Origin of the sequence: Jejuia pallidilutea (assembly GCF_002973595.1) — a bacterium.
Classification (GTDB): Bacteria; Bacteroidota; Bacteroidia; order Flavobacteriales; family Flavobacteriaceae; genus Jejuia; species Jejuia pallidilutea.
Map to the genome: position 1 here is coordinate 1 of NZ_PVEO01000017.1, position 40,890 is coordinate 40,890.

The window sequence follows — 40,890 nt, forward strand, 5'->3', positions numbered from 1 at the left end:
AGCTCTAAAACTAAAAAAAACAAGACTTGGAAGTAACCAAATCTTGCTTTTTATATTTTGATGCTCGTAATCAAGCTATTTTCTGAATGTGCCTTCTGAAACAATAATGAAAGAGCTTTAAAATTATAGTTTTATTTCCGCTAAAATTGGTTCGTGGTCAGATAAATCAATATTAAAATTTTCGTGATTAATAACTTCTACTGTCTCATCCACCAAAATATGATCGATTTTAAAAGGATAATTAAACAAATAAAAAGTACCACCAAAACCCTTGCCCGCTTCTGTAAAAGTATCTTTTTTACCTTTTTTTAAAATTCTATAAACTGGCGAATATTGTGTACTGTTAAAATCACCAACTATAATACTTTTACCTTTAAAACCCTCTACATGATCTTTAACCAATTGCGCTTGTTCTGCCCTTATTTTATCAGCTTCAAAAACTCGCTCAATCAATGGTTTATAGCTATTTGGGTTGTTTAATTGATACATTGTACTGGTTTTATAAGACTCTAAATGCACGTTATAAAACCTAAGTATTTCTCCATTAATGCTAATATCTACATACATGGTATTATTCTTGGTATCGAAAAACTCCACATAACCTGTGTCTATAATTGGATATTTTGAAAAAACTGATAAAACAGATTTATAGGGCATCATTATGTTTGTTTTAACCCAATAAGGATAATCGTCAATAAAAAGTTTATATTTTGTAGCCGAAAATTCCTGAAAACAAACAATATCTGCATTTTGTTTTTTTACAAAGTCTACAATTTTTCTTTCACCATTATCTACACCACGAGCACTTGTTTTAAACTGATATGTATTGAATGACAGTATTTTAATTGAACTATTACTAGGTTTCGCAGTGGTGTTATACTGATAAAAAGAATCAAAACAATAAAAGAACATTAGTAAAGCAACTAAATTTACTAGAGCTTTTTTACTGCGTTTTATGAGCAGAAATAAAATTTGGATGCAATTTAAAACCACCAAAAAAGGCAATACTAAAGAAGAAATAAATGATGTATGGCTATCGCCCAAAAGCACAGATACAATGGCTGTTATTAACAAAAACGGAAAAATAAACGTTATAAAACACTTTATTATATTAAAGAGCTTTATTGTTTTCATCTAAAATAATGTAGTCTGCCCTTCGTCGTCTTTATCTAAACTAGCATCTGTAATATTCTTTTTTTCAGATGTTTCTAAAGAAATTTCTTTTTCGTCTATAACCTCTAGGTCGTCGGCATGCACTTCCTCTGGAGCTTCGTAAGGCAAAGGCTCTAGTAAATTTATTTGATTTACTTTATCTTTAGTTAGCTGATTTCCTTGAGCATTAATACCTTTAATATCTATAAATTCTTCTAGGTTTATTTTTAGGTTATCTTTTCGATCTTTACCTCTTTCTTTAGCAAAAACAACTTCTGCCATAGGTTTCCAATCTGTAGAAACAATTTCTAATTGGGAATTAGGATGATCTGTGATAAAGGATTCTTCCCGTCCTTCCTGTTCAATTAAAAATCGCTTTACATAGTATAATGCTTTCTCTCCGTTATAATAAATAGCAGAAATAGGTTTTTTGGGCATCCATTTTTCAAGTACAATCATATCATCATCAAAATGCATAGTAACTTCGGGGGTTACAGTTTTTACTATTCCAGATTGATTAATAATTAGCAGCTTATCTTCTCCTCTAAACTCACCTATCAATTCTCCTCTACCATCAACATTAAGACGTTGTACGGTATCATCAAACCAAATTTTTCGCGGCTTTAACGTAGAAACACCTTTTTCTTTAAGTTCAACTCGTTTTACTGGGTATTTGGTTACCAAATTTCCTTTAGAAGCTCTTCCTTTAATTAAAATATCTGCAAAATCGATATCCCACTTAAGCTTTTTAATGCTTCCTGCTTGTCTTAAATTAATGGTAACAACCTCTGCTTCTCCATTAGGATTAGCGGAAAAATAAAGGATAAAAGAGCCTTTGTTTCCGTTGGTTAAATCGTATTCCCTATCTCTTGTAATACTTGTAACAGCAAAACGTTTTATATATGATGGTCCTTTTTTACCGTCACGATAAATCATATTATAAATGGTGCGCTTGTCTTTCTTTTTAAATACAGCCACGTGAATGATATCTTTACCTATAAAGGTTTTAGTATCAACCTTTGTCACCATCATTTTACCTTCTTTAGTAAAGACTATTATATCGTCTATATCGCTACAATCGCATACATATTCGTCTCTACGTAAGGAAGTTCCAATAAAACCTTCTTCTCTGTTTACGTATAGTTTTGTGTTTCTAATAACTACTTTTGTAGCATCTACATCATCAAAGGTTCTAATTTCTGTTTTACGCTCGCGCCCTTCCCCATATTCTTTTTTCAACCTTGTAAAATAGGCAATAGCGTAATCTATTAGATGCGCTAAATGATGTTTTACCTCGGCAATTTGAGCTTCTAAAGCATCTATTTTTTGTTGCGCTTTATCTATATCAAATTTCGAGATACGTTTAATTCTAATTTCTGTTAAACGTACAATATCGTCTTCGGTTATAGCGCGTTTTAAATGTTTAATATGAGGCTGCAAACCTTTATCGATAGCTGCTATAACACCTTCCCAAGTTTCTTCTTCTTCTATATCTCGATAAATTCTATTTTCAATAAAGATACGTTCCAAAGATGCAAAATGCCACTGCTCTTCGAGTTCACCTAGCTTTATTTCTAGTTCTTGCTTTAGAAGTTGCACAGTATTATCAGTAGAACGACGTAACATCTCAGACACACCAATAAACAAAGGCTTGTTATCTTCAATAACACAACCTAAAGGTGATATTGAGGATTCACAGCTGGTAAAGGCATAAAGCGCATCAATTGTTTTATCGGGTGACAGACCAGAGGGCAAGTGTACCAAAATTTCAACCTCGGCAGCAGTATTATCTTCAATCTTTTTTACCTTTATTTTGCCTTTATCGTTTGCTTTTAGTATGGAATCTATTAAAGACGATGTAGTGGTACCAAAAGGCAATTCAGTAATTACAAGTGTATTTTTGTCTAGCTGGGAAATTTTGGCACGTACGCGAACTTTTCCACCTCTATTACCATCGTTATAATTTGAAAAATCTGCAATTCCTGCGGTAGGAAAATCAGGTAATATTGTAAAACGTTTCCCTTGAAGATGTTTTATTGAAGCATCTATTAGCTCAATAAAATTGTGTGGCAATATTTTGGTAGACAGTCCTACAGCAATACCTTCACCGCCTTGAGCTAGAAGCAACGGAAACATTACGGGCAAATTTACGGGCTCTTTTCTACGGCCATCATAACTTGCCTGCCACTCAGTTATTTTGGGATTATAAACAACATCTAACGCAAATTTAGACAAACGTGCTTCTATATAACGTGATGCTGCAGCACTATCGCCCGTTAAAATATTTCCCCAATTCCCTTGGGTGTCTATCAACAAGTCTTTTTGTCCTATTTGTACCATGGCATCCGCAATACTTGCATCTCCATGTGGATGGTACTGCATGGTATGCCCCACAATGTTAGCTACCTTGTTATAGCGACCATCATCAAGATCTTTCATGGAGTGCATTATACGACGTTGCACAGGCTTAAAGCCATCTTCAATGGCAGGTACGGCACGCTCTAAGATAACGTAAGAGGCGTAATCTAAAAACCAATCTTTGTACATTCCCGTAACTCGGGTTATGGTTTCTTGGGGCTCGTCGTTATGTTCGTTTGTTAAATCGTCGTTTTCTTCTTCTATCATACTATTTATTTCTGCAAAAACAGAAATCTTTATTGTTTTAAATTGAATTCCACATTGCCTGTGAAATGACAGTTTATTTACTTTTCTTCAATTAAATCTAGCTCTACTTTCAAGTTATCAATAATAAACTCTTGTCGGGTTGGAGTGTTTTTTCCCATGTAAAAAGAAAGCAGTTCCTCTATAGACATATTATCATCAAGCATTACGGGGTCTAACCTAATATCATCCCCAATAAAATGCTTAAATTCATCTGGAGAAATCTCACCAAGCCCCTTAAATCTTGTTATTTCTGGCTTTGGTTTTAATTTTTCTATAGCATTTATACGTTCTTCTTCAGAATAACAATAAATGGTTTCTTTTTTATTTCTTACCCTAAACAATGGCGTTTGTAAGATATATAAATGTCCTTCTTTTATTATTTCTGGAAAAAATTGCAGGAAAAATGTAATGAGCAATAACCTAATATGCATACCATCTACATCCGCATCGGTAGCTATTACAACATTATTATATCGTAAATCCTCTAGAGATTCTTCTATGTTTAAAGCGGCCTGTAATAAATTAAACTCTTCGTTTTCGTAAACTATTTTTTTACTTAAGCCATAAGAATTTAAGGGTTTTCCTTTAAGGCTGAATACGGCTTGCGTATTAACATCTCTAGATTTTGTGATACTTCCTGATGCCGAATCACCCTCTGTTATAAAAAGTGTGGTTTCTAAATTCCGTTCGTTTTTAGTATCTCCAAAATGCACACGGCAATCGCGTAATTTTTTATTGTGTAGACTAGCTTTTTTTGCTCTATCCCTAGCCAATTTTCTTATACCAGATAATTCTTTACGCTCTCGTTCTGCTTGGAGTATTTTACGTTGAATTTTTTCGGCTGTATCAGCATTTTTATGGAGATAGTTATCTAGGTTTGTCTTAACAAAATCGTTAATGTAAGTTCTTACTGTTGGATAATCGCCCCCCATATCGGTAGAGCCTAGTTTTGTTTTTGTTTGGCTTTCAAAAACTGGCTCCATAACTTTTATAGCTATAGCACTTACAACAGATTTACGAACATCGGAAGCATCAAAGTTTTTACCATAAAACTCGCGAATGGTTTTTACTAAAGCCTCTCGAAAAGCGTTTAAATGTGTACCGCCCTGCGTAGTATTTTGGCCGTTTACAAAACTGTTATATTCTTCGCTATATTGGGTTTTACTGTGTGTTAATGCTATTTCTATATCATCACCTCGCAAATGAATTATTGGATATAATAAATCTGACTCGCTAATTTTTTCGGCCAATAAATCCTTTAATCCGTTTTCGCTAAAATACTTTTCACCGTTAAAAACTATGGTTAACCCCGGATTGAGGTACACATAGTTTTTTAGCATTTTTACAACATACTCGCTCCTGTACTTATAATTTTTAAAAATGGTTTCATCTGGCACAAACGATACTTTGGTTCCCTTTCTTCGGGTAGTATCATCTAGCAGTTCTTGATTGGTAAGGTTTCCTTGTTCAAATTCAGCTGAAGCTGATTTACCATCTCTGTTGGATTCTACTCTAAAATAATTTGAAAGTGCATTAACCGCTTTTGTACCTACACCGTTTAATCCAACCGATTTTTTAAACGCTTTAGAATCGTACTTTCCGCCAGTATTCATTTTAGAAACTACATCAACCACCTTTCCCAGGGGAATACCACGACCATAATCGCGCACAATAACCTTATTGCCTTGAATGGAAATTTCTATAGTTTTTCCAGCCCCCATAACAAACTCATCTATTGAGTTGTCCAGTACCTCTTTAAGCAGGATATAAATACCATCATCTGGCGAAGATCCGTCACCGAGTTTTCCAATATACATCCCTGGACGCATGCGTATATGCTCTTTCCAATCTAATGAACGTATATTGTCTTCGGTATACTTGGTTTGTTCTGCCATAAAATAGATGTGAGTTAATGTGATAGCACGCTAATATAGCACAACATATGAAAATATAAAACAGCTGCGATACAAAGTAATTAACAATAAAAAACAAAGTTGTTGAGAACCTTATTTTATAACAAAAACATATAAGATTTAGAGTTTATACACCACCCCTAAGAGCACCCTTGGCATAAACGCAGGTTGCTTTATAGCCTTGTTTGCATCTTTGTAGGTGAATTGAACGTTGTCGTTTTCATTATCGTTTCTGGGGTTTACATTATCATCATCGGGACTGTAGGACGTATCGTGCCCTTTAAGTGTACTATTGAAAAAATAATCTAAGCCTACAGCGGCTAACAAATTGAGCTTATTATTTATTTTAAATTGACTTTCGGCACCAAGACCTAATCCAAATTGTTTTGAAGTAACATCAAAATCCTCGTTACCGCCAACATATTTAAAATTAGCTCTAAAACTTGAATATCGGGGGCCAAAAACAATTTTTGAGGATGCAGCTCGCATGAAGTTTGAGTTTAAGAGAAAATCCAACCTATAATCAAAAGCACGTGCTTTTTCCTCAGGCACACCATTAGTAGCATTATTAATAAAGATGCGTCTAGCATCGGCAGAATTCCCTGGGTTTAATTTTGTTAAGCCAATGCCAAAGCGAATTTGCACCGGAACACTTTCTAGCGGACGTAAAGCAGTAAAACTTACCTGTCCTCCAAAGCCTCGGTTATAGCCTGTAGAAAACCCTAAAGCAAATTTAGGTTCGCCTGCATCTACTTGAGCATTCAATAAAATTGAAAAAACAGATAAAAGACCTGTGAAGAATAATTGTTTAGCATTCATAAATTTGGGGTTTAGTTACCCCTATTTACGAACGAAGCCAAGTTTTAGACTATAAATTATAACGGAGATACTTTACAAATCGATAAAGTGTAAATTATTGTTTAAGCCTACATAGCATGCTAATGAATAAAACATAACTTTTAAAGCAAATTAACGTTTACAAATTTTACCTCACAATTGTATAATCTCACCTGGTTTAATGCTTACTTCTTGTGTCTTTTTTTTTCGCTCTGCTATGTCTTCGGCTTTAATTTTTAAAGCTTTATTTCTGGCAATAAGAAGTTTGCGCATGTATTCCTCCAAAAACATTTTATTAAAAAGCTTACCAATAACACCATAAGGAGGTTCAAAATAAAACCTATCGGTCATTAGCGTTTTATTTGCATTGCCCTTAAATATATGTTCGTGGCGGTAATATTTAAAGTCGCCTTTTACCATTTCGTCTACAAACAAAACTGGGTTTACAAACTCGGTAACTTTTAAAGTAAGGTGTTGTGTTAAAATAAGATGATTGGTTTCCCAAGTAACATAATCGCCCTTTTCTACCAAGCCAGATATTTTTCCTGTAATAGGAATTTCGTTAGGTTTTTCTAAAGAGTTTTGATAAAAATCAACATCTCTTGCCAGATCGAAACATGTTTGTAAATCCGCATTAATTTCGGTGTGTACCTCAACTAAAGTCATATGTTAAATATATATTATTTGCGGTTTACAGTTAGGGTTTTATTTAAAGATTAGACACTTAAATTTAAAATAGTCACAAAAATACTTATATAGTTTTACACGTTGAATAAGAAATGCATTACATCACCATCTTTAACGATGTAATTTTTTCCCTCTACACGCATTTTACCAGCTTCTTTTACTTTGGCTTCGCTTCCGTAAGAGACATAATCGTTATAAGCAATAACTTCGGCACGGATAAAACCTTTCTCAAAATCGGTATGAATAACACCGGCTGCTTGTGGTGCGGTAGCGCCAACATCAACAGTCCATGCGCGCACCTCCTTAACACCTGCTGTAAAATAGGTTTGTTGATTTAGTAATTTGTAGGCGCCACGTATTAGTTTAGCCGAACCAGGCTCGTCTAGACCTATATCTTGTAAAAACATTTGGCGCTCTTCATAATCGTCAAGCTCGTTAATATCTGCTTCAGTACCTACAGCCAATACCAAAACTTCAGCATTTTCATCTTTTACGGCCTCTTTTACCTTATCAACGTATGCATTTCCAGAAACTGCTGCTCCTTCGTCTACGTTACAAACATACATTACCGGCTTATCTGTAATAAATTGTAGTGGTTTAACGTATTCAAGATAATCATCTTCATTAAATTCTATAGCTCTTATGGAAGTTCCCGCCTCTAGGGCGCCTTTTATTTTTAAAAGAATAGTTTCTTCTTTTTGTGCGTCTTTATTACCGGTTTTTGCAGCACGTTTTACTTTGTCGAGTTTCTTTTCAGCTGTTTCTAAATCCTTTAATTGCAGCTCCATATCTATAGTTTCCTTATCTCTTATAGGATCTACACTACCATCTACATGAACAATATTGTCGTTATCAAAACACCTTAATACATGAAGAATGGCATCTGTTTCACGAATGTTTGCTAAAAATTGATTTCCTAAACCTTCGCCTTTACTTGCGCCTTTCACCAATCCTGCAATATCAACTATTTCAACTGTTGCCGGCATAACGCGCTCTGGATTAACTAAAGATTCTAATTTCTCTAAACGAGGGTCTGGTACATTTACAACGCCAATATTAGGCTCTATAGTACAAAACGGAAAATTTGCGCTTTGCGCTTTAGCGTTAGATAAACAATTGAACAACGTTGATTTTCCAACATTAGGCAACCCTACAATACCTGCTTTCATAATGAGAATAATTTTGCGAGTGCAAATGTAGTTAATAAAAAAGAATTCTGTGCGATTAATTACTCCTGCAAAAACCCAAAATAAACCACATAAAATTTTAAGATTGTTTTAGCAAAAAACAACAATAACATATAATTTAAAGTTAAATAGATTTTTAAACAACAATTTACGCGGTAACATTATTTAACTTCCCTCGTTTAAACAGAGCAAATCATCAATCATCAAAAACAAATGAAACTAAAAATTACATTCCTACCGCTTTTAGTAACTTTTTCGGTTTTTTCACAAAACATCACCGCAAAACTTATAGACCAAAATACCAAAGAACCCATACCCTATGCCAACATAAAAACAGGGCCTTATAATGGTGTTATTTCTAACGATGAAGGTTTTTTTACCATTACTTTTGAAGACGACACAAAACCCATTACCATTTCCTGCATGGGCTATAATAACCTTACAATAAACGTAAACGACATTAAAAAGTTAAACTTTATTATAGAACTTCAGCAGGCCATTAACCAACTAGATGAAGTTTTTATAAGTACAAGAACACCAAATGCCGATTCTATAATAGCTAGGGTTAAAGCTAAACTTTCTAATAATTATAATTTTAATTTGCAGCAATACAATATGTTTAAACGCAGTACAAACCATGTAAACTTTAAAAGTTTAGAGTTTGAAATCGATAAAGCATCACATGTTAAAAAGAAACAACTAGAAGGCGTTAATAAAAGTTTAACCCAACTAGCAAATCAAGTTAAGCACAGTAATATGGTACAATTTACCGATTTTAAAGGAACGGTATACACATTACATAAAGACAGTATTAAACTTAAGGTTGAAAAAGCCACAGAATTATTAGACGCTAAAAACGATTTTTCTATTGATAATATTCAAGAAAAAATGCAACATATTATTTTGCGTTATCTAGATACTACAAAAACGTATAAAATAAAAACAGGACTATTTAAAATTGAAGATTCCCTTTCCTTAAAAGATGAAGATTTTAGGGAAAATAATACCAATGAGTTTACTGTTTCGTACTTAAACAACAGCACAAAATCTTTATTAAAGTTATCTCAATTTTATAAAAATTCGTTTTTAGATAATATATTGAACTCCAATTTGTACAATTACAGTATTGACGATATTGGCTATAACAACGAAGAACTAACATATGTAATTACATTTACGCCCAGAAAGGGAAAAGCGAAATACACAGGAAAGCTTTATGTAACTGATGATAATTACGCCATTACAAGAGCAGATTACAACTACTACAAAAACAGGCACGGACAAAAGGTAAACCTGCGTTTAATTTTGGGCGTAAAATATATTGAAAACATAAGCGAGGGCACTATTATTTTTGAAAAAGACAGCAGCAACCTGTATCACCCAAAATACGTAAAACAAAGTTCTGGAAGCTATTTTTATGTAAGCAGACCTCTAAAATTTATAGAAAACAGCAACGAAGGGTACAAAGTAAATTTCGATTTTAAAATTGAAGGTGATAACGCCACCAAAGAAGAGCTTTTAATTACAGGACACAACACACTTACCGTTTTAGATTTTAAAGCGGAACAACAAGTTAAAAAAACACCAGTAATAAAATTAAATGCATACGAAAAAACCATTTGGGACGATGAAGGTATTTTAGAGCCTAGTTTAGAGATGAAGTCGTTTAAAAGTGAATAATTATTTATTCATAATATTCTATTTTTCAAACTTATTGCAGGCATATGAACCATTATATTTTTTTATTTTTTTCATTACATATAATCCTCTAATAATTTTAATCATAAAATCAATTCGAATTAACAGAATTCTGTCAAAAACATATAACGTTAATCTTAATATTTTACAAACAAAAACCCCAAGCTTTCGGCTCGGGGTTTCAATATTAAATCTTTAATAGAAAACAATAAATGCCTACCCATCAGGATGCATAAATTTTTGTTTTGCTAATAATTCTTCTTCTGTTTCTACAACGTCTTCATCTGGCACGCAACAATCTACAGGACAAACCGCAGCACATTGTGGCTCATCATGAAAGCCCATACATTCTGTACATTTATCTGGGGCTATGTAATATAGCTCATCGCTTATTGGTTCTTGGGCTTCGTCTGCATCTACTTCTTTTCCGTTGGGCAGCACCACTTTGCCTGTAAGACTGGTACCATCCTTATAGCGCCAATCGTCGGCACCTTCATATATTGCGGTATTTGGGCACTCGGGTTCACAAGCACCACAGTTTATACATTCATCTGTTATAATAATTGCCATAGCGTATTTCTTTTTCTAACTTTGCGATTGCAAAAATAAAGCCAAAACCATTCATAACCAAATTAAGGATGCAATTACAAGAAAGAATTAACGCTTTTATAAAATTAGGAGATTTTATAAGGCAATTTTCTAATGAAGTTATCCAAAAAAACGATAAAGTTGAACACAACGCTATTTTCTTCGATGGTTTTAAACACCAACTAAAACTAGCCCAAGAGCACAATGGATGGTTTACAAAAGAGAATATAACTTTTGCCCTAAACTCGTGGGCTGCGGCACTTACAGAAAATAATATTACACAATGGTTAAAACCATATACTATTAATAATATTCAACCAAAAACAGTTGCCGTAATAATGGCTGGAAACATACCGCTTGTAGGGTTTCACGATTTTTTATCTGTGCTAATTACAGGGCATAATGTTTTGGTTAAGCAGTCCTCAAACGATAAACAATTATTGCCATTTTTATCAAAATATCTAGAATATGTTGCACCTGGGTTTAAAGGCAAAATAATATTTACAGAAGAAAAAGTAGAGGGTTTCGATGCTGTTATCGCCACAGGCAGCAACAATACTGCGCGCTATTTTGAGTATTATTTTAGGGGCAAACCGTCAATTATTAGAAATAATAGAAACTCCATAGCTATTTTAACTGGAAATGAAACTGTTGAGGATTTAAAAAACCTATCGGAAGATATTTTTAGATATTACGGTCTTGGGTGCAGAAACGTATCTAAATTATTTGTTCCAGAAGATTATGATTTTAATAGTTTTTTTGAAGCCATGTACCATTGGCACCCAATTATAGAAAAGGCTAAATACGCTAATAATTACGACTACAACAAAGCTGTGTATTTAATGAATGAGTTTGATATTTTAGAAAACGGCTTTTTTATGATTAAGGAAGACAAAAGTTACGCCTCGCCTATTGCCACTGTATTCTACGAAAAATACAATAACCTACAAACGCTTAAGGAAAAATTACATGCTGATAAAAATCAAATTCAGTGCATTGTTTCAAAAGGATGCTTTGAAAATGAAATTGATTTTGGTGAAACCCAAAAGCCCCAACTTTGGGATTATGCGGATAGTGTAGATTCTGTTAAATTTTTATTATCAATTTGACGAAAAAATTATTGAATTCTTACTAAAAAAAACTATATAAATTAGCAACTTTGCATCTTTAAATATTTCATCATTTTACAATCCCCAATTGGTAGTAATTTTGATGAAAACAACTAATAATAATTTTAAATTACCCAAATAAAAATCACTTTCTAAAACTGCCCTTAAGGCAGCCGAATTAGAAAAGATTAGGGATAGGAAAAATGAAAAAACACAACTTTAGTGCAGGACCAAGTATTTTACCACCAGAAGTGCTATTAAAAGCTTCGCAAGGTGTGGTTGATTTAGATAATAGCGGTTTATCGGTTTTAGAAATATCACACAGGAGTAAAGCTTTTGTCGATATTATGGAAAATGCTAGAGCTTTGGCTCTAGAGCTACTAGGTCTTGAAGGCAAAGGCTATAAAGCCTTGTTTTTACAAGGTGGCGCCAGTACACAATTTTTAATGGTGGCACTTAATTTACTTGAAAAAAGAGCTGGATATTTAAACTCTGGGTCTTGGGCGGCTAAAGCCATAAAGGAAGCTAAAATTTATGATGATGTTTACGAAGTAGGATCGTCTAAAGATGCCAACTACAATTATATTCCAAAAGGTTACGAAATCCCTGAGGATTACGATTATTTTCATTGCACATCAAACAACACCATTTATGGTACACAAATGAAATCGTTCCCAAACTCTCCAATACCTATGGTTTGTGATATGAGTAGTGACATTTTTTCTCGCACTTTAGATTTTTCTAAATTTGGAATTATCTATGCAGGGGCACAAAAAAATATGGGTCCAGCTGGTACTACATTAGTTGTTGTAAAAGAAGATATTTTAGGTAAAGTATCGCGTAAAATACCATCAATGATGGATTACAAAGTACATATAGATAAAGGCAGTATGTTTAACACACCTCCAGTATTTGCCATTTACACCACAATGCTAAATTTACAATGGCTTAAGGAAAAAGGTGGAATAGCAGCCATTGAAAAAGAAAATGAAAAGAAAGCTCGTTTAATGTATTCTGAAATTGATTTGAATCCATTATTTAAAGGTTTTGCTGCCAAAGAAGACCGCTCTCTTATGAATGCCACCTTTACTTTAGAAAACGAAAACTTAAAAGAAACCTTTGAGACCATGCTTAAAGACGCAGGTATTAGCGCTGTTAATGGGCATAGAAGCGTTGGCGGTTACAGAGCATCAATGTATAATGCATTACCAATTGATAGTGTAAAAGCGCTTGTTGAAGTAATGAGTGAATTGGAAAGTAAAGCATAGTTAAGTAAACAGTCGCAGTTAACAGTAGTTACTCTTACTTAACATAAAAATTATTAAGATTCCTTCATTCACCTGAATGAGAAAATAAATAGAAAACTTAAAGTGTAAAAAGTGAAACAACTTTAAACTTTAAACTTATAACTTTAAACTTAATCATGAAAGTATTAGCAAACGATGGTATCTCGCAAAGTGGTATCGACGCCTTAGAAAAAGCTGGTTACGAGGTAAGTACAACCACAGTAGCCCAAGAACAATTAATTGATTACATTAACGAAAAAGATATTGCTGTACTCTTAGTACGAAGCGCAACAACAGTTCGTAAAGATTTAATTGATGCTTGCCCAGGATTAAAAATTATTGGTCGTGGTGGCGTTGGTATGGATAATATTGATGTAGAGTACGCCAGAGAAAAAGGCCTACATGTAATTAATACACCTGCCGCCTCATCACATTCTGTAGCAGAATTAGTATTTGGGCACCTTTACGGTTTAGCACGTTTTTTACATAACTCTAACAGGGAAATGCCATTAGAAGGCGATAGCAATTTTAAAGGCCTTAAAAAGGCATACGCCAAAGGCACAGAATTAAAAGGTAAAACTTTAGGTGTTTTAGGTTTTGGTCGTATTGGTCAAGCTACTGCTAAAGTCGCTCTTGGTGCAGGAATGAAAGTCGTTGCTTTCGATCCGTTTTTAGAAAAAGCAAACTTAGAATTAGAGTTTTTCGACGGGCAAAAAGTAAACTTTGATATAGAAACCATCTCTAAAGAAGACGTTTTGAAACAAGCCGATTTTATTACACTTCATGTACCAGCCCAAAAAGATTATGTGATTGATGAAGCTGAATTTAACATGATGAAAGATGGTGTAATTCTTGTTAATGCCGCTCGTGGTGGAGTTGTAAACGAAGTAGCTTTGGTAAAAGCTATAGAGAGCGGAAAAGTTGCAAGAGCTGCACTTGATGTTTTTGAAAAAGAGCCAAAACCAGAAATACAATTATTAATGAATGCTGCATTATCATTAACTCCACATACAGGAGCTGCAACTAACGAAGCGCAAGACAGAATTGGTACTGAATTAGCATCACAAATTGTTGATATCCTAGGCTAAGGACATCACAATGTGACCTAAATAGAATTATTGAGTCCTAACTATTGATGTTGGGACTTTTTTTGTAAATTACTTCCCCACACATCAACTATATTAATTAAAAAACATTAAGAAAACATGGCAGGAATTTTAGATTTATTAAACAGCGACCTTGGAAAAACTATTATTAGTGGCGTTTCAGGATCTACAGGAACCGATGAAAACAAAACAAGCAGCGTGCTTACTATGGCTTTACCAGTATTAATGAAAGCCATGGAGCGAAATGCAGCGTCTCCACAAGGCGCCGAAGGACTTATGAATGCCTTAAGCAACAAACACGATGGCAGCATTTTAGACAACCTTGGTGGTTTGTTTGGAGGCGGCGTTAACGACGAAGTTAAAACCGATGGCGATAAAATTCTAGGTCATGTATTGGGACAAAAGAGACAAGGTGTAGAACAAATTATTGGTCAAAAAGCAGGTATTGATGCTGGTTCTGTCGATAATATTCTAAAAGTTGCTGCACCTATTTTAATGGGAGTTTTAGGAAAACAAGCACAACAAAACAATATAAGTTCACAAAATGACTTAGGTAGCTTACTTGGTGGCCTATTGGGTGGAAGTACTGCCCAGAAAGAACAAAGTTTTTTAGAATCTATTTTAGATGCCGATGGCGATGGTAGCGTTGTAGATGACGTTGCTGGAATGGTTTTAGGTAGTGCTAAAAACAAAGGTGGCCTTGGCGGCTTGCTTGGTGGTTTATTTGGAAAATAAAATAGCTTCTCTTCAATATGTGAAATGTCAAATCTTACAGGTTTGGCATTTTTTTGTTAAAAACCCTTAAAAACTAATACTTAAGCAATGGTTTTTGTAAATTTAATGTAGAGAATGATAATTTTGGTTAATGCCTAATTAAAAGTGTACATTCACTCAATCATACTTTTAATACTAGTAATCTTAAAATACTTTTGATGTATCATTAAAACATTAAATCATGAAATATATTATTTATGCCTTATTGGTAAGTGTATTCCTTTTTAATTGCAATACATCAAAAACACCTGCAACATCAAAAAAAGACGAAAAGCAAGTTGCTACAACAAAAAATGACACAGTTGTTATTGCTAACGAAGAACTAGAATATGAAATTATTATTATAGATCCCGGATTTTCAGCTTGGATAGTATCTGTAGCCCAACCAAGAGGATTTTACTCCCAACAATATATGGAAACAAGAAACCAAATTTATGTTTTAGAGTGGAACCAACGTGTTTTGCAACCTCAGCGCTACAATCCTAACCTTTATGAACTTCAAATAGATTATCAGCCAAACATAGATTACGGCTACGAAGTGAACTATATGCTGTACAACTATTTTATTTATTTTCAAATAAAATACAACCAAAGGCTAGGACCATTTGTTCCTCGAATTTAATTTTAATAGTTTTGCAAGCAAATTGCAATTGTGAAGAAGCTAAAAGAACGTTGGGAAATCGTTAAAAACTGGCAACTTATATTTCCTTTGTTGGGAATTGTAGGTCTGGGTTACTCTGCATTTCGCTTATCTTCGTTATTCTTAAAAGAACAACACATTGCTTTAAATATAGCTTTAACTGCTGGTATATTTTTTTTACTGCTTAAGTTTGTATTGTTTATTTTTAAAAAATTGGAAAGCAAGTGGGATATTAAGTACAGGTGGGAACTTATCAGTATATTTCTTGTTTTTGCAATTACAGGCTCATCATCTGTTTTTATAGGCAAACCAATTATAAAATTTATAGGCATAACAAAAGATAACCTACCAGCTTTTGTTTATTGGATTTTGTACATCCTTATAGGTTTTATCTTTTATCAAATTCTATTAGTGGCCATAGGTTGGCTTTTTGGACAATATCATTTCTTTTGGAATTTTGAAAAGAAAATGTTGAAAAGACTAGGCTTTAAAAAATTTGTTGAATAGTGCAAGAGGTTAAAAAACATATCGCCTTTAGAATATTTGCTATTGTACTAGTTACAGCGCTTTTTGCTCCTTCTGCAGCTAAATTTATACACGCCTTTACCCACCACAAGCACAAGGTTTGTGCCACTCCAGGAAAAACACATATTCATCAAGTAGATTTAGATTGTGAATTTTATAAATTTCAACTAAATAAACATTTTTTACTACCTGAGGAACACCATAACTGGCTTGATATTACCCAATATTTTAGAATATATCCATTAACATACAAATTTCTTCATAATCATCGCACTTTATCTTTCTCTCTTCGCGGTCCCCCAGTTTTAGTTTAAAATCCCCATTTTTAAACTAAAAAACAATACGATGAAATATTATTTATTGATTGTAGTATTATGTTTTACGAACATAATGCACACTCAAAACTGTACATATACTTTATTTGGTGAAGTAAAAGATTTTCATGATGGTACACCAATGTCTGGTGCTACAATTTATGTTGAAACGCTTGATAAATACCTCGCTGCTGATATTAATGGAAAATTTTCTATAAAAAACCTCTGCAACGGTAACTTAATATTAGTTGTATCTCATGTAGGATGCGACACTAAACGTTTGGAAGTAAACATAGAAGGAGACACCTACAAAGAAATTAACATGGAACACCATGTTGAAGAACTCAATGAGGTAAAAATTTCTGGAAACGCAGGAGTAAGGTTAACGAAAACCGGACAAGAAAGTGCATTAAAAACTTCTGACATTGAACGCTTTAGCGCACTAAATCTTGGAGATGCCTTAAAACAAGTAGCTGGTGTATCTTCTATTAATACCGGTAATTCCATTGTAAAGCCTGTTATAAACGGGTTGCACAGTAGCAGAATTTCTGTTGTAACCAATGGTGTATTATTACAGGACCAAGAATGGGGTATAGAGCATGCGCCAAACATCGACTTAAATTCCGCAGGAACTATAAATGTTATAAAAGGTGCCAATGCATTGGCATATAGTGGTGATGCTATTGGAGGTGTAATAGTAATGTCGCCTTCTAAAATAAGTAGAAAAGACTCTGTTTACGGAAAAACCATTATAAGCGGACAAACCAATGGCAGAGGTTATAATGTTACTTCTGCATTAACCAAAACTTGGCAAAAGGGCTGGTATATAAGCGGTCAAGCTTCGGCAAAACGTTTTGGAGATTTTAAGGCAGCAAATTATAATTTAACCAATACTGGTGTTGATACCAAAGGGTTTAACTTAAATACAGGCTTTAAAACTTTTGAAAAAGGGTTTAACATCAATTATAGCCACTTAAAAACCGAAATTGGTATATTAAGATCGGCTCATATTGGGAGTATTAACGATTTGGTAGATGCTATTAATAATGGAGAACCTATAGTAATTGAAGATTTTAGTTACGACATTAATTCTCCAAAACAAGAAATCACCCACCAAATACTAAAGGCTGAATTTTATAAACGTTTTAAAAAGTTTGGAAAGCTACAATTACAATACGATTTTCAAAACAACCAACGTTTTGAGTTTGATATTCGAAGAGGAGACGATAATAAGCCAGCGATAGATTTAAATTTAAAAACACATTACATTAAAGCCGATTTAAAGCTAGATGCTAAAACCGAGACTACGTATAATTTTGGAATTCATGCACGTTATCAGAACAATTTTGCTAATCCTGATACTGGAGTAAGGCGATTAATTCCAGATTATGATAGATATGATGTTGGTGCATACGCCATTTCAAACTTTATATTGAGCGATAATACGGTTTTAGATGTTGGTTTACGTTATGATTTTAATCGAATAAATGCCAAAAAATGGTTTTTGGAAAGCAGATGGGAAGAGCGAAATTACGATGAGGATTTCAGCGATATTATAATACAAACCGATGGTGGCCAGTTACTAGTAAACCCTGAGTATACCTTTCATAATGTATCGGTATCGGCTGGAATATTTCATAAAATTAACCAACTCCAGTCTGTTGTACTTAACTACGGCTTATCTAGACGTTCGCCAAATCCTGCAGAGTTATTTAGCGATGGCTTACACCATTCTGCCGCAAGAATAGAATTGGGAGATTTAAGAATTGAGCAAGAAAAATCGAATCGCTTTGGAGCAACGTATCAATTCAAATCTTCAAACTTATCATTAAATGTTGAGGGTTTTGTTAATTACATAGAAGATTTTATTCAAATTGTACCTTTTGGCACAGAGCAAACCATAAGAGGCGCTTTCCCTGTTTGGAACTATAGCCAAATAAATGCATTGCTTTATGGAGTTGATGTTACGGCAAATTATAAATTAAAGCAATGGAATATTAACAACAAAACTTCCTTTATTAAAGGAAGAGACACCAATGCTAAAATTGCCTTGATTGATATGCCTGCTTTTAGAACTGTTAACGCTGTAGGGTATACCAATAAAAAATGGTTGGATTTTAATGCAAATTTAGAAAGCGAGTGGGTGTTTGAGCAAAACGACTACCCAAATTTTAATTTTGAAACTTTAAATCCTACAACCCAGCAAATGGTTTTGGTAGATATAAGCACGCCTCCCCCAGCCTATCATTTAATTAATTTTAGAAGTGATATTACACTTGCATTATCAGAAAAAACAAAGTTAAATCTGGGATTCACCGTATTTAACCTATTCAACACTTCCTATAGAGAATACTTAAACAGATTAAGATATTTTGCCGATGATTTAGGAAGAAATTTTATGTTACAAATAAAGTTAAACTATTAAAAATTTAAAAGAATGAAAACATTAAAAAGAATTTTAATTTTATCACTATTAACTGGATCTTTTATTGCTTGTGATAATGATGATGATACACCAGTAATAATTAATGAGGAAGAAGTTATAACAACCATGACGGTTACCTTAACCCCTAGTGCTGGAGGCTCTGCCATTATACTTAAAACCCAAGATTTAGATGGCGATGGACCCAATGCTCCTGTTGTTACAGTATCAGGAAATTTAGCGGCTAGTACAGTATATAATGGAGTTATAGAGTTACTAGATGAGCTAGACCCCAATGATGTTGAGGATATTACAGAAGAAGTTAAGGAGGAAGACGACGAACATCAATTCTTTTTCTCTGCAACAAACGCTATTGCTACTTTTGATTATAACGATGAGGATGACGATGGCAACCCAATTGGTTTAAGTTTTACACTTACAACTGGAGCAAGTGGAACAGGAACCATTACTGTTACTCTAGTACACGAACCATTAAAAAATGCAAGTGGTGTAAGCGAAGGTAATATTGAAAATGCAGGTGGTGAAGAAGATATTGTAGCTACTTTTCCAGTAACTGTACAATAATTATATTTTATTGAAATAAAAAAATCCCTTTCTTCTGAATTTAACAGGTAGAAAGGGATTTTCTAAATATTACATTCTAGTATTATTCTGCTTCAACTTCTACAGTAATGGGCTGTTCTTTCTTTTGAAAAACATAAGTTAACAACCACATAATTGTAAACGTTGGAATAATATCAAAACCAGGAATAATTTCTTCAATAAAAGACACAAATCCTGCTATTTTTCCTTTATTGCCCTTGTACATTTTACTCATCAAATATGCTGAAGCAGGTGCCCAAACAATATCTATAAAGGTTATCATACCAATGGCATCAAATAATATACTTAAGCCAAGTTTTTTTGATTTACTTAAATTTTCTAAATGCATAGCTAATAGTTTTACTTAATTAGTACAAAAAGTATACCAATTGTTACTTCCCTATAAGCTTTAAAAACTCATTACGTGTTTCAATTTTTTCAAACTGTCCTCTAAAACCAGATGTTGTAGTAATAGAGTTTTGCTTTTGCACACCACGCATCATCATACACATATGCGAAGCTTCTATAACCACAGCAACACCTTGGGGCGTTAAAGTATCGTTTATACAATCTAAAATTTGTTCTGTTAATCGTTCCTGCACTTGTAGGCGTCTTGCAAAAACATCAACAATTCTGGGGAGTTTACTTAAACCAACAATGTAACCATTGGGAATATAAGCTATATGAACTTTACCAAAAAAAGGTAAAATATGGTGCTCGCACAACGAGTACAACTCTATATCTTTTACAATTACCATTTCGTTATAAGATTCTTTAAACATGGCACTTGTTAGTATTTCTACAGGGTCCTGCGCATACCCTTGCGTTAAAAACTGCATTGCTTTAGCAGCACGTTCTGGTGTTTTTAGTAACCCATCACGGTTGGTATCTTCACCTAAATCTTCAATAATACGCTTGTAGCGTTCTTTTATGTCTTCTGTAATCTTTGTATTGTACTCTTCTAAATTTTTGTATGGCATAGTAGTTTATATTCTAAAGTTCTAAAGTTAATTAAATTTTTATGGCTTAGTACTGTGCTTCTAAATACAACTTACTTTTTTTAACTTTTTATTAGGATTTAAAACCTTTAGCAAATTTACTTTTGTAAAATGTTACCCAAATCATAATAAATCTGATAATTTATAAAGAAATCCAATAGAAGTAATTAGAGAATGAAATATTATACAGCTTTATTATTTCTTTCATGCTTTATCTACAGTATAGCAGCACAAAATAAAAAAGTATACACCATATCCCGAACCGAAAAGCCACCAGTAATTGATGGTATTTTAAACGATAAGTTATGGGAAAACACACAAATTGCAACAGGTTTTATTCAGTTTAGACCAGATATTGGTAATACGCTTCCTGAAAACGAGCGTACAGAGGTTAAAATGAGCTATGATAATAATGCCATTTACATTGCAGCATATTTATATGATGACCCCAAACTAATTATGCGCCAGTTTAATACAAGAGATAATTTTGGACAAGCCGATTTTTTTGAAGTGGTGTTAAACCCAAATAACGACGGTATTAACGATACAAAATTCTACGTTTTTAGTTCTGGAAATCAAGCCGATGCCCTAGCAAGCTCTGGAGATAACGATTTTAGTTGGAATGCCGTTTGGGATAGCGCTGTAAAAATTAAAGATGATGGTTGGGTTGTAGAGATGAGAATACCTTATAGAACGTTACGTTTTTCTAATAAAAACGTGCAAACTTGGGGATTACAATTTCAAAGACAATTTAGAAGGTATCGCTCACAATATTCTTGGAATCCTATAGATGTAACTGTTGGTAATTCTAGCCTATACCATGGGGAACTTAGAGGACTAAAAGGTATTAAACCGCCTACGAGACTTATTTTTTACCCGTTTACCTCTGGCATTATAAATTCTTTCGACAATAAAACTGATACCGATTTTACTGTGGGTTTAGACGTAAAATATGGTATTACCGAAAACTTTACGTTAGATGCCACTTTAATACCAGATTTTAGTCAGGCAGGTTTTGATAATTTAGAGCTCAATCTAGGGCCTTTTGAACTTGCTTTTTCTGAGCAGCGCCAATTTTTTACCGAAGGTGTAGACCTTTTTAATAAAGGTGGTTTATTTTTCTCCCGTCGTGTTGGTAGTGCCCCCACAGGCAACACCTCACCAAATACTAACGAAATTGTTGTAGACAGCCCCAACATTGTTAAGGTTTTAAACGCCGTAAAAGTATCTGGTAGAACAAAAAAAGGTTTGGGCGTTGGAGTGTTCAATGCATTTACCGAACGCACAACAGCAAGTTTAAAAGATACCATAACAGGCCAATTTAGAGAAGAGGTAGTAGAGCCATTTTCCAACTACAATATTGTTGTTATAGACAAACAATTTAACCAAAACTCTTCAGTAAGCCTTATCAATACAAACGTATCACGATCTGGAAGCTTTAGAGATGCCAACGTCACTGGGTTATTAGCAGATATAACAAACAAAAGCAATACTTATAATATTGAAGGTCAAGTAAAAATGAGCCACATTACCAATATAGACGGCACTAAAACTACAGGGTACAGCACCAGTGCCAGTATAGAAAAAACACATGGTAATTTTAGATATGGTATTGCACACAACTATACAGATGCCAATTATGACATAAACGATTTGGGCCTACTCTTCAGAAATAATTTTAACAATTTAGATATTGATGTTTCATACAGAACATTTACACCTACAAAAAAATTAAATAATTATCGCATAAGCTCTTGGTTTAATATAAGAAGATTAGCCAGCCCAAATGTATATACTGGAGGCAACACAGGCATACAGTACAGAGCCACAACTAAAAGTTTACATACTTTTGGAAGTTCTGTAAATTTTGATTTTGGAAAACAATACGACTATTTTGAACCTAGACAGGAAAACCAATTTTTTGTTTTTGAAAACAGATTAACCGCAGACGCTTTTATATCATCAAATTACAATAACATATTCGCTATTGATGCTGAAATAAGAGGCAGAAGGTTTTTTGAAACGGGAAGATATTCTAAAGACTTTGGTTTTAATATTGCCCCAAGAGTGAGAGTAACCGATAAATTTCTACTTACCTATTCTTTTGATAGTGAAAAAAGAAAAAAAGATAGAGGCTATGCAACAAAATTTAACGACGAGAGTATTTTTGGAGAACGCGACAGGATAACAATAATTAATAGAATTTCAGGACGCTATAATTTTAATCCACTTAATGCATTAACACTTACGTTTAGGCATTATTGGTCTAATGTAAAATACTACGAACCCTTATACACCTTACAAGAAAATGGTAGGCTAACCCAGGAGCGTGGTATTTTAATAACCGATTTAGAAGACGATCCCAACATCAACTTCAGCACCTGGAATTTAGATTTAAACTATTCATGGCAATTTGCTCCCGGTAGTTTTTTAACGGCACTTTACAGAAATCAGCTATTTAATTCAAATGATGCTTCTACTCTAGGCTTCTATGACACTTTAGATACTTTGTTTGCCCAACCTATTCAACATACCTTTTCTTTAAGAATTCAATATTTTATAGACTATAACAACCTTATAAAAGTGGTAAAACAAACCATTTAAGGCTAACCAAAGTATTTATAATTGCGCAATAGTTCTTAAAACAGTAAATTTCCATTTTTTTAGGAATTTAATATGATTAAAGCGAAAAACATACACAAATATTACGACGATTTACACGTTTTAAAAGGCGTAGATATTGAAGTTAAAAAAGGCGAAATCGTTTCAATAGTTGGTGCTTCTGGTGCCGGCAAAACTACTTTGTTACAAATTTTAGGAACATTAGACAAAGCATCAAAAACCGAAGATTTTAGTCTTCTTATTAATAATTATGAAGTTAAATCTTTAAAAGACAAAGCTTTAGCAAAATTTAGAAACGAGCATATTGGCTTTATTTTTCAGTTTCACCAACTACTCCCAGAATTTACAGCTTTAGAGAATGTATGCTTACCAGCATTTATTAAAGGCACAAAAAAGGCCGATGCCGAAATACGTGCAAAAGAATTATTGGATTTTTTAGGATTATCGCACCGTTACAACCATAAACCAAACGAACTATCTGGTGGTGAACAACAGCGCGTTGCCGTGGCTAGAGCCTTGGTAAACAACCCAGATTTAATCTTTGCAGATGAACCTTCGGGAAATCTAGATAGCGAATCTGCCGAAAACCTCCATAATTTATTCTTTAAATTAAGAGACGAATTCGGGCAAACCTTTGTTATTGTTACACATAACGAAGAACTTGCTGATATGGCCGACAGAAAATTGGTTATGGTAGATGGTTTAATTGTTAACCAATAATGTGCTTTTGAAAAAAACCGAACTTAAAGATTTTCTAAACGCCAAAGTTATTCAATACAATAACCCCAAATTTATTGAAAGCGACCCGATACAGATTCCCCACAAGTTTATAAAAAAAGAAGATATTGAAATTTCGGGGTTTTTAACCGCAACCATAGCTTGGGGCAATCGTAAAAGTATTATTAATAATGCCAATAAATTAATGCAATTGTTAGATAATTCGCCTTACGATTTTGTTTTAAACCATTCCGAAACCGATTTACAAAAACTACACCCTTTTGTTCATCGCACCTTTAATGGCGACGATTGCATTCAATTTATAAAATCATTGCAGCATATTTATAAAAAACATGGTGGATTGGAAAACGTATTTTTTAATAATGCAGAAAAAAACACATTACAGAACTCAATTTCAGAATTTAAGCGTATTTTTTTTGAAATTGAACATTTACCACGCACACAAAAGCATGTAAGCGATCCTTTAAAAAATTCGGCAGCTAAACGTATTAACATGTATTTACGTTGGATGGTAAGAAACGATAATACAGGTGTAGATTTTGGTATTTGGCAGAACCTTTCCCCTAGCCAATTATCATGTCCGCTCGATGTACACTCAGGGAATGTTGCCCGAAAACTAGGCCTACTAAAACGAAAACAAAACGATGGAAAGGCTCTTGCTGAGTTAGATAAAAATCTAAGAAAATTAGATGCAAAAGACCCCGTAAAATATGATTTTGCATTATTTGGCCTTGGCGTTTTTGAAGGATTTTAACATTTGATTTTATTATCTTTAAACAAAATAAAATATTATATGAAACACATGTCTATCCTACTATTTTTTACTTTATCATTAGTAATAGTTAATGCGCAAACCAGAAAAATACCTGTTGATACATTTATAGTAACCAACCACTCGGTAAATATTAAAGGCCAACAAGTATCGTACAAGGCTAGTACAGGTACACAACCCGTTTGGAATAAAAAAGGAGAACCAACAGCAACCTTATTTTATACCTATTACGAACGCAATAATGTTAAAAATAAAGCTGAAAGACCTTTGGTTATTTCCTTTAACGGTGGCCCTGGTTCTGCCTCGGTATGGATGCATATTGCTTACACAGGACCAAAAGTTTTAAATATTGATGACGAAGGCTACCCAATTCAACCCTATGGCGTAAAAGATAATCCAAATTCCATTTTAGATGTAGCAGATATTGTTTATGTAAACCCAGTTAACACAGGGTATTCTAGACTGGTAGAAGATAACGATGGCAAATTGCCAGAACGCGATAATTTCTTCGGAATTAATGCAGATATAAAATACCTCGCAGAATGGATAAATACATTTGTAACTAGAAAAAACCGCTGGGAGTCACCAAAGTATATTATTGGCGAAAGTTATGGTGGCACGCGTGTTATGGGGCTTGCAAAAGAACTACAAGACAACCAATGGATGTACTTAAATGGTGTAATTTTAGTGAGTCCAGCAGATTATAAATTGTACAATACCAACCAACCAGTATATTCTGCATTAAACCTACCCTATTACACAGCTGCTGCATGGTATCAAAAAGTATTACCAAATCCTCTACAGCAAAAAGATTTGTTAGATATTTTACCAGAAGCCGAAAATTTTGCCATAAATACCCTAATGCCAACTTTAGCAAAAGGAGGTTTTGTTTCAGAAAGCGAAAAACAAAATGTTGCCGAAAAAATGGCATACTATTCTGGCTTGAGTAAAACATCTATTTTACAATATAATTTAGATGTGCCTACACGTTTTTTCTGGAAAGAATTGTTACGCAACAAAACCGGACAAACCATTGGGCGTTTAGATTCTAGATATTTAGGAATAGATAGAACAGAGGCTGGAACGAGTCCAGATTACAGTGCAGAATTAACATCGTGGTTACACTCCTTTACACCTGCCATAAATTATTATTTAAGAGAACACTTAAAGTTTAAAACAGATGTAAAATACAACATGTTTGGGGATGTACACCCTTGGGATAGACGTAACGATAATGTTCGCGAAGGGTTGCGACAAGCCATGGCACAAAACCCATATTTAAAAGTTTTAATACAATCTGGCTATTACGATGGCGCTACCACCTATTTTGGCGCTAAATATACTATGTGGCAAGTAGACCCTAGCGGCAAACTAAAAGACCGTTTTACGTTTAAAGGTTACAGAAGCGGCCACATGATGTATTTGCGTAACGAAGATTTAATAAAAGCCAATGACGATTTACGCGAGTTTATTAATAATTCTTTAAGTAATGGAAAGGCTGCTAAATATTAGTTTTTATTTAAAAAACATCGAACTTAGCTAAATAATTAATATAAGTCGCTTTTAATGAGCCATATAGAAGTTTTCAAACTATGTATATTCGCTAGTTGGCGTGCAATTTGAAAAACAGAACTCAAAATTGAAAACTAGAATAATAATTTTATTTTTAATCGGTTTAATAAATCTTGGATTTGGGCAAAATCGCAAAACAAGAGATTATGCTTCTTATTATTCAAAGAATATCGGTGTTGGATATAGCTATAGTTATGGAGATACAACTGAAGAGAATTATCACATCCTTGACATTGGATTTAATGAATCATTTTTTGGAGGAATGCACGGAGGAGGATTACAATATGGAATTGGTTCTGAGGTCATCTTAAGTGCTGATAAAATAACAATCGGTCCAAAAATCAGCGGATTTTTTTGTTATACCTTCATAGTTATGGGTGCTGAGTTAGTTACATACACCGACTTCAATAATTGGAGTTTAAGGTTGGTTCCTTTCTTTGGAATTGGTGGTGAAAAATTTAAACTGACTATGAACCCACATGTAATTATAACTAATAAGAATTTCCAACCTATGGACGGACTTGTAAATCTATCTATTAATTTGAGTTTGAAAAGAAAAAAAATAGAAAAAACTGCACCTAACAAAGTATAGGAAATAATGCTTAAATTTATTCCTAAATCAAAAGGCTAGTGCGCATTTGTTCTCTCTGATTTTCCTTCGGAAAATCCTCGTACACAAACACGCAACTTTCCTTATACATAACCGTTGGCGCGCATTCAAAAATAGAACTTTATGAAAAAATTTGGAAGGACAATTAAGTTGTTTCTTATCGATGGAGAACCTAATGGAAGAATGACTTGTGAACTTTCAAATTGGACAGGAAAAGCATATAAAATTCCTAGAATAATGATTAAAGAATCTTATTCACGTGAAGATTTACAAAGTCCAGGGATTTACTTATTATTTGGAGAAAACGAAGACGGAAAAGGATTAGTCTACATTGGAGAAGCTGAAACTATAATTGATAGACTAAAACAACACGTTGCTCAGAAAGAATTTTGGTCTGAAGTTATTCTATTCATAAGCAAAGACGAAAATCTAAATAAAGCACATATAAAATATTTAGAAAGTCGTTTATATGAGATAACTAAAAAAATTAATCATTACGAGTTAGAGAATAATACAATTCCCGCAAAATCATCAATATCTGAATCTGAAATTGCTGAAATGGAAGAATTTATTGAAAATATAAAATTGCTTACAAACACTTTAGGTCATAGAGTATTTGAAACCTTAGTAAGTGCAGAAGCTAATAAGGCAAAAAAAACGAATACTTTCTACATTAAAGCTGCAAGAGGAGCAAACGGAATTGGAATCCCAAGTTCAAAAGGATTTATAGTTTTCAAGAATAGTGAAGTAGCAACAAGCACAACCGAGTCAATGCAGAAATCATTAATTAACATTAGGAAAAGAATAATTGAAAACAAAACAATAATAAAATCCGAAAATGGACTTGTATTTGATAAAGATTATGAATTTTCTAGTCCTTCAACCGCTGCCGCTATTCTAATGGGACGAAATGCGAATGGACTTAAAGAATGGAAATTAAAAAGTGGAAAGACTCTAAAAGAATACGAAACAACTGAATAAAAAGAACTACTGCTAACAATGGACATAAATAATTACTTGTTATCTCCTAATTCAGAAAGTACTCACGGATTTTAGTTTAATGTGTACCTGTCTGTCGGCAGGCTTTCAAAATTAAACGCTAAACTACGCAACTACTCAATGCCGAGGCCGTTTAAAAGTGCCTCTCGCCAAAACAAATCAAACTTACACATTAAAAAAAAGACCTTAGTAAATTAGCTTACGTTAAAAGATTACAGAAGAAAGCCCAAGGCAATAAACGGGCAAGGACTTGTAACAAAAAGCCTACACCTGCTTTTTATAGCGGCGTAACCTGCCCTTCTAACGCTGGTAGTCAAACGCCCACATAAAAAATAAATTTATTAATTGCGCATTATGAATTATTAGCTATATTTGCAGCCAATTTCGGGTTAACCTCTGGCGAAAATCGTGAATGTTGTTTCGAATCAACTATTTTTAAATATAAAGAAATGGAATCTTTAGTAAAATTTGTTCAAGACGAATTTGTAACAAAAAAGGACTTACCAAAGTTTAGTGCTGGTGACACAATTACTGTTTATTACGAAATTAAAGAAGGTAGTAAAACACGTACCCAGTTTTTTAGAGGCGTAGTAATACAAAGAAGAGGCTCTGGGGCTTCTGAAACGTTTACCATTAGAAAAATGTCTGGATCTATTGGTGTAGAGCGTATTTTCCCAGTAAACTTACCTGCTTTACAAAAAATTGAAATCAACAAACGTGGAAAAGTACGTCGTGCACGTATTTACTACTTTAGAGGTCTTACAGGTAAGAAAGCAAGAATTAAAGAAAGTAGACACTAGAATTTATTCTAGCAATAAGAGTAACAAGAGCCTAGGTTTTAAATCTAGGCTTTTTTTATTAACAAAAGTTGATAACAACTGTTTATAACCGGTTGATATATAATTTGTTATAAAATTTGGAATAACATGTGTTTTGTAGTATCTTAGTAAAAGAATAAATGATAACGCTTTAGTTTTATCAAAATTCTGTTAAAGTAACGTTCTTTACATATTATTGTTTTTCTAGGTTTTTTTAACATGCACAACATGATAAACTAAAACCATAAGGTTGTAAATTATTCGAATCAGCGTAAATTGCTACATGAATATGCAACTAAAAGCTTACTAAGGCAGCTCTTAAAAAAGTGCGTTCTTAAGCAATGTTTGGTCGAGGCAAATCCACTAAGTGTATTTTATATCCAAACATAAAGAAAAACAATCTACTGAAACATAGATAGTGATAGGTCAATACATTTTGAAAATCACATTAATATGTTTCATTGAGGTAATTGGATTTGAATTGAAAAGATTTAAGCAAATGCTTAAATTAATTTTAGTTGTAACACTAAAATACATCACGTCACGTTATCTCAAAAAAGCCATGTCAGAATAGATTTAATTCTATAGTGATATGGCTTTTGTTTTTTTATTACTTTAATATTCCTATTCTTGATAAATTCTTATATGCTAAAGAATTTATTAAAATTATCCTAAATGTATAGGTTTTAGGTACTTTTCATTAATTTTAGCTTCTTTTATAAATACCAATTTTTGTATATTCGCAATCGCTAAAAACAAAACATCTTTTCATAACGCTTTTTAGCTGTACAACTATTAAAAAAAACCGACACACATGTCTAAAATTATTTATACTAAAACCGATGAGGCTCCAGCTTTAGCTACGCGTTCTTTACTACCTATTGTTAAGGCTTTTACAAAATCTTCTGGAATTGATATTGAAACTAGGGATATATCCCTAGCTGCCAGAATACTAGCAGTATTTCCAGATTTTTTAAATGAAGACCAACGTGTTTCAGACGATTTGGCAATACTTGGTGAAATGGCTAAACAGCCAGAAACCAATATTGTAAAATTACCAAATATTAGTGCCTCTGTACCTCAGTTAAAAGGCGCCATAAAAGAACTGCAAGCCAAAGGTTTTGGTATACCAGATTACCCAAACACGCCCACGAATGAAGTTGAAAAAGATATAAAGTCGCGTTATGATAAAATTAAGGGTAGCGCAGTAAACCCTGTACTCCGTGAAGGAAATAGTGATAGACGCGCACCTAAAGCTGTAAAAAATTACGCTAAGAAAAACCCGCACAGCATGGGTGAATGGTCTAGCGATTCTAAAACACACGTAGCAACAATGAGCCATGGCGATTTTGCGCACAACGAAAAATCTGTTACGCTTAGTGAAGCAACAACTGTTAGTATAGAACATACTGATAACAGTGGCAATACTACTGTGTTAAAGCACAGTTTCCCTATTTTAAAAGGAGAAATTATTGATGCTTCTGTAATGAGTAAAAAAGCGTTGCTTAACTTTTTTGAAAATGAAGTTGCCGATGCCAGAGCAAAAGGACTTTTGTTTTCTTTACACATGAAAGGCACGATGATGAAGGTTAGCGACCCAATTATATTTGGTCATGCCGTAAAAATATTTTTTAAAGGTATTTTTGAAAAATATGGATCCCTATTTGAAGAACTTGGTGTAAATGTTAACTCTGGTTTGGGCAACCTTTTAGAGCGCATCCAAGAATTACCAGAAGATAAGCGTAAAGCTATTGAAGCTGATATAGAAGCCACTTACGCTAAAGGCCCAGGCATTGCCATGGTAAACTCAGATAAAGGCATTACAAACTTACATGTACCTAGTGATGTAATTATCGATGCCTCTATGCCAGCTATGATTCGTACTTCTGGTAAAATGTGGAACGCCAAAGGCGAATTACAAGAAACTAAAGCTGTAATTCCAGATAGTAGCTACTCTGGCGTTTATGCAGCAACCATAGATTTTTGCAAAAAACATGGTGCTTTCGATCCCACTACCATGGGAACTGTACCCAATGTTGGCCTAATGGCTCAAAAGGCTGAAGAATATGGGTCTCACGACAAAACTTTTGAAATACCTGCAAACGGTACTGTAAAAGTAATTGATGATTCTGGTAACGTATTACTACAACACCAAGTAGAAGAGGGTGATATTTGGCGTATGTGCCAAACTAAAGATGCACCAATACAAGATTGGGTAAAATTAGCAGTAACTCGCGCAAGAGCTTCGCAAACTCCCGCTGTATTTTGGCTTAATGAAAATAGAGCACACGATGCAGAATTAATAAAAAAAGTAAATACCTATTTAAAAGATCATGATACTTCTGGTTTAGATTTAAGAATTTTAGCGCCAGAAGAAGCTACTTTATTTACTTGCAAAAGGTTAAAAGATGGTAAAGATACCATTTCGGTTTCTGGAAATGTGTTACGCGATTATTTAACAGACCTATTTCCTATTTTAGAAGTGGGTACAAGTGCTAAAATGCTATCTATTGTCCCATTAATGAATGGTGGAGGTTTGTTTGAAACAGGTGCTGGAGGTTCTGCACCAAAGCACGTGCAACAATTACTTGAAGAAAACCACTTACGTTGGGATTCTTTAGGAGAGTTTTTAGCGTTAGCAGTTTCATTAGAGCATTTTAGTGAAGTAAACAACAATGCAAAAGCAAAAATTTTAGGTAAAGCCTTAGACGATGCTACCGATAAACTTTTAGAAAATAAAAAAGGCCCTTCGAGAAAAGCTGGCGAGTTAGATAACAGAGGCAGCCATTTTTACCTTGCCATGTATTGGGCACAAGAGTTGGCAAAACAAAATGAAGATGCCGATTTAAAAGCAGAGTTTTCTAAAATTGCTAAAGCCTTAGAAGACAACGAAGAAAAAATTGTAACCGAACTCATAGAGATTCAAGGACACCCAACCGATATAGGTGGTTATTATGAACCTGATGAGGATTTAACCAATAAAGTTATGCGTCCTAGTAAAACGTTTAATTCTATTTTAAATTAAAAAACAATATTTAAAAAATATAAAAGCTCCTTAATAAAAAGGGGCTTTTTTTGTACATCTCATTTTTATAAAACTAATTTCAAGGCATTCAGTAAGGTATGTTTTTTGATGCTTAATTATGATTAAGCATTTAAATTCTAAATATTTATCAGTAGTTTATCTTATTTGTAGGTATTATACTCTTTTTTTAATTACATTTACTATCATCAATCAAAAAAATAAATTATGTCCAAAAAACGACTTATAATTATTGGTGCAATAATTGTAGCTCTTATTGCATCCTATTCCCTTTTTGGAAATTCCAACGATGAAAACTCCCCCATTACCACTCAAGTTATAAAAGGTCAGTTTTTAAATGAAGTCATTATATCAGGAGAAGCACAATCTACAAGTTCAAAAAAAATTATGGGCCCTACAGGTGCAAGAAGATATCAAATATATCAGCTTAAAATTCAAGATCTTATTCCAGAAGGTACCATAGTTAAAAAAGGAGACTACGTAGGTAAATTAGATCCTTCAGAAATAAATGCAAAAATTCTTGATGCACAGTTAAATTTAGAAAATGCACAATCTAAATATATACAAGAACAACTTGATACCACGCTAACCTTAAAACAAGAACGTAATACGGTAAAAGATTTACAATTTAAAATTGAAGAAGACAAACTAGAGCTAGAACGTTCTATTTACGAACCTCCAGCCACCATAAGGTCTCTTGAAATAAGTGTAGAAAAAACCGAACGTAATTTAAAAGAAAAAAAGGCAGATTATTCAATTAAAAAAAGACAAGCCGACGCTAAAATGATTGAAGTTGGTACGGAAGTTTCTAAAATAAAAAAACAAATTGAGGCCCTTACAGAATTGCAAAACCAATTTACCATTCGCTCCCACGATGATGGTATGGTTACTTATATTAAAGACTGGAATGGCAACAAAATAAAAGTAGGTGCCAGTGTTTCTACTTGGGAGCCTGCCATTGCGAGCTTACCCGATTTAACCAAAATGGAATCTAAAACCTATAGCAATGAAGTCGATATTAGAAAAATAAAAAAAGATCTGCCTGTAAAAGTTGGGTTTGATGCTTTTCCCGATATAGAATTGGATGGTGTAGTTACAGATGTAGCCAACGTTGGTGAAAATAAAAAAGGATCAGATATTAAATTGTTTCAGGTATTAATAAAATTGAACAACACTAACGAAAACATAAGACCTGGGATGACAACTTCAAATAGAATTTTAACACATACCGAAAATGATGTGTTAATGATTCCACTAGAAGCTGTTTTTACAAAAGATTCTATAACGTTTGCCTATGTAGAATCTGGCTATTCCATCCAAAAAAGGCAAATTGAACTAGGCTTATCCAATAATGAAGTTGTTATAATAAAAAAAGGATTAGAAGAAAATGAAACGGTTTATTTAAACAAACCTGAAGACCAAGAAGATAAAAGTATAACGCTATTAAAATAATAATGATAGATAAAATACTTTTAGAAAAACTAAAATCTAATTTTAAAGAAGCATTTTGGTTTATTAAAACCAATAAAGTAAGAACTTTTTTAACTGCACTGGGCATTATTTTTGGTGTAGCTTCGGTTATTACAATGTTAGCTATTGGAAATGGTGCAGAAAAAGAAATTTTAGCACAACTAGAACTTGTAGGAGTTAATAATATTGTAGTTACACCTATACCCGACAAACCAGAAGAATCTTCTACAAGCGAGGAAGAAAACAATAAAGAAGAAACAAAAAAATTCTCTAAGGGTCTTGATATTTTAGATACTCAAAGCATAGAAAAGTACATACCATCGGTTAAACTCGTTAGTCCTGAAATTATATTAGATACTTATGTAATAAACAATGGTAGACAAAATTCGGTAAAACTTGTTGGTATTTCCCCTACTTTTTTTAGTGTTTCAAACATACAAATAGAAAAAGGCTCTAAATTTAATAGGTATCAAATAGAAAATGCCCTGCCTGTTTGTGTTATTGGAAAAAAAGTTGAAAAAAAATTATTTACTGGCCAAAGTGCTTTAGGTAAGCATATTAAAGTTAAAGATGTTTGGTTGCAGGTAATAGGAGTTATTGAAGAAAAATTAATTTCAGACAAAGCTCAGGAAAATCTTGGGATAAGAGATCTTAATCAAGACATCTATATACCAATAAAAACTTTTTTAGTTAGGTACAGAGATAGAAAAATAATTACCGATAAAGAGCAAGAAAACACAGGAGGCTTTATTGTTTTTGGAGGTGGTGAGCAAAACGGACCAAAACAGAAAATTCCCAGAGGTAATTATCATCAAATAGATAAATTAACGGTACAGGTTTCAAATTCAAATGAATTAAAAGCTACAGCTGAAGTATTAAGCAAAATGCTAAAACGAAGGCATAATGATGTACTGGATTTTGAAATTCAAATTCCTATACAATTGCTTAAACAACAACAAAAAACCAAACAAATATTCAATATAGTATTAAGTATAATTGCTGGTATTTCATTATTAATAGGCGGTATAGGTATTATGAATATTATGCTAGCTTCTGTTTTAGAGCGCACAAAGGAAATAGGTATAATTCGTGCTATAGGAGCTACCGAGGAAGATGTAATTTTGCAATTCCTGTCAGAATCAATATTAATTAGCGTTGGAGGCGGTATTGTTGGAATTTTTCTTGGAATAGTTGGAGCGTATATCATTGAATTTGTATCTGGTATAGAAACTGTTCTATCACTAAACTCCATCCTACTATCGTTCTTCATAGCAGTAATTGTTGGACTAATATTTGGCATTTTTCCTGCCAAATCGGCTGCTAATAAAAGACCAATAGAAGCACTTAGGAATGAATAAAATAAGTATATCATCAATCAAATAAAACCAAGCTTTTGAAAACTAAAACACTCCTACTCTTCGTCATTGTTATTTTTCCCTTGCTCTTGTTTTCTCAATCAAAAATAATAACTCTAAAAGAAGCTATAAATATCGCTCAAAAAAAATCACCCGATTATAAAATAAACTTAAACCAAAACCAAAGAAACTATTGGAGGTTTAGAAATTATAAAGCCAGTTTTTTACCAGAATTAAGGCTTACTGCTACTTTGCCAGAATACAGAAACCAAGTACGAAGAATAACTAACGATGCGGGTCAGGATATTTTTGTAAACCAAAACCAATTATTAATTGAAGGAGGCCTATCTATATCGCAAAGTGTACCTTATACTGGCGGTATACTTTCTATAAATACAAATTTAGAACGTGTAGAATTATTTGGGCTAGATGATAATATTGGGTATTCCATAATTCCTTTTACTGTTAGATATTTTCAAAATTCCCTATTGTTTAACCCTTTTAAATGGGACAAAAGAATTGAACCTTTAGTTTACGAAGAATCTAAAAGGGAATTTGTTGAAAACATGGAACGTATTTCTGTAAGTACGTCTAGTAGATATTTCCAGTTGCTTAAAGCACAAAAACAATTAGAGATTGCAGAAACAAACCTTTCTAACCAGGATACGCTATACAAAATTGCCCAGGGCAGATTTAAAATGGGAAAAATTGCAGAAAACGATTTGTTACAAATGGAATTAACCCTTTTAAACTCACGCAATAATGTTACTTCAAATCAAATAGAATTAAAAAGAACTTCGCAAAACTTAGCAAGATACTTAGAACTAGACAGCGAAAACATTGAACTGGCCGTACCTGAAGAATTAACACTTTTTGATGTCGACATTGATAAAGCCCTAGAAGAAGCACAACAGAATAGAAAGGCTGTTATAGAGTTTAGAAGAAGGCGTTTAGAGGCCGAAAAAGAAGTTGCATTTCAAAAAGGCAATAATAGACTAAACATTGGTATTGTAGCAAACTTTGGGATATCTAATAATGGGGATGATTTTAATAACCTATTTAATAACTTTAATAAACAACAAAATGTATCTGTATCTCTTGGCATTCCTATTTTTGATTGGGGTGTTTCTAAATCTCGCATAAGAATGGCTCAAGCAGATTTAGATTTAACCAACAACAATATCAATCAAGACATACAGGAATTTGAGCAGGAGATATATCTCCATGTATTAAATTGGTCTAACCAAAGAGAGTTTCTTTTAACTGCTGAAAAGGCTAAGGAAGTAGGCCAAAAACGATACGATATCTCAAAAAAAAGATACATTTTAGGAAAGATTACAATTACAGATTTAAACATTGCGCTTCAAGAAAAAGACCAAGCTATATTTCAATATCTAAATTCACTTCAAAAATTTTGGCAAGATTATTACATTTTGCGACAACTAACCTTGTATGATTTTATTAAAGATAAGAAAATAGATGTTGAAGACATACTTTATGATTAAAAAGTGTGTATTTATTCATACTTTTGAAGTATGAGTTTCATTAAAACTACCGAGCAAGATTCTAACCATAATCATCTAGAAAAGATGAGTGTTTTAGAACTTCTGAAAAACATTAATAACGAAGATAAAACCGTACCAATTGCCGTTGAAAAAGCGTTACCTCTAATTGAAGCTTTAGTAGCTCAAGTAGTAAAAAAACTTAAGGAAGGCGGACGCTTATTTTATATGGGAGCTGGCACAAGTGGTAGATTAGGTATTGTTGATGCCTCTGAATGTCCTCCTACCTTTGGGGTATCTCACAATTTAGTTATTGGAATAATTGCTGGCGGAGACTCAGCTATTAGAAAAGCTGTTGAATTTGCAGAAGATTCAATCTCCCAAGGGTGGAAAGATTTACAGGAATATAACATAAACTCTAATGACGTTGTAGTAGGTATTGCTGCATCTGGCACTACTCCTTATGTTATTTCTGCTTTAGAAAAGTGTAATGAAAACAATATTATCACAGGCTGTATTACTTGTAATCATAATAGTCCATTATCGCAAGTATCAAAATATCCTATAGAGGTGGTTGTTGGTCCTGAGTTTGTTACAGGAAGTTCTAGAATGAAGGCCGGTACTGCCCAAAAACTAGTTTTAAATATGATTACTACAGCTACCATGATCCAACTAGGCCATGTTAAAGGCAACAAAATGGTTGATATGCAATTAAGCAACAACAAACTTGTAGATAGAGGTACCAAAATGATAATGGCCGAAATAAATGTTTCTGAAACTGAAGCATTAAAATTACTAAACCAATACAAAAGCGTACGCAACGCCATAAAATATTATAAAAATGGAAGAAAATAGAACTGATAAAAAAGAATTATTTAAAGGTATTAAAACCATGGTATTTGCGCTATTGAGCTTGTTTATGGGACCTATTTTATTAAGTTTTGCATTTAGTAAACCAAATGATAAATTATATTTACCGCTTCTTATTATTGGTTGTGCTATTTGTGCAATGGCAGTGTTTTTGATGTTTAAAGGTATTAGAACAATCATGGGAAGTATGTTCAAAAAGAAATAACTAACTTTTTACAGAATGTTGGTTCGAGTGATTTCTAGTCTTGACTAAATAATATTAAGAACCTTTAACTTTCAAAAATATTACTTTTGTCAGGTATATCGAGTCAATACCTAAACTAAGTGAAACCTACTCCTCTAAAATCTGCTTTGGTGTAGTGGGATTATAGCCAAAATCACTATCGTTAATCACAATACCCAAACTATCAAAAATATAATTGATAATCGCGTAATGATGAATCGTGTGACTGTTCGCCTGAGCTAACAACGCCCCATAAGTATAAGGAATCTCCGTTTTACCCAAACCTAAATCATCAGTTACTAAAACAGCTTCTTCCATATTGAAAGTTATTAAATTTAAACTTCCAAGAATATCGGATAGATAATCCTGCGCACATCCACAATCACATTCTACTGCTTTATTCCTACTTCTAGCAGTTAAATCAACTTTACCATCTTTAGCGTTAAGAATACAATCGTAAAAATCTAGTATATGCCTTATGTGGCAACCAATACTGGAATAATAGGGAGACACTGAAGCGTCGCATAATTGCGCGTTAGATAAGTTGCCTAATAATATTTGGGATTTTTGAAGTGTTTTAAGTGTAGATTGGATAATTAAATTCATGGACACTAAAGTAACTAAATATTTTTAAATTAAAACTAGATGATGCTTTAGTCTAAAGTCTTGTTACTCCTTACAAAAAAATTACAATCCTCCGGATTTGAGACTTTATTAGTTACCAGTTGTTAATCTTTAGTTGTTTGTTGTTCAGGATTTAGGTTTTGGCATTTAGAGTTTCTCATTGGGAGTTTGACAATTCATTTAAAACCAACCTTAACTCACCATAACTATACTTATCATCCAACTGATGTTTTAAGTCCGACAGATTCTCAAAAGTTTTTTCTGGAATTATCACTTTTAATTCTTTATAATGTTTGGCTGACATTAAATCGGTAATCTTCACTTTACCAGAAGATATAAAACTTGCTAAATGCCCAATAATAGTATTTGTATTCAATTCCCGAATATCAGCAATCTCCTCCACTGTTTTACCAGATTCAAACAAGGCTAAAGACTCCTTCTTAGTATCCCCTTTTTTGGGCTTAGGCTTTGGTGCTTCAAAAAATTCTACATCAGGAGATGTTTCAATATCATGCGCCTTACAATAATCGCGAATTACCTTCAAAATAGCGTCACCATACTTCCCCACACGTCTTTTGCCCATACCATTTACCTCTAGCAACTCCTGTTTTGTAGTCGGTAAAGTTTCACACATTTCATAAAGCGTTTTTTGAGAAAAAATTTGATAATGAATTAAATCCTGTTCCTCCGCAATATCATTACGCAATAAACGTAACGTTTCAAATAGCTCTACATTACTAGTACCATCAATAACAGTTTTTCGTTGCTTTTTTGGTTTCTCTTTCCCAGAAAACACCGATTTTGCCCGTAACTCCAAAAATCTGGTTGTATTAAATCCACTAACCATACCTTTAAAATACAGTACTTTAATAGTTAGCAAATCCTCAAAATCATATAATTGTTTGGTTATGTCGGCACCTATAGCTTGGTTATCCGTTGTAAAAGCAAAAGTTTTTAAAGACTCTAAGATCTTTGTTTCAGTTTCTGTATTAAAATAAGCTATCGCTTTTCTAAAGCGCTCTTGTATTACAGCACTGTCTTCCGCTAAACCTTCATTTACAGATAATTGTTTTAGCTGCGCATTAAACCCATTAGCAACTTTCAAAAAGTTTGTGATACAATCTTTTATGGGTAAAAAAGTAGCTTCAATAGGGCCTTCAATAATAGTTCTATTTTTGTAATACACATCCAGAATTCTATTCAGCGAATGTAAAAACCCGTAAAACTCAAAAATCTCTGCAATTAAATCCAACTGAAACTCCTGCTGAGAATCCTTTAAAACCTGTTCATCTGGCGCATTTTCTTCTGCTTCTGCATTAAAACGCGATACATTATCATCACTTATAATTTGGTTAGCGTGTATTTTACTCTTCAACACCAAACCCTCCAAAGTTTTACACCTACTCAACGCCACATAAGTTTGCCCGTGTGCAAAGGCACTACCAGCATCAATAATAGCTTTTTCAAACGTTAAACCCTGGCTTTTATGAATGGTAATACTCCACGCTAAACGCAAAGGGATTTGGGTATACGAGCCAATTTTTTCTTCGGTAATCGCCTTAGTCTCAGTATCAACAGAATAGTTAATATTCTCCCAAACCTCAGGTGTTACAATAATATTAAAATCATCATCAGGACAATGCACTAAAACTTCATTTGCATCCAAATGCTTTACCTTACCAATCTTGCCATTAAAATAGCGCTTCTCTGGGCTACTATCGTTTTTTACAAACATCACCTGCGCGCCTACTTTCAACTTTAAATCTACAGCATTTGGATAAGCATATTCAGGAAATTTTCCGTCAACTTTAGCAGTGTATGTAAATGTTTTACCCTTTAAGTTAGCTAACTCCTCCCTATTTACAGTTTCAGCTTTGTTATTATGTGTAGTTAACGAAATATAACCAGCATCAGACTCTGGTTTAAAATCAGGGATATACCGTTTATTCAATTCCGCGGCCACCTCTTCAGTAAGCGAATTCGTTCTTATGGAACTTAAAATATCTATAAACTTAGGGTTTTCCTGCCGGTAAATATGCTGTAACTCAATGGTAATCGCATTACAATCCCTAAACGCATTACTACTAAAAAAGAAACCATTAGTATACACTTGCTTCAGCAAATCCCATTCCTGTTCCTTTATCACGGGAGATAGTTGTTGCAAATCACCAATCATCAACACCTGCACTCCACCAAACACTTTATTTCGGTTTCTAAAACGTCGCAAGGTGCGATCAATCCCATCCAGTAAATCGGCGCGCACCATACTAATCTCATCTATCACCAAGAGATCCATACTCTTAATAATATTAATTTTAGTCTTACTAAATCTGCGGTTAAACCCCTTATTTAAATTCAAATCCGCTTCCGGTAAAATAGGACCAAAAGGCATCTGAAAAAACGAATGTATTGTTACACCCTTAGCATTAATCGCCGCCACACCAGTAGGTGCTACCACCACCAACCGTTTTAAGCTATGCATCTTCAAACGGTGTAAAAACGTTGTTTTACCAGTCCCTGCCTTACCAGTTAAAAAAATAGAACGATTGGTATGGTTTACAAACGCCCACGCCAATTCCAACTCCTTATTCTCTGCCATTAATACTCCAAAAATTTAAAAGATGAAGATACTGAATAGAATAATTTTTTGGGCGGGTTTTTTAAAAAAAAGTAAGAACCGCGCTATCCGCTATTAGTTCTGGCCCGGTGCCCGCCCCCCAAAAAAGCTGGCCACTGCTATCGCTCGCGCACCTACCGGCCAAAGCCTGTGCAGAACCACGACGCACCTTCTGCTTGCCGACCTCAGGCAGGTAAGCACTGCGGAGCGGTCCCGTGGACACGGGCGCTATATTTGCACTGTCCCAATTTCTACGGGTTGGTGGGTACCGAGCTACAGGAAATCTCAAATTTGAGAATAAAAACAAAAAAAACCTTCACTAAATAAATTAATGAGGGGAACCTAAAAAGGCGGCGACCTGTTCAATGACTGCCTGTGCATACAAGCGCAGCGCAGTATAAACAGTTGCAGGAATTAATCACGCCCTAGGCGTGGCCCTCCGTAAATTATTTCGAACAAAAAAAGAGCCTAACTACATATGTAATTAGACTCTTCCAAAAAAGGCGGCGACCTACTCTTCCACAAGTGCAGTACCATCGGCGCTAACGGGCT

Annotated in this window: 34 protein-coding genes; 23 read left to right on the forward strand and 11 right to left on the reverse strand. The window is 33.7% G+C overall.

From position 1 onward, the window contains the following. Positions 1-123 precede the first annotated feature (123 nt). The 6 genes from CLV33_RS16850 to ychF all read right to left on the reverse strand — a co-directional run bounded on the left by CLV33_RS16850 (position 124) and on the right by ychF (position 8,422). Positions 124-1,134: an endonuclease/exonuclease/phosphatase family protein gene (locus tag CLV33_RS16850; RefSeq protein WP_105474860.1), complete on the reverse strand. Its 1,011-nt coding sequence runs from the start codon at positions 1,132-1,134 to the stop codon at positions 124-126. After that, on the reverse strand, positions 1,135-3,777 hold the full coding sequence (locus tag CLV33_RS16855; RefSeq protein ID WP_105474861.1) for a DNA gyrase/topoisomerase IV subunit A: 2,643 nt from the start codon (positions 3,775-3,777) through the stop codon (positions 1,135-1,137). Between the two features lie 77 nt (positions 3,778-3,854). Continuing rightward, positions 3,855-5,711 (reverse strand): DNA topoisomerase IV subunit B, encoded by a 1,857-nt coding sequence (locus tag CLV33_RS16860; protein WP_042249094.1) that lies wholly within the window; start codon positions 5,709-5,711, stop codon positions 3,855-3,857. Positions 5,712-5,849: 138 nt separating this feature from the next. Next, positions 5,850-6,548 carry a TonB-dependent receptor gene (locus tag CLV33_RS16865; protein WP_105474862.1) on the reverse strand — a complete coding sequence of 233 codons (699 nt, stop codon included), beginning with the start codon at positions 6,546-6,548 and terminating at the stop codon, positions 5,850-5,852. 171 nt (positions 6,549-6,719) lie between these two features. After that, positions 6,720-7,232 carry an SRPBCC family protein gene (locus CLV33_RS16870; protein ID WP_105474863.1) on the reverse strand — a complete coding sequence of 171 codons (513 nt, stop codon included), beginning with the start codon at positions 7,230-7,232 and terminating at the stop codon, positions 6,720-6,722. A gap of 95 nt (positions 7,233-7,327) precedes the next feature. Continuing rightward, complete coding sequence (ychF, locus tag CLV33_RS16875) at positions 7,328-8,422, reverse strand: redox-regulated ATPase YchF (RefSeq protein ID WP_045371691.1); 1,095 nt, start codon at positions 8,420-8,422, stop codon at positions 7,328-7,330. 231 nt (positions 8,423-8,653) lie between these two features. On the opposite strand from ychF, the gene CLV33_RS16880 reads away from it, so the two are divergent. Then, entirely contained in the window at positions 8,654-10,120 is a 1,467-nt protein-coding gene (locus CLV33_RS16880; RefSeq protein ID WP_105474864.1) for a carboxypeptidase-like regulatory domain-containing protein, read from the forward strand. Between the two features lie 234 nt (positions 10,121-10,354). Here the strand turns inward: CLV33_RS16880 and CLV33_RS16885 are convergent, their stop codons facing one another. Continuing rightward, complete coding sequence (locus tag CLV33_RS16885; RefSeq protein WP_042246087.1) at positions 10,355-10,708, reverse strand: 4Fe-4S dicluster domain-containing protein; 354 nt, start codon at positions 10,706-10,708, stop codon at positions 10,355-10,357. Positions 10,709-10,776: 68 nt separating this feature from the next. Between CLV33_RS16885 and CLV33_RS16890 the strand changes: the two genes are divergently transcribed. The 9 genes from CLV33_RS16890 (at position 10,777) to CLV33_RS16930 (ending at position 19,487) form a co-directional block, all read left to right on the forward strand. After that, positions 10,777-11,835, forward strand: coding sequence for an acyl-CoA reductase (locus CLV33_RS16890; protein WP_105474865.1), 1,059 nt, complete (start codon positions 10,777-10,779; stop codon positions 11,833-11,835). 203 nt (positions 11,836-12,038) lie between these two features. Further along, positions 12,039-13,103, forward strand: a complete 1,065-nt coding sequence (gene serC / locus CLV33_RS16895) for a 3-phosphoserine/phosphohydroxythreonine transaminase (protein ID WP_042246084.1) — start codon at positions 12,039-12,041, stop codon at positions 13,101-13,103. 155 nt (positions 13,104-13,258) lie between these two features. Further along, positions 13,259-14,209 (forward strand): D-2-hydroxyacid dehydrogenase, encoded by a 951-nt coding sequence (locus CLV33_RS16900; RefSeq protein WP_105474866.1) that lies wholly within the window; start codon positions 13,259-13,261, stop codon positions 14,207-14,209. A 117-nt stretch (positions 14,210-14,326) separates the two neighbouring features. Then, positions 14,327-14,962 (forward strand): DUF937 domain-containing protein, encoded by a 636-nt coding sequence (locus CLV33_RS16905; RefSeq protein ID WP_105474867.1) that lies wholly within the window; start codon positions 14,327-14,329, stop codon positions 14,960-14,962. A 220-nt stretch (positions 14,963-15,182) separates the two neighbouring features. After that, positions 15,183-15,623, forward strand: coding sequence for a DUF6146 family protein (locus tag CLV33_RS16910; protein ID WP_105474868.1), 441 nt, complete (start codon positions 15,183-15,185; stop codon positions 15,621-15,623). A 30-nt stretch (positions 15,624-15,653) separates the two neighbouring features. Further along, positions 15,654-16,148: a DUF6787 family protein gene (locus tag CLV33_RS16915; protein WP_105474869.1), complete on the forward strand. Its 495-nt coding sequence runs from the start codon at positions 15,654-15,656 to the stop codon at positions 16,146-16,148. Then, the gene (locus tag CLV33_RS16920) at positions 16,148-16,480 is read left to right on the forward strand and encodes a hypothetical protein (RefSeq protein ID WP_105474870.1); all 333 of its coding nucleotides are present in this window, start codon (positions 16,148-16,150) and stop codon (positions 16,478-16,480) included. Before CLV33_RS16915 ends, CLV33_RS16920 begins: the two co-directional genes overlap by 1 nt. Positions 16,481-16,511: 31 nt before the next feature. Then, complete coding sequence (locus CLV33_RS16925) at positions 16,512-18,905, forward strand: TonB-dependent receptor (protein WP_105474871.1); 2,394 nt, start codon at positions 16,512-16,514, stop codon at positions 18,903-18,905. 12 nt (positions 18,906-18,917) lie between these two features. Then, positions 18,918-19,487, forward strand: a complete 570-nt coding sequence (locus CLV33_RS16930) for a type 1 periplasmic binding fold superfamily protein (RefSeq protein WP_105474872.1) — start codon at positions 18,918-18,920, stop codon at positions 19,485-19,487. 82 nt (positions 19,488-19,569) lie between these two features. Here CLV33_RS16930 and CLV33_RS16935 read toward each other — a convergent pair whose 3' ends face one another. Both CLV33_RS16935 and folE read right to left on the reverse strand, forming a co-directional pair. Continuing rightward, entirely contained in the window at positions 19,570-19,854 is a 285-nt protein-coding gene (locus CLV33_RS16935; RefSeq protein WP_105474873.1) for a hypothetical protein, read from the reverse strand. A 43-nt stretch (positions 19,855-19,897) separates the two neighbouring features. Next, a complete protein-coding gene (gene folE, locus CLV33_RS16940; protein ID WP_105474874.1) occupies positions 19,898-20,485 on the reverse strand; it encodes a GTP cyclohydrolase I FolE in 588 nt (195 codons plus the stop codon). Between the two features lie 192 nt (positions 20,486-20,677). Here folE and CLV33_RS16945 point away from each other — a divergent pair, with 192 nt between their 5' ends. The 13 genes from CLV33_RS16945 to CLV33_RS17005 all read left to right on the forward strand — a co-directional run bounded on the left by CLV33_RS16945 (position 20,678) and on the right by CLV33_RS17005 (position 37,079). Further along, complete coding sequence (locus tag CLV33_RS16945; RefSeq protein ID WP_105474875.1) at positions 20,678-23,107, forward strand: DUF5916 domain-containing protein; 2,430 nt, start codon at positions 20,678-20,680, stop codon at positions 23,105-23,107. 72 nt (positions 23,108-23,179) lie between these two features. Beyond that, entirely contained in the window at positions 23,180-23,845 is a 666-nt protein-coding gene (locus CLV33_RS16950) for an ABC transporter ATP-binding protein (protein WP_105474876.1), read from the forward strand. Positions 23,846-23,852: 7 nt separating this feature from the next. Beyond that, the gene (locus CLV33_RS16955) at positions 23,853-24,617 is read left to right on the forward strand and encodes a TIGR02757 family protein (RefSeq protein WP_105474886.1); all 765 of its coding nucleotides are present in this window, start codon (positions 23,853-23,855) and stop codon (positions 24,615-24,617) included. Between the two features lie 48 nt (positions 24,618-24,665). Beyond that, on the forward strand, positions 24,666-26,147 hold the full coding sequence (locus tag CLV33_RS16960) for a S10 family peptidase (RefSeq protein WP_105474887.1): 1,482 nt from the start codon (positions 24,666-24,668) through the stop codon (positions 26,145-26,147). A 127-nt stretch (positions 26,148-26,274) separates the two neighbouring features. Further along, positions 26,275-26,799 carry a hypothetical protein gene (locus CLV33_RS16965; protein ID WP_105474877.1) on the forward strand — a complete coding sequence of 175 codons (525 nt, stop codon included), beginning with the start codon at positions 26,275-26,277 and terminating at the stop codon, positions 26,797-26,799. 141 nt (positions 26,800-26,940) lie between these two features. Next, positions 26,941-27,798, forward strand: coding sequence for a GIY-YIG nuclease family protein (locus CLV33_RS16970; protein ID WP_105474878.1), 858 nt, complete (start codon positions 26,941-26,943; stop codon positions 27,796-27,798). A 467-nt stretch (positions 27,799-28,265) separates the two neighbouring features. Further along, positions 28,266-28,616 carry a 50S ribosomal protein L19 gene (gene rplS / locus CLV33_RS16975; protein ID WP_042246045.1) on the forward strand — a complete coding sequence of 117 codons (351 nt, stop codon included), beginning with the start codon at positions 28,266-28,268 and terminating at the stop codon, positions 28,614-28,616. 832 nt (positions 28,617-29,448) lie between these two features. Further along, positions 29,449-31,659: an NADP-dependent isocitrate dehydrogenase gene (locus CLV33_RS16980; protein WP_105474879.1), complete on the forward strand. Its 2,211-nt coding sequence runs from the start codon at positions 29,449-29,451 to the stop codon at positions 31,657-31,659. 225 nt (positions 31,660-31,884) lie between these two features. After that, on the forward strand, positions 31,885-33,129 hold the full coding sequence (locus CLV33_RS16985) for an efflux RND transporter periplasmic adaptor subunit (protein WP_105474880.1): 1,245 nt from the start codon (positions 31,885-31,887) through the stop codon (positions 33,127-33,129). A 2-nt stretch (positions 33,130-33,131) separates the two neighbouring features. After that, positions 33,132-34,505: an ABC transporter permease gene (locus CLV33_RS16990; RefSeq protein ID WP_042249100.1), complete on the forward strand. Its 1,374-nt coding sequence runs from the start codon at positions 33,132-33,134 to the stop codon at positions 34,503-34,505. A gap of 35 nt (positions 34,506-34,540) precedes the next feature. Then, the gene (locus CLV33_RS16995; protein WP_244906455.1) at positions 34,541-36,007 is read left to right on the forward strand and encodes a TolC family protein; all 1,467 of its coding nucleotides are present in this window, start codon (positions 34,541-34,543) and stop codon (positions 36,005-36,007) included. Positions 36,008-36,037: 30 nt separating this feature from the next. Then, entirely contained in the window at positions 36,038-36,859 is an 822-nt protein-coding gene (murQ, locus tag CLV33_RS17000; RefSeq protein WP_105474881.1) for an N-acetylmuramic acid 6-phosphate etherase, read from the forward strand. Continuing rightward, positions 36,846-37,079, forward strand: a complete 234-nt coding sequence (locus CLV33_RS17005; protein ID WP_105474882.1) for a DUF6095 family protein — start codon at positions 36,846-36,848, stop codon at positions 37,077-37,079. The genes murQ and CLV33_RS17005 overlap by 14 nt, the downstream gene beginning before the upstream one ends. A gap of 126 nt (positions 37,080-37,205) precedes the next feature. On the opposite strand, the gene CLV33_RS17010 is transcribed toward CLV33_RS17005, so the two are convergent. Together CLV33_RS17010 and CLV33_RS17015 are read right to left on the reverse strand one after the other, a co-directional pair. Continuing rightward, positions 37,206-37,703 carry a hypothetical protein gene (locus CLV33_RS17010; protein WP_105474883.1) on the reverse strand — a complete coding sequence of 166 codons (498 nt, stop codon included), beginning with the start codon at positions 37,701-37,703 and terminating at the stop codon, positions 37,206-37,208. 175 nt (positions 37,704-37,878) lie between these two features. Then, positions 37,879-40,320: a helix-turn-helix domain-containing protein gene (locus tag CLV33_RS17015; RefSeq protein WP_105474884.1), complete on the reverse strand. Its 2,442-nt coding sequence runs from the start codon at positions 40,318-40,320 to the stop codon at positions 37,879-37,881. Between the last annotated feature and the right edge of the window lie 570 nt (positions 40,321-40,890).

Coding starts and splice junctions, on each gene's coding strand:
- CLV33_RS16930 (WP_105474872.1), top strand. CDS start 18,918: ATGAAAACATTAAAAAGAATTTTAATTTTATCACTATTAACTGGATCT.
- CLV33_RS16925 (WP_105474871.1), top strand. CDS start 16,512: ATGAAATATTATTTATTGATTGTAGTATTATGTTTTACGAACATAATG.
- CLV33_RS16870 (WP_105474863.1), bottom strand. CDS start 7,232: ATGACTTTAGTTGAGGTACACACCGAAATTAATGCGGATTTACAAACA.
- CLV33_RS16960 (WP_105474887.1), top strand. CDS start 24,666: ATGTCTATCCTACTATTTTTTACTTTATCATTAGTAATAGTTAATGCG.
- serC (WP_042246084.1), top strand. CDS start 12,039: ATGAAAAAACACAACTTTAGTGCAGGACCAAGTATTTTACCACCAGAA.
- CLV33_RS16950 (WP_105474876.1), top strand. CDS start 23,180: ATGATTAAAGCGAAAAACATACACAAATATTACGACGATTTACACGTT.
- ychF (WP_045371691.1), bottom strand. CDS start 8,422: ATGAAAGCAGGTATTGTAGGGTTGCCTAATGTTGGAAAATCAACGTTG.
- CLV33_RS16885 (WP_042246087.1), bottom strand. CDS start 10,708: ATGGCAATTATTATAACAGATGAATGTATAAACTGTGGTGCTTGTGAA.
- CLV33_RS16860 (WP_042249094.1), bottom strand. CDS start 5,711: ATGGCAGAACAAACCAAGTATACCGAAGACAATATACGTTCATTAGAT.
- CLV33_RS16990 (WP_042249100.1), top strand. CDS start 33,132: ATGATAGATAAAATACTTTTAGAAAAACTAAAATCTAATTTTAAAGAA.
- CLV33_RS16905 (WP_105474867.1), top strand. CDS start 14,327: ATGGCAGGAATTTTAGATTTATTAAACAGCGACCTTGGAAAAACTATT.
- CLV33_RS16985 (WP_105474880.1), top strand. CDS start 31,885: ATGTCCAAAAAACGACTTATAATTATTGGTGCAATAATTGTAGCTCTT.
- CLV33_RS16910 (WP_105474868.1), top strand. CDS start 15,183: ATGAAATATATTATTTATGCCTTATTGGTAAGTGTATTCCTTTTTAAT.
- rplS (WP_042246045.1), top strand. CDS start 28,266: ATGGAATCTTTAGTAAAATTTGTTCAAGACGAATTTGTAACAAAAAAG.
- folE (WP_105474874.1), bottom strand. CDS start 20,485: ATGCCATACAAAAATTTAGAAGAGTACAATACAAAGATTACAGAAGAC.
- CLV33_RS16900 (WP_105474866.1), top strand. CDS start 13,259: ATGAAAGTATTAGCAAACGATGGTATCTCGCAAAGTGGTATCGACGCC.
- CLV33_RS16935 (WP_105474873.1), bottom strand. CDS start 19,854: ATGCATTTAGAAAATTTAAGTAAATCAAAAAAACTTGGCTTAAGTATA.
- CLV33_RS16850 (WP_105474860.1), bottom strand. CDS start 1,134: ATGAAAACAATAAAGCTCTTTAATATAATAAAGTGTTTTATAACGTTT.
- CLV33_RS17010 (WP_105474883.1), bottom strand. CDS start 37,703: ATGAATTTAATTATCCAATCTACACTTAAAACACTTCAAAAATCCCAA.
- CLV33_RS16890 (WP_105474865.1), top strand. CDS start 10,777: ATGCAATTACAAGAAAGAATTAACGCTTTTATAAAATTAGGAGATTTT.
- CLV33_RS17005 (WP_105474882.1), top strand. CDS start 36,846: ATGGAAGAAAATAGAACTGATAAAAAAGAATTATTTAAAGGTATTAAA.
- CLV33_RS16980 (WP_105474879.1), top strand. CDS start 29,449: ATGTCTAAAATTATTTATACTAAAACCGATGAGGCTCCAGCTTTAGCT.
- murQ (WP_105474881.1), top strand. CDS start 36,038: ATGAGTTTCATTAAAACTACCGAGCAAGATTCTAACCATAATCATCTA.
- CLV33_RS17015 (WP_105474884.1), bottom strand. CDS start 40,320: ATGGCAGAGAATAAGGAGTTGGAATTGGCGTGGGCGTTTGTAAACCAT.
- CLV33_RS16865 (WP_105474862.1), bottom strand. CDS start 6,548: ATGAATGCTAAACAATTATTCTTCACAGGTCTTTTATCTGTTTTTTCA.
- CLV33_RS16945 (WP_105474875.1), top strand. CDS start 20,678: ATGAAATATTATACAGCTTTATTATTTCTTTCATGCTTTATCTACAGT.
- CLV33_RS16855 (WP_105474861.1), bottom strand. CDS start 3,777: ATGATAGAAGAAGAAAACGACGATTTAACAAACGAACATAACGACGAG.
- CLV33_RS16880 (WP_105474864.1), top strand. CDS start 8,654: ATGAAACTAAAAATTACATTCCTACCGCTTTTAGTAACTTTTTCGGTT.
- CLV33_RS16970 (WP_105474878.1), top strand. CDS start 26,941: ATGAAAAAATTTGGAAGGACAATTAAGTTGTTTCTTATCGATGGAGAA.